The organism is Roseivirga ehrenbergii, assembly GCF_001593005.1.
Classification (GTDB): domain Bacteria; phylum Bacteroidota; class Bacteroidia; order Cytophagales; family Cyclobacteriaceae; genus Roseivirga; species Roseivirga ehrenbergii.
Map to the genome: position 1 here is coordinate 1 of NZ_LQZQ01000003.1, position 57671 is coordinate 57671.

Sequence of the window (57671 nt, forward strand, 5' to 3'; positions counted from 1 at the left end):
ATTGACTATTGACTATTGACTATTGACTATTGACTATTGACTATTGACTATTGACTAAAATAGTATCTTTGCGACCGAAACGAGGAAAAGCCATGTCAGAAAGTAGAACAGAATTATCTCAACTAGGTGAATTTGGATTGATCAATCGATTATCCGAGGGGATTAGCACCCAAAATCACAGTACTGTGATGGGCATTGGAGACGATGCCGCGGTAATCAATACTGGTGATCAGTATGGATTATTGGCAGCCGATATGCTGGTAGAAGGAGTGCATTTCGATTTATCTTATGTGCCTTTACAGCACCTGGGCTACAAAGCCATTTCGGTAAACGTTTCTGACATTGCCGCCATGAACGGTAAACCAGAACAGGTAACCGTTTCTTTAGGCTTGAGTAATCGTTTTTCGGTTGAAGCCATTGAAGCACTTTACGAAGGGATGAAAGCGGCAGCTAAGGCTTTTCAAGTAGATATTGTGGGCGGAGATACCACCACTTCAAAAAGTGGACTGATCATTTCTATTTCGGTTTTTGGTAAGGTGGAAAAGGAAAAAGTTACTTACCGAAAGGGAGCAAAAGTTGGTGATATCCTTTGCGCTACTGGCGATTTGGGTGGTGCCTTTATGGGGCTTCAAGTAATGGAACGAGAAAAGCAGGCTTTTATGGCCAATCCAAATTTACAGCCGCAATTAGAAAACTACGAGTACATTGTTCAGCGCCAGCTAAAACCCATTGCCAGAATGGATATTATTCATGAGCTCGCTGAATTTGGAGTAGTACCTACTTCTATGATTGATATTTCTGATGGATTGGCTTCGGAATGTCTGCATTTGAGCACTCATTCGGGCGTTGGTATTCAGATTTATGAAGATAAAATTCCGATCGACAGACAGACTTATGAAACTGCAGTGGAGTTTAACCTCGACCCAATTACTTGTGCCCTGAATGGAGGAGAGGATTACGAACTGCTTTTTACAATCAAGCAAGAAGATTACGAAAAGTTAGAAAAACACGAGGACATCCATTTTATTGGTCATACGCAAGAGTTAACTAAGGGGAACAGATTGGTGACTAAAAACAATAATTTGGTGGAATTAAAAGCCCAAGGCTGGAATCATTTAAGCGGCCAAAAGGAAGATAACTAAGGTAAGGCTGAAAAAGCAGCCGATAATGGCAGCATTAAATTTTCGTTCGGGTTTTGTGTTGGGAATAATTCCGAAAATTCCAGCCAGCAACACAAGCCCTGCCATAAAGAATATCATTGAAGGGGTGTTATAGGTGAATTGAAATCGTGTTTCGCTTGCCCTTTTGTATTTGAAGAAACCATAAATGTGGCTCTTTTTCATTTCAAGAATTTCACCCGCATAAATTGAGCTTCCATAAGTTACAGTCTTAAAGTTGCCGGCTGTGGTCGCCACATTCATAAAATAACGACCGCCATTTCTACCACTGTAATCACTCACTTCGGCATATTCAACTTCTATATTGCCTAAATCGCGTTGAACGAAGAAATCAAAGAAGAAGGTTAAACTGAAAACCAGCGCTAATGCACATAATCGCGTGCTTTGTTTAGCATAGATTTTAAAATTGGTGGGAACTGGCTGAGGTTCAGTCTGGTAATATTGCCTTTGGGCGGGTTCTTCAAAATCTTCGAAATTGATAATTATCGTTCCGCTGTCATAATGCAATCGGGCTTCTGAATCGCCTAAAACTTCATAGGCTTCTTTCACTTCTTGAAAAACAGCAATGGCTTCAGGAGAGGGGTTTACATCGGGGTGAAGCTCAAGTGCTTTTTGCCGATACGCCTTTTTAATTTCCTGCTGATCAGCGTCTTCGGAAACCCCCAATATTTGATAGTAGTCTTTAGCCATTTCAGCAAATCGAGCAATTTTTCTTTAATCTATAATTTTTCGAGCTAACGGCTGATACCTCATCAGTTTTTCTGCAATGGTAAGACTCAGTTTTGAAAATTTAGACATATTTGCTCCATAATTTTTCAGCTATGCAAGCGATCCAATTCTTCAACGGCAAATTTGTTCCGAAGGAGTCGATTACCTTTTCAATTGATGATGTAGGTGTATTACGAGGTTTCGGAATTTTCGATTATTTCAAAGTGTACAATGGGGCGCCTGCTTTTATGGAGGCTCATTTAAACCGTTTTGAAAGCTCTGCGCGTTTATTGGGAATGGAAATTCCTTTCTCTCGAAAGGAAATAGAAGCTGCCATTAAAAAGCTGATCGAATATAATAGGTTTCCTCTTTCGGGCGTCAAAGTATTGATGACCGGTGGCGCTTCGTCCGATGGCTTTTCGGCTGGAAAACCCAATTTAGTTATTACCAACACTGCGGTTTCGGAAACGAATCCATTGTTTTATGCAGAGGGGGTGAGTGTAATGACACATCAGTTTACCCGCGAAATGCCCCAAGTGAAAACTACCAATTATGCTACTGCAGTTCGGTTAGAGCCCATCTGGAAGCAGAAAGGACATATTGATGTACTTTATCATGATGGCCATTATATCAGTGAGGTTTCGCGCAGTAATGTGTTTTTAGTAGAAGGAAACAAACTGATTACAAACAAGGATGGCGTTCTACCTGGGGTTACTCGGATGAATGTAGTGAATTTGGCTCCTCAGCTTGGTTTTGAAGTTGAAATAAGGCCAATTGCTTTATCAGAAGTTTTGGCAACTGAAGAAGTTTTTATGACAAGCACGAATAAAAGGGTAATGCCTGTGGTAAAGATTGATGATCAAGAAATTGCTAACGGAAAAGTAGGGGCTAAAACGAAACTATTGATGGAAGGCTACGCTAAGCTATTAGCTGAAGAAACTAAGTAACCGTCATTTCAAAACTGATAACATCCAAAAGCACATCCATAATTTGTGCAGGCAATTGCTTTTTTACTTCCTTATAGCGGTAATTGATGACGTGGCCATCTTCTAGCTGAAAAGCGATTCTTCCTGTTTGCTCATGATTTTCAAAAATCAGGATTTCGAGTACAGTATTGTCAATACCATTGCTATAAGTGTTATTGATTCTCCATGTTAAATCAGTCCTCATGTCTGAAAGCTTGGTCAGCAGACCGCGCACCATGTTTCTTGTTTCTTCCGCAATTTCCCCCATACATCAATTTAATGGAATATATTGAAAAGAGAACGAAGAATTTGAGGATTGGTTATGAAGCGCTATAGCCTATAAACCCTCCAAAAGTTGATATAACAATATTGACGGTGTTAAATCACCTAGTCAAATGCCTAAAAGGAGAACTTTTGGAGGGTTCGAGATTTAATCCTCAGGATAAGGGATAAAAAGGAAGTTGGTGAACTCCTGATCTACAACAAAAAGGCAGCAAAATTCATCAGGATCTTTGTAAGCCTTTTTAAATGCCTCTTCATCCTCTACCAATTTGCGCTGCACAAATTCATCTAAGTAGGTAATAGAGTAGTTCCAAGTAGTATTCATTTCATTCTTTCCTATTAATAATTGCCCAACAGAGATGTCGGTTTTAGAAATAGGGAAGATTGGGAATTCAGAGAAGCCCCTCTTTTTTACTTGGTAAGCCGCTTCTTTCAATGTATCGGCCACCAGCACAAAATCCTTGGTAATGGTACCCAAGTATTTGCCGTTTAATTCTGGATCGTTCTGCATGTTTTAAAATTGGCTTTTGTATTACTTAGTAAATTTTATCTACGTTTTTGTCCTTGATTTTGATCTTCTCCAAAGTCAAGAATTGCTCCCAAAACTGGTCGTTTGGTAAACCCGCACGAATAATCAATGGCTCTTTTTTTATTGGGTGCTCAAAATAAAGTCCTTTGGCATGTAGGTTAATGCTTTTGTCTGGATTTGGTTTAGAAAAACCATAACGCAAATCGCCACGGATAGGACAGCCCAACTCAGAAAGTTGAACCCTAATTTGGTGAGGACGACCAGTGATTGGCTTTACTTCAATCAGGTAGTGATCGTTCAACTTGCCTAAAACCTTAAAATCAAGTTCGGCTTTTTGCGAACCTTCTTCTTGGTAATCGTAAGCAGTGGTGATGTTTTTAGAAGGATCTTTTTTTAACCAACTGATTAATTTTCCTTCGGGTTGTCTCGGTTTTCTTTTCACCACAGCCCAATACGTTTTCTGCACTTTTCGGGTAGCGAAAAGCTTATTCATTCTTTCAAGCGCTTTAGAGGTCCGAGCAAAAACCACAATTCCACTTACAGGCCTGTCTATTCTATGAACCACACCTAAAAACACAGCCCCCGGCTTGTTATATTTTTCCTTTAGGTAGTCTTTGCAATAATCTACCAATGGCTTGTCGCCAGTGTTGTCACCTTGAACCAGTATTCCAGCAGGTTTATTCACAATCAGCAGGTGATTGTCTTCATATATAGGTTGAACTATTTTTTCCATTAGAATTCGCTAGTAAAGTGAAAATCAATTTCAGGGAAATTATCCTGAACCATTTGTAGCCAAGCTCTTGATTCGGCCATAAACACCAACTTACCATCTTTATCTCTGGCAATATGGCGCTGTTTAGAATCAATAAAGGCATCCAGTTTTTTAGGGTCTTTCGAAGAGAACCAACAGGCCTTATGCACCTGAATTGGCACAAAATCGGCAGAAGCTCCATATTCGTTTTTCAATCGGTATTGAATTACTTCAAACTGAAGTTGACCTACAACACCCACTGCTTTTCTAGATCCTAATTCATAACTGAACAACTGCGCAACACCTTCATCCATAAGTTGGTTCAAGCCCTTTTCAAGTTGCTTGGTTTTCATGGCATCGCGGTTAATTACTTCGCGGAAAATCTCTGGAGAGAAGCTAGGAATGCCTTTGTAAGTCCCTTTTTCACCTTCAGAAAGCGTATCCCCAATTTTGAAGTTACCAGTGTCGTACAAACCAATAATGTCACCTGGCCAAGCCTCGTCAATGGTTTCTTTGTCCTGCGCCATAAAAGCGGTGGCTTGCGAAATTCTAAATTTCTTGTCCTGACGGGTGTGATAATAATTGCTGCCTCTTTCAAATTTGCCAGAGCAAATTCTCAAGAAAGCAATTCGGTTTCTATGTTTTGGGTCCATGTTGGCATGTACCTTAAAGATAAAACCTGTAAACTTTTCTTCTGTGGGTTCAACCAGTCTTTCGTCAGTACTTCTGGCTAGTGGTTTGGGTGAAATTTTAAGGAAAGTGTCTAAAAGCTCTTTCACTCCAAAGTTGTTCACGGCAGAGCCAAAGAATACAGGAGCAATATCTCCGTTCAAATAGGCATCTACATCTAAGTCGCCATATAGGTCTTGTAGCAGCTCAACATCTTCGCGAAGCTGATTGGCGTCTTTTTCTCCAACATATTTTTCTAAATCGGGGCTGTTAATGTCCGATAATTTTACGGTTTCCTCGTAAAGTCTTTGCTTGCTAGGCTGAAAAAGTCTTAAGCTTTTATCGTAAAGGCTGTAAACTCCTTTAAAGTTTTTTCCGATGCCGATTGGCCAACTGAGCGGATGAACATTGATGTTCAAGCGGCCTTCAATTTCTTCCAATAAATCGTAAGGGTCTTTACCCTCTCTATCCATTTTATTGATGAAAGAAATCACAGGCGTGTTACGCATACGGCAAACTTCCATCAGTTTTTCCGTCTGAATTTCCACCCCCTTTACACAATCTACCACCATTACTACTGAATCAACAGCCGTAAGCGTTCGGTAAGTATCTTCAGCAAAATCTTGGTGACCAGGTGTATCGAGTAGGTTCACCTTCATGCCTTCATATTCAAAAGCCATTACGGAAGTGGCTACAGAGATACCTCTCTGCTTTTCTATCTCCATCCAATCGGAGCGTGCATGCATATCGATTTTGCTAGATTTTACAGCTCCAGCCTTCTGAATTGCTCCACCAAAAAGAAGTAGTTTTTCAGTCAAAGTAGTCTTTCCTGCATCGGGGTGACTAATAATTCCGAAAGTTCTTCTTTTTGCTATCTCCTCCTTTAAACCCATACGCTTTTTGAATTAAGCTGCAAAGATAAAAGAAAAAGTGCGAGGCACATGCTGTTTACTCAATGTATGGAGGTCAGAATTCTTGACCAACGGCAGGATAGCTTTAAACCTTAATTTCAGCCAATTGATCTTTAACTGTTTTGGCTTCATCTAATTCTTCTGGCTTACGCTTTCTTTTCCAGCGTTTGTGCGTCCAAAGCCAGTATTGAGGATCTTCAATAATTTGTTTTTCTAGGCACTTGGTGTGCGCCTCTGTGATTTCGCCATGCTTACATAAAGTAGGTTCGTCAAAAAGTAATTCAAGCTCGAATTCATAATAGCCGCGCTTTACTTTCTGAATACCGCCATAAACCACAGGGTAGTTTTTTTCTTTGGCGAATTTTTCAACCCCAAACATTACCGGAGTGTCCTGATTCAAAAAGCGAGTCCAATATACCTTCTTGGCTATACTAGGCGATTGATCTGATCCAAAAATCGTTGCGGTGAGTTGATTGTCATTCGCAAAAAAGGATTTTACTTCTGGACGTGAGATAAGCTTCAAACCAAACTTGCATCTCGATTTTAACACTTTATTGTCTATAAACTTGTTCCCCAGTTTGTGGTAGATCGCTACACTCTGATGTTCAATATAGTGGTCGATTCCAACGGCTAACATTTCCCAATTGTTATAATGGCCACCCACAATAATCACACTTCGGTTGGCATCGGCAAACGGTTTTAAAACCTCTGGATTTATTACCTTAAAACGAGCTAATGTTTCTTCTTCTGTAATGCTAAAATTTCTAAAGCTCTCAAAAAGGAAATCTGTAAAATGGCTATAAAACTTCTTCCTAATTTCCTTAATCTCCTTTTCAGGCTTATTTGGAAAAGAGTTCTTTAGGTTGGTAGTCACTACCTTTTTTCGATAGCCAACAACTCGATATATAAAGAAGCAGGAAATATCGGAAATCACATAAGTGAGCCACAATGGTAGTAGCGATATTGGCTTAACAAAGAGGTAATAAAAAATAGCGGCCATGTTTTTCTATCATTTGTCCGGTAAGTTAGGCATTCAAGGCTTAGTCAGGAAAATATGGTCAAAAATGTGAGTTTGTGACAGAGTAGGCTTCGACTAGGTAATAGTTGTCTAGGGGTTAATGGTTGTTGTATTAGTTGGTTTTAGAGATTAATAGTTTTAACTTTTATTCGAAATTGTTTAATCATGTTTATTTTATAATAAAAACCTAATCATAACCTAATGAGCACAGTACAATTGAATTTTGTTAACGAATCCAACGATCAGAATAATTCAGAGGTCGTTATTTTTCAGAAAAATGTAGCCGAAGACTTCGATGAAATCGCAGTAGCATGGAAAGTCATCAAAAATTGTGGTCGAGGAGATTACCACCCTTTTACTTATTCAAGTTTATATCAAGTAGCGATGAGCGATAGTTACGGAAATTATACTCCGCAATTGTCTGCCACACAGGGTCAGGCTTTTGAAATGGTTTTAGCATCTTCTGGTGATTTAATTAAATACTTAGGCCCAGCCACTGCGGCAAATGAAATTATTCTTAAAAATTCTCTGCAAAAAGGAGCCGTGAGTGGTTATGTTTATAGAGATGGGAGTGTGGCTGCTTTGAAGTCTAATATTGCGCCTGCTCAACAAGCCATTTTTGAATTTAAACCAACCATTTTTATTGGAGTAGCTTCTCAAGTCACGCAAGGTCAAATCATGAATTCGGCTATCATTAGTAGCATTAATACAGAGATTTCACTTTTAGGCATTGCCTCTGCCGACATTGTAATGACTGGTGGCGGAGCTGGAGCGAATGCTACTCCTTTTACCTTCTCTTTAGAAAATGTTAAGATGGCTTAAGGCAGTTTTTGACGCTGTAAAATAGAAGTCTAGTCAGTCGACTAGACTTTTTTTGTGTCCATTTCTGTCAATGTGTCACCAAATGTCAGGCAAAATCCTTTGGCACAACCATTGATAAATACGGAATGAGTTTAAATAGCAACAGAAAAGAAATCATTTATACATCATGGGAAAAATTATTGGAATTGACTTAGGAACTACCAACTCGTGCGTTGCCGTAATGGAAGGTAATGAGCCTGTGGTAATCCCTAATAGCGAAGGTAGAAGAACAACCCCGTCTATTGTGGCATTTTTGGACAATGGTAACGGAGAGCGTAAGGTGGGTGATCCTGCGAAAAGACAAGCGATCACTAACCCTAAAAATACTGTAAGCTCTATTAAGAGATTTATGGCAAAGAAATTCTCGAATGTTTCTGAGGAACTAAGAGGTATTTCATACGAAGTAGAAAAGGGAAATAACGACACCGTAAGAGTAAAAATCGGTGATAGAAAGTATACTCCTCAAGAACTTTCTGCAATGATTCTTCAGAAAATGAAGTCTACTGCGGAAGATTATTTAGGAACAGAAGTATCAGAAGCAGTAATTACGGTGCCTGCTTACTTTAACGATGCTGAGCGTCAGGCTACAAAAGAAGCTGGACAAATTGCAGGTTTAGAAGTAAAGAGAATTATCAACGAGCCAACGGCAGCAGCTTTGGCCTACGGACTTGATAAAAAGGATAAAGAACAAAAAATCGCAGTATATGATTTAGGTGGAGGTACTTTCGATATCTCAATCTTAGAGTTAGGTGATGGCGTGTTCGAAGTAAAATCTACCAATGGTGATGTTCACCTAGGTGGTGATGACTTTGACCAAGTAATCATCGACTGGTTGGCAGATGAGTTCAACAAGGACGAAGGAATTGATTTGAGAAAAGACCCAATGGCTCTTCAGAGATTGAAGGAGGCTGCTGAGAAAGCAAAAATCGAATTGTCTTCTTCTAACTCTACTGAAATCAACTTACCATACATTATGCCAGTTGACGGTGTGCCAAAGCACTTGGTAAGAACATTGTCAAGAGCAAAATTTGAGTCTTTAGCAGACAACTTGGTAAAAAGATCAATGGAGCCAGTGAAAAAGGCTTTGTCTGATGCAGGTTACAGCACTGGAGATATTGATGAAGTAATCTTGGTGGGTGGTTCTACAAGAATCCCTAAAATTCAGGAAGTTGTAGAGGCATTCTTTGGTAAAAAACCTTCAAAAGGTGTAAACCCTGATGAGGTAGTAGCGATTGGTGCAGCTATTCAAGGTGGTGTATTAACTGGTGAAGTAAAAGATGTATTGTTACTTGATGTAACGCCTCTTTCACTAGGTATCGAAACTATGGGTGGCGTGTTCACTAAATTGATTGAGTCGAACACTACAATCCCAGCTAAAAAATCAGAGGTTTTCTCTACTGCTGCTGACAATCAGCCTTCTGTTGAAATTCACGTGTTACAAGGTGAAAGACCAATGGCGAAGGACAACAGAACTATTGGTAGATTCCACTTGAGTGATATTCCACCAGCACGAAGAGGTGTACCTCAAATCGAAGTAACATTCGATATCGATGCCAATGGTATCATGAGCGTGTCGGCTAAAGATAAAGGCACAGGCAAAGAGCAGAAAATTAAAATTGAGGCTTCTTCTGGTTTAACTGAAGAGGAAATCAATAAAATGAAGCAAGAGGCCGAAGCCAATGCTGAGTCTGACAAAAAGGAAAAAGAGAAAGTTGAGAAATTGAACACAGCTGATTCATTGATTTTCCAAACAGAAAAGCAATTAGAAGAATATGGTGACAAGCTTTCAGAAGGCAATAAAAAGCCAATCGAAGAAGCGCTTGCTAATTTGAAAACTGCTCATGGAAGTCAAGATATTGCTGGTATTGATGCTGCAATGGAAACTTTGAACAAAGCTTGGGAAGCTGCTTCGCAAGAAATGTACGCTGCAAGCCAGGGAGCTGACGCTGCAGGTGCGCAAGGTGGAGCAGATGCAAATGCTGGAGCAAGTGACGATTCAAAGTCAGGTGATGTATCTGATGTAGAGTACGAAGAAGTTAAGTAGTACTCGATTTAATATAAATGAGAAGCCAACTGTCGAAAGACAGTTGGCTTTTTTGTTTTCAATCTGGCCTGAAAATAACATTCATACCTATACTCATCCAAAAAAGAAAGCCACCCATTGGGCGGCTTTCTTAACTAAAATTGACCTTATTAAACTAAACTGACTGTGACCTTTCGAATAGTGTCTGTGGTTAGAATGCTCTAGCCAAGACTTATTCTGATATTCTGTAATATTTCTGACCTGGTACCTGAATAAGAAAATCTGCTTGATTGACCAATCTTCTCAGTTCTTCATTTTCAGTAGTAATGCCTTGAGCGACCAACTCGTTATTGGCATTAAAAACCTTTACGTAATTAGTTTGTTCAGCCTCAATTTCTGCATAAGCTCTCTCTGTGATTGTTAATCCATCATCAGGAAAGATGCTATCGATTTCAGCTCTTAATTCAGCTTCTTCGATTGATGTTAAGCTTCTGTCAGAAGATTCGTTCGATTTTACAGAACCTGCCTGAAACAATGTGATGACCGCAAGTGCTAGACCTAATAATGCACTTAAATTTTTTTGAGTTTTAACCTTTGAGCTATTCATGACCGTGTTGTTTAAATTGTTGTTTTGTTTTTTTCTATTCGACATGCCATTCTTTATCCAATGCACGTGCCAGTAAAATTAACTTACTGATAATGAGTGAATTGAAATAAAAATGTGTTCGTATTCGTAAAAAATGTGTAACGAAAACGTACACAAAGCGGTCACTTATAGCACAGTATTTTGATGAATTGGGCAGGGTTAGGAAGAGAGAATTCCTATAACAGAGAATTTTTCAAACACCTTTTCGGTATGTGGTGCATCGGGAAGTTCATTAGTTAAATCTTGACCAGCCCAATGTTCATAATGCATGCCGTTTTTCCAGAGGCGTGAAGAAGTTACATCATAGATTCGCCCTTGATAGGCCACCCATATTTCAGGTCGGTCCTGGCCATTTCTTAGTGCCAATTGCGAAGGGGTGTATGATTTAATTTCCATGGCCAACTCTAGCGGATTTCTTTTTATAGAACACAAAAGCAGTTCTAAGTATTCTACTTCGTCATGTAATAGGTGTGATCTCTAAGTAGTGTATACATGAATTTCACCGTAGGCATGTCACTTTGTATGTTATACTTCTCTTTGAGTTTTTCTTCAATGAGCAGCAGAGGTTTTTCTTTGGCTCCATCTCTAAAAACAGATAAAGCATCTTTGATCAAACGGATTTCATGGTCTGTTAACTGTGCAGCCTCAGGGATTTTCGGCACATAGTTTTCATCTACGGTTTCCATTATGATTTTATTTCTGACGTTGGTGGCTGTAATTTTCTTTATTTTCACTACCGTTGTTCCTGCTAAAAGGTCTCCAACACGCTGCCCATTTTTAGTCAAAATAATAAAGACTACCCCAAGTCCTACAATGAAAAAATCTATGGGTTCCATAAGCCACCTGAGAAAATAGGCGCCAAAAGAAGGAACACTTCCATCCAGTTTTACCACTTTTATGCTCAAGGCTTTTTTTCCTACGGTTTGACCATTAAAAAATACTTCTGAAATTAACCGGTATAAATAGGCCACTATACTCAGCATTACATTCATGGCCACGCTCATTGATATACCAGTTGCTGCTAGTGTTACACTGGTGATAAAGAAAAAGCTGAGGATGATTATGGCATCTAAAACAAAAGCCAAAATTCTATCGCCAATACCAGCAAGCGGATACTCTAATTGAATGTTTTGTGAGGTTTGAATGCTTACCGCTTGCATATGAACTTATATTGAATAATTTTTGACTTAAATACGAATCAAAGATGAGGGAATCCGCTTTCGTAAAAGCAAATATAAGTAAATGGGAAGAGTTCGAAAGGCAAATTTCCTCCAAAGCCAGAAAAGACCCAGATAGGCTTGCGAGTTTGTTTATTCAGCTTACAGACGACTTGGCCTATGCCAAAACGCATTATCCTAAAAGCGATATCACTGTTTATTTGAACAACCTTTCCACGAAAGTTCACCAATACATCTATAAGAATAAGAAACAGAGCTCGGGCCGGTTTGTACGGTTTTGGCAGGTGGAATTGCCCGAAATATTCTGGGTTCATCGCAAAGAGTTCGGTTACTCTTTGATTATCTTTTTACTGTCTTCTTTAATAGGCGCATTTTCTGCCGCTCAAGATGATACTTTTGTCAGGCTTATATTGGGAGATAGCTATGTAAATAGAACTTTGGCGAATATTGAGAGCGGAAAACCTCTAGGTATTTATGCTTCTATGGCACAAACAGATATGTTTTTTGCCATTACCTTCAATAACATTCGGGTGTCATTTATGGCCTTTGCTGCGGGTATTGTAGCTTCTGTAGGTACAGGATTTTTGCTTTTTAAGAACGGAGTGATGCTCGGTTCTTTTCAATACTTCTTTTACCAAAAGGGCCTTTTACTTACTTCGGTACTTACCATTTGGATTCACGGCACAATTGAAATTATATCTATAGTAATGGCAGGAGGAGCAGGTCTTATCATGGGCAACTCAATGTTGTTTCCAGGTACTTACTCTAGACTTGAGTCTTTAAAAAAAGGAGCTTTAACGGGAGCTAAAGTGGTTTTAGGCTTGGTGCCTATGTTTATTATTGCTGGCTTTCTGGAATCTTTTGTTACCCGCTTGTTCGGAATGCCGAATGCTTTAAAAGCCGCCATCATTTTAGGATCACTGGCTTTTATGGTTTATTACATAATTATTTACCCTCGAAAACTGTTTAAAAATGGCGTATACACCGCAGATAGAGTTTTATAAAAAACGCCAGTTTGGAGACAAACTGAACATGACCTTTGTTTTTCTTCGCGAAAACGCGTGGCCATACCTCAGAGCTCAATTACTTATATCTGGCCCAATACTGCTCTTATCTAATATTCTGATGAGCCAGCTCTCTTTTGGAATGTTCAATTTTGGAGAACAAGGCTTTTCACCTGACATCATCATAGATATGTTTAGCCTTTATGGTTTGGTGTTGATTTCTGCAGTGGTCACATCTGCAGTTTTACCTGCAGTGGCTTATGGTTATATGAGGGCTTATGAACATAAAGCCCCTATCGAAATTCGATTACCGGATGTAACTGAAAACTTGCTTTCAAGAATGTTCAATTTATTGGTATTTAATGTGTTAACTGCCATTGTAGTAGTTATCGGAATGTTCCTTTTCTTCATTCCTGGTGTTTACTTAATGATTGTGCTGTCATTAGGTTCTGCCATTATAGTTTTTGAAGACAACAACCCTATAGATGCTTTTGGAAGGGCCTTTAAACTGATAAAAGATAAATGGTGGAGCACTTTAGGCTTATTGTTTGTGACAGGAATTATTGGCTATGTAATCAGTGGATTGTTTAGCTTACCTAGAACTCTTCTCGTTTTTGGGGATGCACTTACTTCCGTACAAGAATCAGGCGATTTGAGCAGTTTAGATGAGTCAAATTTTGGGAGTAATCCATTGAGTATTCTCTTTTCTGTTCTAGAAACTTTTGGAGCTATTCTTACCTACTCTATCAGCTTTTTAGCTTTGGCTTTTCAGTATTTTAATTTGGTAGAAAGAAGAGAATCTAGAGGCTTGATGTCTAGAATTGAGCAAATGGACGATGCCGGAACAACAGAGGATGAAGAGACATATTAAGCTGCTTTTCGTAATTCTTAGCCTACAATTTTCGTGGGCGGGTTCATCTGCTATGGCAGCTTTACCTCATCAATCTCCACAAACAGAGATAAGGAGTTTTGACGCCCAAAAGCTAGATGAATACAGGAGCGATAAGCGCTTTCAATACGAAGTGTATAAGGCCAAATCAAAGGGCTTTCTGGAGCGACTTTGGGATAGGATTGTAGGTTGGTTTAATAGCCTCTTTGGTTCTGCGGTAACAAGCGGAATATTAGAAATTCTATTCTATGGTTTGCTCATTGCGGCTTTCGTATTTTTCATTGTCAAACTAGCAGGTATTCAGCCTACAACTCTTTTTAAGAAGACTAAGTCTGAAGCAAAACCTTATCAGGTAGATGAAGAAGCACTACATGAAATTGATTTTGAAACTGAAATTCAACAAGCTATCAACCAAGCGCAGTGGAGGGTTGCGGTGCGCCTCACTTACCTCTATTCCTTGAAAAGAATATCAGATGCTAACCTCATTGCTATTCGAAAGGGGAAAACGAATCGAGAATATCTATACGAATTGTCGGGTCATAACATAGAAAAGGATTTTGCCAGCCTCAGTTTCCTATTTGATTATACCTGGTATGGTCATTTTGAAGCCAACGAAACCATGGTTGCTAAGGCCAAAGCTCATTTAGAGCGTATCGGAACTTTAAAGTCTTCGAAGAAATGAAAGACAAAAAATACCTGATATTCTTTATTGCCATTATTACCATTTATGTGGTGTATGAAATGCAGAAACCGAAACCAGAGGATTGGACGGTCACATATCATTACCGCGACCGTATTCCTTTTGGTACTTTCGCTACACACGATTTACTCAAAGATCTTTTCGAGCAGGGAGATGTACCTTCGAGTTTTAAAACCATTTATGAATTAGTAGAGCAAGAGGAGGTAGACGATAACTTCTTGGCAATTGCTGGCAATTTTATTTTTGATGATAATGACTTCAATTCGCTTTTAAAGCATGTTGAAAAAGGACATACGGTTTTTTTAGCAGCACAAGATTTTTCTACTCGTTTTGAAGATTCTTTGCGCTTTGAAGCCTATTTGGAGCAAAGATTAAATCCTTCTGACTTCACCCAAATAGCAAATGAATTGGCAGAAGAAACTAAAACGAGGGTGCGATTTGCCTTGCCAAATGGAAATGAAGAGACTTTCGTTTTTCCGACTTTAACTACGGCAGCTTATTTTTCTAAAGTAGAAAGCGACAGCATTACCGAAATGGCCTGGCGAGAAGATGGTAAACCTGTTCTGCTTAAATATAATGGTGGTCAAGGTAATTTGTATTTGAGCACCATGCCGTTGGCTTTCACAAATTACTTTGTGTTACATGAAGAAACTTCTGCTTTTGCTTCTTCAATGTTGAGCCTCTTGCCTGAAGATGAGCCTTTAATGCATATAGAATATTACCAGATGGGTAAACTTGAGTCACGTTCAGAAATAAGGGCTTTGTTGAGTTATCCTGCTTTAAAATGGGCTATTTTCATTCTGTTGGCTACGGTATTCATTTTCATTTTATTTGAATCGAAAAGAAGGCAACGCATTATTGCTGTGATTCCTCCAGTGAAAAATGCCACCCTTGAATTTGTGAATACATTGGGGCAGCTTTATCACCAGCAGAAGAACCATAAAAACTTAGCGCAAAAAAGAATTCTGTTCTGGAAGGATTATGTGCGAAGTCATTACACGCTCAGAACAGATAAATTAGATGAGGCTTTCAAACTAGAGCTCACGAGAAAATCTGGCGTTGAAAAGGCAAAGGTTTTTGCTTTGGTAGAATTAGTAGAGCGAATAGAAGCAAATGATATGATCGAAGAAGGCGAACTTTTGATGATGGAAAAATTAATGAACGAATTTTACGGAATAGTATAGTATATGGAAAATCAAGATACATTCGAAAACAGGGTAGACCTGACAAAACTAAAGGCAGGTGTAGAACAAATCCGTGAGGAGATTGGCAAAGTGATAGTGGGCCAGAAAAAAATGGTTGATTTGATTTTAACCGCTATTCTTGCCGATGGTCATATTCTTTTAGAGGGTGTGCCAGGTGTAGCCAAAACATTGGCGTCTAAACTGGTAGCAAAAAGTATTGATGTAGATTTTTCTAGGGTTCAGTTTACGCCCGATCTTATGCCTTCTGATGTACTCGGCACCTCAATCTTCAATGTGAAGACTTCCGAGTTCGAATTTCGAAAAGGGCCTATCTTCTCGAATATTGTGCTTATTGATGAGATTAACCGAGCACCGGCAAAAACCCAAGCCGCACTTTTCGAGGTAATGGAAGAGCGTCAGGTTTCCATTGATGGAACTACGCATAAAATGGAAGAGCCTTACATTGTTTTGGCTACGCAAAACCCGATTGAGCAAGAAGGAACTTACCGATTGCCAGAAGCGCAACTCGATCGTTTTTTATTCAAAATTGAGATCGGTTATCCTTCACTCGATGAAGAAACAGAAATTTTAACCCGCCATGCGGCCAGAAAAGGCAGTCAACTCGAAGGCGTTTCTAAAGTGCTCAACGCGCAGGATATAGCTGCATACCGATCTACCTTAAACGAGATTGTAGTAGACGAAAAACTTCTTAAATACATTGCTGAAATCGTGACTCAAACACGTCACGACCATGCAATATATTTAGGGGCTTCTCCTCGTGCTTCTTTGGCTCTGCTCAATGGCGCAAGGGCTTTCGCAGCCATTCAGGGACGCGACTTTGTAACACCTGAGGATATTAAATTCTTGGCCTCTCCTGTGCTCACCCATAGAATTATTCTTACACCTGAAAAGGAAATGGAAGGCGTTACTGCAGAAGAAGTAATCAATCAGCTGGTAGCTAAAACTGAAGTGCCGCGTTAATGAATTATATCAAGTCTTTCTATCTCACCAATCGTTTTTTTGCCGTAGCAGGGGCTTTGGTGTTTTTGTTTATGGTGGGTTTTGCTGTTCCTGCAGTAGCCGCAATAGCAGAAACGCTCTTCTATCTGGCTTTGGTACTGCTAGTGCTCGATACGCTGCTTTTGTATAAGCAAAAAAGACCATTGGTGGCAGAAAGAATAATGACCGAAAAGTTTTCTAACGGAGATGAAAATTCAATTCAGATTATTCTAGAACATCGGTTTCAACAACAAGTATTTATTCAGGTTTTTGATGAATTACCTGTGCAGTTCCAAATCAGAAATCAGCAATTTAACCTGACTTTAAAGCCTGGAGAGGTCAAGAATATTAATTATTCCCTTCGCCCCGTAAAGCGTGGTGAATATGAATTTGGAATCATTAACGCCTTTGTGTTTACCAAGCTAGGTATTGTGAAACGAAGGTTTCAACTGGGGCAACCCAAAGTAGTTTCGGTATACCCTTCTTTCATTCAAATGCGCAAGTACGAATTGCTCGCCATTTCCAATCAACTGCAGCAGAGCGGTATCAAGAAGATCAGACGGATTGGGAATAACATGGAATTTGAGCAAATCAAAAACTATGTAGCTGGAGACGATTATAGAAAAATCAACTGGAAAGCCTCTGCCCGAAGGTCGGAATTGATGATTAATCAATTCCAAGATGAGCGTTCGCAGCAGGTATATTCTGTTATTGATAAAGGCCGAATGATGCAGATGCCTTTTGAGGGTATGAGCTTACTGGATTATGCGATAAATGCCAGTTTGGTGATTTCTAACATTGCCCTGAAAAAAGGCGATAAGGCTGGTTTGGTTACCTTTCAGCATAAAGTGAATTCAGTTTTGCCTGCTTCTTCTCGAAACATGCAGCTGAATTTAATTTTGGAGCATTTATATAAGCAGAAAACAGCCTATAAAGAAAGTGACTTTTCACAGCTCTATATTTCTTTAAAACGGAAGGTAACGCAGCGAAGCCTTATTCTACTCTACACTAATTTCGTTTCGGTTTCTTCCTTACAAAGGCAATTGCTTTACCTCAGAAAAATCAATCAACAGCATTTATTGGTATGTATTTTCTTTGAGAATACGGAAGTGAAGGAACTCATTGAAACCAAAGCTGATTCTTTGGAAGGAGTGTATACAAAGGGAATTGCAGAACAATTGGCTTATGAAAAGAAGCTGATTATGAAAGAGCTTCAGGCCCACGGAATTCATACCATTTTAACGCCTCCAAAAGAGTTGAGCGTGAACACTATTAACAAGTACCTTGAACTGAAATCTAGAGGATTGATCTGATATGGAAATGCGAAAGTACAGAACTGCGATGATTTTAGTAATTGGCATTTTAGTGGCTATTATGCTATGGCAGTCATTTAGCCAGCCTTCCGTTTCCGACCTCAAGGGTGGTTTTACCGAAGTGGCTTTTTACCGTAACGAAAACAATACAGGGCCAGTCGTTCGAGTGTACATTGTTACCGTAGCCGACCCTGAAAATGCTGAAATGGAAGCCTATGGCAACTATATGCTCCACACCAAATTTGGTAATACTAAAGTGTACTTCTTCCCCGAAGGCAACCCAACACCAACAAATGTAAGTGGAGGCGATGTCAACTTTTCAGCAGAGTTTAACAGCTCCTACATCGCTAAATACGAGAAGAATGCTTCGGGATTGGTGGTGTTTGAAAAGAAAAATTAGCCGTATAGTTAATGTGAAATTGGCTGCGTCCAGGCCATTTCATAATCACCTTCTTGAAATGGATTTTCTTTAATTTTTGAAGAGATAATTCTTGCCCTGACAAAGAGCATTTCTTTGGTCAGTTTAAAAGAGGCTTCGGTGCCATTCACCGTTTCGAATACTTCGCTTTTATCGCTTCCTTTCCTTACTCCAATAAACTCGATGGTATAGCTCACGTCAGCTTCTGCCTTAATTTCCAATTCGATTTCACTTTTACCTTGTTCTAAAGAAGTCAAGGTGACTCCAGTTGAAGCGTAGAAATTTCCCGCCTCCATGGTTTCAATAAGAGATTTAGCATCAAGGGATTTACTGTTTACCATCACCCATCCACGGCCGCTATTACTATACTGCCCACCAAATAAATGGTAATTATGACTGTCGTCCGTGGCAATGCCATACATTAAAGGCTGATTTCTGTTGAGATAAGCAATGTTGATTTGATCCCACATTTCTTCCATGCCCATTCTGGTGGAATCTCCATAATTATGCACTTGAGGGTGACCATTAAAAACTTCGAAAAAACGTTCTCCGCAAAGTGATTTCATGTCTTCCACGGTAACGGCCCAGCCGAAATTGGGATGGTTAATGTGGGGCATAATAGGCTCTCCAGTGGCTTTTCTTTGTTCTAATACCGCATCAATATTGTTCTGCATTGTTTCGGCTACACTGTTTCCATGCCTGGGCTTAATAAGCTCCTGAATATTAGCAGCGTTCATATGCAATGGTTTTCCGCCATAGCCATCTGTAATTTCTTGGGCCGTAATGATGGCAAACTTTCCAGCTTCTTCAAACAATGGTTTGTATTCAGATTCGGTTTTTAGCTTTACGCTAATGCCCGTGCTGTCCTCTTTATATTCCACCCAATCTTCACCGTATTTCTTCAAGTAATCTTCAAAAGCCTGTTGGTAGATCATGCTTTTCGGAAGCTTCTTCCACTTTTCGGTTCGGGCGATAATGTTGTGTTCTGAAAGTGCAATAAACTGGTAGTCGTTGCTTTTATACCAATCCAAAACCATTTCAGGAAATCCATCTCCATCGCTCCAGTAGGTGTGGGTGTGCAAATTTCCTTTGAGCCAATTGGCTTCTTCCTCCTGTTCGCAACTGAGAATACTAAGAAATAAAAATAGAACAATAACAGATCTGATTTTCATGGCTTTAGAGCTTGATTTCTATTGAAAATTAAGCATTTGTGATTTAAGACGCTCAACTTACAATATCATCAAATTGTGAATTCTAAAATATCAGAAGTTGGTATAAGTATTTAAAGCAAGGTGATATATGGCTAAATAGAGTGGTCAGATTTTTAAAAACAAAACGATCAGTTACAAAATAAATATTGAATATTTATAAATATAAGTAGGGTGTTTTGGGCTTCGAGCGTATAAGGTTCAAACAACATTAGTGAAGCGCGCGGTTTCACAATGTAGAAAAATACCATTTTTATTTTAATGACCCAGCAAAAAGCTCTTTCACAGACGGTGCAAAGAGCTTTTTCATGTTGTTCTAACTTTCCAAAAGTTGCTTGATATTTATAATGAACACTTTATGAATTAACTTTTGGAAAGTTTTTACCGAGGATTATATCAACTTGGCTTGTGCCCTAATCCATCTTTCAGGTAGTTCGCCATGTGTAGCATTGGTATAGTCTTTATAGCTACAAGGCAAGTAAGCTTTCTGGCTGTGTTTAGTGCCGAAGGTAACCAACATCCACCATTTATCGGTTGACTTACTTTTATAAAAAACCATTGTGTCGTCAGTACCTTCTTGTGAAACTACATAACGAGTGTACTCGCTCGACTCAAACTTTCCGCTGTCTTTTCTATTGTAGAAACCTTCTACAAAGTACCAAAGCATGGTGGCGATTACGGTAGCAGTCTTACCATGTTGGTCATCTAAATCTGGGCTAAAGCCAGAAATACTGATGGAACTTAATTTCTCATTCATTCCCGCATACCAACAAAGTCGGCAAGCTTCTTCGCCTGTTAGGCCAAAAGGCTGGGCATTGGGGTTGGCAGGCGCATCGGCACTGCGAATAGCGGTGATGTCAAAAGTCATCATATTCGCCATCCGTACCAAGGGTTCTGCTTCTTGGAAATTTTCACGCAACTCGCCCAATCGCATGGCTTCGAAATAGAGTTTGTCTAACACGCTCAAATGGTCTTGGCCCACCAAGTAGCTTTGGTGTGCTAAATGATTGTATGAGAATAGGTAATTTGGTGTGTAGGTCAGTATTTTGTCTAAGAAAGTAGCGTTTTCATCGCCCTTTGGTTCAAGGTCTAAAGTGGCGTCAACATTTAAAAGCGTAATCAGTTCGGGCAAAGATTCATAGGCCTGAAACTGCCCAAAACTAAGGTCATGTGATCCGCCAATAATCAACGGAAGGATTTTATGTCGGAGTAAAAACTCACAGACTTCTCTTAATCTATCGTTGGTGTCTTCAAGGTTTTCTCCGCTTTTCAAATTGCCTAAATCGGCAATTCTATAGTTTCCAGCGCCTTTCTTTAGCTGAAAAAACTTGGCTCTAATTTTATCCACCCCATCACTTTCACCTTCTGCTTCTCCAGCACTTCGGTTGTCAGTTAAGCCCACAAGGGCAATGTCACACTTGGTAATATCAAAATTATCGCTGCCCGAAGATTGAACAGAATGTCCTACACTATTGGCGGGCAATTCTTCAGAAATATCTACGGGGCTAAAAAAGAGTTTGAGGTTCATTTAAAAGTGGCCTAGTTCAGAAAAATAAAGATAGTTGATTTTAGTCTATTCGGGAAAATGGAGTTGAAATGTTAGTGCATAAAAAAAACCGCTCATTAAGCGGTTTTTGCTTTTCGGTCTAGCTTTTTATTTCTGATCTATAGATGGTGAACCATTTAGGTGTCGACAAATAAGGGGAACTCAGTGTGAAATGTTTTAAGTGGATTATTTCTAAAGTCTAATTTTTGGTGATTTCTATATTTAAGGTTCCGCAATCCTTTAGCGAGAACGATTTGTTTTGATTGGAACCACCAATAGTATAGGTGTGACTTCCTTCTGTTAGGCTAATAGTTTTCTGGCCTCCATTGCTGATGTTTCCTCTTAAGGTTCCGTCTACAATTAGGGTAATTGAATTTCCGTAACTGTTGTAGAATACCGCGGTGGCCGAACCACAAGAGGCTAAATCTTCGCAACTGGATAGCGAGATGCTAGCCATAAATAGAATGAATAAGACTTTGATTTTTTTCATCGAGAATCAATTTGAACTGAATTTTTATTTCTCAATAAATAACAAATCAGAACCTGAAACCAATAAAAGTCACCAACTACCCAAAACTATTCATGAGTAACCAGTCTTATTTTGATTCGAACTGAAGTCTTCAACAAAAAAAATGGCCATCCTAAAAGAATGGCCATTGTATATTTTTAATGCTTGGGGTTAATTAACCTCCAAAGTCATCAAATGCTACGTTTTCAGGAGGAACACCCCAATCATCGCACATTTTAATTACCGCTGCGTTCATCATTGGAGGCCCACAGAAGTAAAACTCTATATCTTCTGGAGAATCATGTTTGCTCAAGTATTGGTCAATCACCGCTTGGTGAACAAAACCTAAGAAACCATCACCTTCTTTATCATTTACATCTTTCTTCTCTACCCAATTGTCCTCTGGCATCGGTTCAGAAAGCACAAGATAGAAACGGAAGTTCGGGAATTCCTTTTCGATTTTCTGGAAATCTTCTAGGTAGAAAAGCTCTCTTTTTGAACGTCCACCGTACCAGTAAGATACCTTTCTTCCTGTTTTCAACGTGTGGAAAAGATGGAATAAATGAGATCTCATTGGCGCCATACCTGCACCACCACCAACATAAAGCATTTCTGCATCGGTAGGCTTAATGAAGAATTCACCGTAAGGTCCAGAAATAGTTACTTTATCGCCTGGTTTTCTAGTAAATACATAAGAAGAACAAATACCAGGGTTAACATCCATCCATTTGTTATTTGCTCTGTCCCAAGGTGGAGTAGCAATACGGATGTTCAACATGATGATATTTCCTTCGGCAGGGTGGTTAGCCATTGAATAGGCACGGAAGATTTCTTCTTCATTCACCATTTTTAAATCCCAAAGCTGGAATTTGTCCCAATCTCCTTTGAACTTGTCTGGACCAGCTGGATCGTTTGGATGCGGCTCAATGTTGATCGTTTTGAAATCACAAACTACCGGTGGAACGTCTACTTGAATATAACCACCTGCTTCAAACTCTAAGTGCTCGCCTTCAGGCAATTTCACCACGAATTCTTTAATAAATGAGGCCACGTTGTAGTTTGAAACCACTTCGCATTCCCATTTCTTAATACCGAAGATTTCTTCAGGTATTTGAATACGCATGTCGTTTTTAACCTTTACCTGGCAAGAAAGACGAACGCCTTCTTTTTGTTCGGCACGGTTAAGGTGACCCACTTCGGTTGGAAGTACATCTCCTCCACCTTCGTTTACGGTACATTTACACATGGCACAAGTACCACCACCACCGCAAGCAGACGGAAGGAAAATTTTCTGACTAGAAAGGGTATTTAATAGGGTACTTCCTGCGGAAGTAATAATAGGGTTCGCCTCGTCACCGTTTACGATGATTTTAACGTCTCCCGATTGAACTAACTTGGACTGAGCATAAAGCAAAATCAGTACGAGCAATAAGATTACAGCCGAAAACGCGACTACTGAAGTGATAATTACTGAAGACATTTAACAATCTCTTTTAAATCAACAATTGGTTAGGCCGTAAATCGACCTCCCATAAGGGCTACAAATATATCCACTAAAGATTAAAATGGAGAAGGATTCAGTAAAAAAACCACGCATTTAGAAGATACTCTTTAAACGCTGATTTTTTCTCTCAACTTTTGACCCTTTATCAATTCTAAAATCTCGGTTTCCAGTGCGCTAAGGTCTAATTCTTCCGAAATTTCGGTGTCATTGTCGAACTGAACTACAGAGATTTTAGAGTTATAAACCCATTTAGATTGAAGTAGTTTTGAAAGTTTGATTTTACCGATCACATAACTTCTATCAAAGCAGAAGAATTTTTCGGAAACTGCTTCGAACTCGTTGAGGTCAATATGCTCTGGTTTTTCAAAACTGACATACACTGTTACAGCGTTTTCGCTACTGAAATGTACCTTGCCTTGATTGTAGTGCTTTTTATATTCGTATTTGTAATCATAGCTCAATGCCGAAATATCTGAAAGCACGGCCGCACCAGTAGGTAAACTTCCAGCTCCTTTTCCTATAAATAACTGATCGTCACAGAATTCACCGTTCAATGTAACTGCGTTGAACTCGTTATTTACATTTCTGAGGTTATGGTTCTCCTTTATAAACTGAGGCAAAACGCAGGCAAATACCTCATCGTTTTTTCGCGAAGCTTGAGCAATGAGCTTAATTCTATAACCGTGTTTTCTTGCAAACTCCAAATCGCTTGGCTGCAAATGGTCGATGCCTAAATTGGCGATCTTCTCTGGCGACACGTTAATACCAAAAGCATGCGTCAGCAATATGCTCAGCTTAAATTTCGGGTCGAAGCCTTTTACATCTAAAGTGGGATCGCTTTCAGCAAAACCTTTTTCTTTGGCTTCTTCCAAAGCTTGAGTGTAATCCAAATGCTCATCAAAAATTTTGGTGAGAATGTAATTGGTGGAGCCATTGAAAATCCCTTTGATTTCGTTCAGTGGTTCGTGACCAAAGTACTCTTCCAAAGTTCTGATGATAGGAATACTGCCACAAACCGCACCTTCATACAAAATTCCCTTTCCAGTTTTTTCCTGAAGATCAATCAGGTATTCAAGGTTTTCGGCCACCATCTTTTTATTGGCCGTAACCACCGACTTGCCGTTTTTTAAAGCCGTAGTTACAATTTCAAGCGCAGCTTCCGCATTATCAATCAGCTCTACAATTACGTCAATAGAAGGGTCGTTCAAAATGTCTTCTTTAGTATAAGTAAAAACGGATTCGGGAAGACTTCTTACTTTATGGCGATCTTTCACACAAATCCTTACGATTTCACCTTCAAAGTTTTTTGAATTGTTGATGGTTTGATAAAGGCCTTGCCCTACACAGCCAAAGCCGAAAAGCCCTATTTTAATTGCTCTCATTACTTAAGAATGGTTTTAGTATTTCAGATATTTTTTGAGTTTCGATTAAGAAGCCGTCATGGCCATAATCGGATTGAATGATTTTGAATGTTGAATTCGGCAGGTGCTCTGCTATAATTTGCTGATCTTCTATTGGGAAAAGAATATCACCCTCAATGCCAATGATTAAGGTTTCTGCCTTTATTGTCGCCAATGCTTTTTGAACACTGCCTCTTCCGCGCCCCACATTGTGCGTGTCCATGGCTTTCCCCAAAACATAATAGCTGCGTGCATCAAAACGATGACTAAGCTTTAACCCTTGGTAACGCTGGTAGCTCTCGGCTCTATAATTATCGAGCGCTTCGTTGTCGTCTTTCTGGCTTTGGTTGAAAGTGCTGGGTGTACGATATGAAAGTAAGGCCATGGCTCTAGCCGCTTCCATTCCTTTCTTTCCTCCGTTAACCGAGCTGGAATAAAATGAAGGATCTGCTTCGATGGCCATGCGTTGCGCAGCGCGAATGGCTTTGCCCCAAGGGCTGCTTTGTGCCGAAGTGGCAATTACGAATAGTTTATCGAAAATAGGTTCTTCAATTACCCACTCTAGAATTTGTTGACCACCAGTAGATCCCCCCATGCCCAAATGGATGCGCTCAATTTCTAAGTGCTTCCTGAGCAAAATATGGGCCTTTACCTGATCACGAATGGTGATATTGGGGAAGTTCGATAAATACCTTTCACCAGTATTTGGGTCGAAGTCTCTAGGGCCAGTGGTACCATAACAAGAACCCAGAATATTAGCACAAACAATAAAATGTTCTTCAGGATTAATCAAGTAATTATACCCAATCAAACCTGGCCACCATTGTATTGGGTCTGCATTTGCCGTTAGGGCATGGCAAACCCAAACCACATTACTTTTGTCTTGATTGAGGGTACCAAAGGTTTGGTAGGCAATCTGAACCTCATTAAGAGTCTCGCCAGATTCTAGGCAGAATTCGTCTGAATGACGATAGTAGTGCAACGAATCGCTCACTTTTTTTGGATTTTGAGTAAATGGAATTGATGTAGTCATGACGCAAGAATTTTGAATGTAGAACAGCAGGAAAGGATTCTGAGAAATTCAGAATTAGGCTGTAATCAAACAACAAATTGAGACATGAAGAATTGACCCTGACTTTGAGGGTATGGTATGGAGCGGACGCTTGTCCACAAAGGATAAATAGGTTTGCATAACTGTCAAATTTATATTCTCCCGAAAACCACTCGGCTTTCTTTAGGGATTAGGAATTAGCACCTTTCCTCTGCGGATGGTTGCTAGCGCTTCATAGAGCCTATCTCTCCACGCTTCTGTATAAATCGATTCTTGAAATTTGGCTGATGCCAAAACAAGAATTCTCGACTTGTGGGCACAAACCTACAAGCCGTTTTACGAATTTCAAAATGGATGAAGGGAAAAATAATCTGAAAGTACAATTCCTATTCATGGATTGTGCTTTTTGACTAGAATTGTTTCGCATCATCTTTCTTTCAATCCCGTATATTGCGGCCTATGTTATCCATTTCACACGAAGTTTTTTATACCGTGGCCAGTCACTTAAGCTTTTCTAAAGCCGCGGAAATTCTTTGTATATCACAGCCAGCAGTAAGCAAACAGATAAAAAAATTGGAGGGAGAAATGGAAGTGCCTCTTTTTCAGCGCAAGGGCAATGCTGTGTTTTTAACGCCTCAAGGCGAAAAAATGCTGAGCTATTTGCGTGAAGCCAAGCATATCCAGAAACGCATGGAATCGGATATGGACATTGTCAAAAGTCAGTTGACAGCCAAAGGCGAACTGAGGATAGGTGCTAGTACCACCCTGTCGCTGTATGTGTTGCCCAAAGTGCTTTCTTCGTTCCGAAAAAAATGGCCTTTGGTGAAAATCACTTTGATCAATCGAAATACTGAGAACATTCTTAAGGCGCTGACCAATGAAGAAATTGATTTGGCTGTGGTAGAAGATAAACATGAAGCCAGCGGACTCCATTATGATTTTTTTATGGCGGATAAAATCATTCCGATTTGTTCCACACACAGTCCTTATGCAGGCCGTGAAATTTCTATGAAAGAACTGAAGGAAATTCCTTTAGCCTTACGCGAAGTGGGTTCTGGAACTTTGTCTGCTTGGTCTAGAAAAATGGCGCAGTTGAATATTAAGTCCTCCGACTTGAACATTAAAGTGCGATTGGGCGGTACCGAAGTACTTAAGAATTTTTTGGTGGAAGATACCGCTGTGGGTTTTCTTTCGCCTTTGGCGGTAAAACGCGAAGTGGCATTGGGTTTACTAACCGAGGTAAATATTTCGGGTTTGGCAGTAGAACGAAGTTTCAACTTTGTAACAAGAACGGGTGAAACCATGACCGATGTGACCAAGGCTTTTATTAAGCAGGCAAAACTTAGTTATAACCGATAGTTATAGTGGGTTACTAATAATCATTTGATTGGTTATGATTAGCGATGCAGTTTTGCATCATGAACTTCATCAAAACACAAACATCGCTCGCTAGTCATTTGGAATGCTCCAAATGTAAAAAATCATACTCTCTTCATGAATTGCAGACTTTTGCGACCTGCTGTAACAAGCCATTGGTCGTACAGTATCATGCCACCGATTCCTTTGGTATTTCTGATCTTCAGGGTAGAAAATCCACCATGTGGCGCTATCGAGAAATGTTGCCTGTTTTGGATGACGCCAATATTGTTTCTCTTGGCGAGGGCATGACTCCCATACTGCCGCTCAAACGATTGGTCGCTCAATTGGGGCTAAATGACCTTCAAATGAAAGATGAATCACTGAACCCAACGGGTTCTTTCAAGGCGCGAGGTTTGAGCATGGCGGTTTCAAAAGCCAAAGAATTAGGAGTGGAAAAATGTGTGGTTCCCACTGCGGGAAATGCAGGAGGGGCAATGGCGGCATATTGCGCTTCGGCAGAAATAAAAGCTACGGTAATTATGCCAAGCCATACCCCTAAAATTTTTCAAGAAGAATGTCAGTATTACGGAGCAGAATTGATTTTAGTAAAAGGCCTGATTAATCAATGCGGAGCGTTGGCCGCCAAAATTGAGAAAGAGCAAGACGCTTTCAATATTTCCACCTTAAAGGAACCTTACCGACTTGAGGGTAAGAAAACTATGGGTTATGAGATTGCTGAGCAGATGAATTGGCAGTTGCCTGATGTGATTTTGTACCCCACTGGCGGAGGCACAGGCCTACTCGGGATCTGGAAAGCTTTTCATGAAATGATTAACCTTGGCTGGTTAAAAGCAGATATGAAGTTGCCTCGAATGATTGTAGTGCAAGCGGCTAACTGTTCTCCCGTTGTCGATTCACTGAATGGAATTAGTAAAGATATTTCTGAATACACGGAGTCTTTGGCCAATGGTTTGGCTGTGCCAGTGGCCTTTGGTCAGGATATGATTCACCGTGTGGTAAAGGAATCGGGCGGCACTTCGGTGACAGTTTCTGAACAAGAGATGATTGATGGCGTGAAGGAAATGGCAAAGCAAGAAGGGGTGTTGGTAGCACCAGAAGGAGCTGCACTTTGGAAAGCCATCCCAAAACTTATCGCTAGCGGAGAAATTTCACGCTCGGAAAAAATTCTGATGATCAATACGGGCAGTGGTTACAAGTACTTAGAGAACTTGAATTAAACGTTTCGATTTAAACCTCTAAATCATGTTAATTTTCAAAAGAAGCTTATTTATAGGCCTGGCAGCGCTATGCCTTTTGCCTGCGATCAACGCACCGATTGCCTTAATCTTGGGGCTTATTTTCGGGAGTATAATAGGGGATATTGGTTTTAGGCAAGTACCAAAAATCACAAAATGGCTACTGCAAATTGCCGTGGTGGCATTGGGTTTTTGCATTGCGGTGGATAAAGCCATTGCAGCAGGTTCGGAAGGGTTTACGCTGACAGCGCTTTCTGTTGTTGCTGTGTTAGGTTTGGGCTTATTCCTGACAAAACGATTTCACTTGGATAAGAAAATGTCTTTCTTAATCTCTTCCGGAACGGCCATTTGTGGAGGAAGTGCGATAGCCTCAATGGCATCTGTGATCAATGCTTCGACCAGAGAAATATCTTCTGCTTTGGCGGTGGTTTTTTTATTGAATGCCTTGGCTGTTTTTATTTTTCCTAGCCTTGGGGCTTTTTTGCACATGACGCAACATCAATTTGGTTTATGGTGTGCCATAGCAATTCATGATACCAGTTCGGTAGTGGGAGCTGCTTCAGTATATGGCAAGGAAGCGCTTGAGTTGGCAACGACCGCCAAGCTGGTGAGGGTATTATGGATTATCCCGTTGATGCTTGGAATGGCCGTTTTCACCAATGATAAAAAGCAATTCAAATTCCCTTGGTTCGTGCTCTTCTTTATACTAGCTATGGTTATTTCAACCTTTTTTCCGCTGACAAAAGCACTTACCTTAAGCATGTTTACTTTTTCTAAATCGCTAATGTCTTTGGTGTTGTTCTTAATGGGGGCGAGTTTAACATTCAAAGAATTCAAGGTGGTAGGCTATAAACCTTTGGTGTACGGCATTGTACTTTGGGTGTTTGTGGGCGTAGCTTCAGCTGCTTTGATCTTGGCTTTTTATTAAAAGGAGTTTAACCGCAAAGATCGGTAAGGTGCGCGAAGTGAAATTAGATTAGTTGAATGTGTTTCATCCTGAAATAGGTTTGCACAACACTCCCCTAACCACTATTTGTTAAATCGGTAAGTCGAGAATAATCTCCAATTTAATTGTATGCACACAGCTTTTCATCCTGAGTGGCAGCGAAGGAACTAGAAATAGATTCATGAATAGGAAAGCTTAGATCCTTCGTCCCTCAGGAAAAGAAAGGAGGCAGTTTCGTTTCCATCAATGAAAGCTAAGTTAGCGTGAGCCTAGCCTTTGATTAAACGGGTAAGCCGAGAGTTCATTTTCAATCTAATTGTGTTGGTCACGTCCTGAAATAGGTTGACACAACACTCCCCTAACCCCTCTTAATAGAGGGGAATGGTTTGTCAGAAATTTGATTTTCATTTCTCCGAAACGCGGAAGAGTTATGTAGGAAGGAAAATCATTCACCTTCTCAGTATTCCCTCCTTGAGGAGGGTAGGGTGGTGATTTACCCTAGGATTTAGGTAGCAGTTTCGTTTCAATCAATCATTTGAAGCTAAGTTAGCGTGACGCTCATTCATTAAACTGGGAAGCTCTAAAAATAATCTCCAATCTAATTGTATGCACACAGCTTTTCATCCTGAGTGACAGCGAAGGAACTAGAAATGGAATCATGAATAGGAAAGCTTAGATTGTATCGTCCTGAAATAGGTTGACACAACACTCCCCTAACCCCTCTTAATAGAGGGGAATGGTTTGGCAGTAAGTTTGAGCCCGTTCATTTATTAGACTGATAAACCCAAAACTAATGTCTAATCCAGTTGTGTGCACACTCCTTTTCATCCTGAGGCACGAAGGAACTAGAAGCAGAATAATGGATCGGAAAAATTTAGATCCTTCCCCGAAGCCTCGGATTCAGGGTGAAAAAAGATTAAGGATTAAGAAGTAGAATTAGGTACTTCAAAAAAGCTGCTTCCAAGTGCCTTTGATGCGGTTGTATTTGAGGGTGCTAGGAAGCGCCTTCCACCAATACTTATTTATTTCAACTGCAAAACTAGGCTGCATATAACAGTTGATCGCGCAACCTTCACAAGCATCGTAACGGCCTTCCATAGCAATAGCAGCTTGCACTTTTTCTGATTGATAAAGATTGAACAGGTCGTTTTGAATGGGGATGGTTTCTATTCCCAAATGGTAGCAGGGCATGACCAATTCGTTTTGAGGGGAAATAACAATTGTGGTAGACCCAGCTTTGCAAATGGGCTTGTCGATATGGTTACCGCCATCACGCCTGAGTTCGATAAAACCTTCGTTTAAGTAAACATTCTTACGCTTGGCCCATTTTTCTAGAAGGTCTAAGGTTGAAGAAGAAAGCGAAGGCCCCGTTTCGACTTCGTTATATTCAAAAACTGGGTTTAGAATAAGGACAAGGTTATTAGGAAGCGTAATTTGTTGATAGACCTTTTCGATTTCATCAATGTTTTCTTCAAACACCGTCATCAGAATATCCGGTCTTTCCCCCAAGCTTTTGGCCAGCTGAATGGACTCCATGACGGTATCGAAACAGGCTACGCCACGGGCGGTATCGTGCTTTTCTTTACTGGCGTAATCGAGTGAAAAATGGAGCATATCCACCAAACCTTTAAGCGATTCTGCTCGCTTAGGGTAGAGTAAGCCATTAGTGGTCACGGTGGTAATATGGCCAAAAGATTTTGCGAGTTTTAGAAGTTCGGGCAATTGACGGTGGAGTAGAGGTTCGCCTCCCGTAAAATCGACCACCTTAACGCCTAGTTTTTTAAGGTCGCTAAAATTGCGCTCGGCATCTTCTAGCTTAATGTAAGGCGATGGCTTCTCCCAAATATCACAAAAGCTACAGGTTGCGTTGCAACGATAAGTAACGTAGTAATTGCAAAGTATAGGGTGCTTAATAAGTCTCATAAGGTACTTCAGACTGTTAAGCTAAGTAGTTTCTGCTGTTATTTAAGCCAAAACGTAGACGCCTAACACTATAAGCGTTAATCCACCCAAAATACCCAGCCAAACGGCCTGTACTTTCTTATTAGGCTTCGGGTAAAAACCTTCCACTTTGAGTGTAGCCCAAACCATAATGGCGAGGCCAAGAGATAGAGCGCCAATCTTTAAAAGTATTGAGGTGGCGAGTAGTGTGAACATCAGTATGATGGACAATACTACTCTAACTCCAGTTTTAGAAATTGACAAATTCATAGCGAGGTTGTTAATTCTTCAACATACTCAACAATGTAGTCAATTGTTTTTTCAAATCCCTGCGGTCAACAATGAAATCTAAGAAGCCATGGTCAAGAACAAACTCGGCACTTTGGAAACCTTTTGGTAAATCTTTACCTACAGTATCGCGGATAATTCGTGGGCCGGCAAATCCAATTAATGAACCCGGTTCTGCAATATTAAAGTCACCCAACATGGCGTAAGAAGCGCTTACTCCACCTGTGGTCGGATCTGTCAATAGTGAAATGTATGGAATGCCTGCCTCAGAAAGTCGTGCAAGTTTGGCAGATGTTTTAGCCATCTGCATCAGTGAATAACCGGCTTCCATCATTCGAGCACCGCCTGATTTCGAAATCATCAAGAAAGGCATTTTGTTCTCTAAAGCGAAGTCGATTGCACGAGCAATTTTTTCCCCCACAACAGAACCCATAGAACCACCAATAAAGGCAAAGTCCATGCACGAAACCACAATGTCAATCCCGTTCATTTTGCCATGAGCCGAACGAACAGCGTCTGTCAATTGGGTTTTGGCCTGTGTTTCTACAATCCTTTTTGGATAGGGCTTGCTGTCAACAAACTTAAGCGGATCACCAGAAGTCAATTTGGCGTCCATTTCAGTGAATTTATTATTATCGAAAATGATTTCGAAGTATTCTTTAGAACCGATGCGCACATGAAAACCATCTTCTGGGCTTACGTATGCATTGTTTTTAAGCTCGCGGGTATGAACAATCTTCCCGTTAGGGGTTTTGAACCATAAACCGTCTGGTGCATCTTTCTTCTGTTCTGTAGGGGTAGTAATCCCTTTAACTTTTCTCTCAAACCAAGACATATGCGTTCTTTATTAAGCTTGAACTTTATAAACAAATAGGGAACAAAAATAGGTCAAAACTGTGGTAGCCCAAAGCCTAATCGTGAGAACCTCTCATAAAACATCTATATAACCAACAAAAAGCTAAAAACTGATTGGTTTTTTATTCATTTCTCTTTTCCTTCGTATCACGGAATGAACGTTCATTCCGCATTACAAATGTTTGAAAATAAGCTCGATAAACGTTCCTTGATTTTGGGCACTACTCTGAATTTAATTTCGGAGCAGGGTTTTCATGGTACGCCAATATCTATTATTGCTCAGCGAGCTGGAGTTGGTGCAGGTACTATATACCGTTATTTTCAAAATAAGGAGGAACTGATCAATGAGCTTTTCAAAGAGATAAAGCGAGATATTATTCGGGCCATGCTCAATAATTATAGTGACGAGGGTGATTTTAAAGCACGTTTTATGCACCTATGGAAAAACATGGTTCACTATTTTATGAAGCACCCAAAGGAATTTAATTTTATTGAGCAGCACCGCTACGCGCCTTACATGAGCAACCTTACAAGAGAAGAGTCTTTTATGATTTTATCACCTGTGATGATGTTTTTTATTGAGGCTAAGCGGGCCAAGGCCATGAAGGACCTACCATTGTATACCATCATAGCATTGCTATATGGTCCAATTGTGTCTTTGCTCAAACAACATATTGACAACAATCAAAATCTTTCAGACGACAGGATAGATCAGGCCGCAGAGGCCTGTTGGGATGCCGTGAAACACAATTAACAAAAGTGAATTATGCGCGATTGCAAAGTAATTATTAACGGGGTGGGAAGTTGTATTCCCGAAAGAATAGTTAAAAATGAAGATTTCCTAAATGCTGAATTCTATCAGGAAAACGGAGAGAAATTTACAGCAGATAATGCTGAAATCATTCGAAAATTTGAAGCCATCACAGGAATCAAAGCCAGACGCTATGCCAATGACGATCAAATGGCCTCTGACTTGGCTACCATTGCTGCAAAAAATGCATTGGACAATAGTACTATAGATGCCGAAGAACTAGACTACATAATTGTAGCCCACAATTTCGGAGATATGGAAGTGGGTACGCAACGCACCGACATGATGCCGAGCTTGGCCTCACGCGTAAAGCACAATCTAAATATTCAGAACCCTGCTACTTCATGTTACGATGTGATTTTCGGTTGCCCGGGTTGGTTGCAATCAAGTATTCAGGCTTATCAAATGATTATGATGGGTGATGCTAAAAATGTTTTGGTTGTGGGTACAGAAACCATTAGTCGTGTGGTAGATGTGCACGATCGTGATTCAATGATTTTTGCCGATGGAGCAGGCGCTACTATTTTTCAAGGAGTATCAGCCGATACCAATGGAGGTGTGCTTTCGCAAAGTTCTAGAACCGATGCTACAGTTGAAATGAGTTACCTAGAGATGGGTGCTTCTTTCCACCCAGAAAAGCAAAACGGCAAACGCTTTATAAAAATGAAAGGCCGTAAGATTTACGAATATGCGTTAGTGAATGTAGCCGAAGCTATTAAAACTGCTATGGACAAAGCAGGGGTGGAACTGAAAGGCGTAGATAAAATTTTGATCCACCAAGCGAATGAAAAAATGGATGAAGCCATTTTAAAGAAGCTTTTTAAAATTTGTGGACAAGAAAAACCTATGGCGGAGTTTATGCCTATGACCATCCAAGATTTGGGCAATAGTTCTGTTGCCACAATTCCTACCATGTTGGATTTGATCCAAAGAAATGAACTAGAAGGACATCAAATCAACTCTGGGGACATATTAGTTTTTGCTTCAGTGGGTGCAGGAATGCACATTAATGCAATGGTATATAAAGTGCCTTAAAGGTGCCTCGCTGGTCGTTACGTCTCGCTGCGACCAAAAAGTTAAAGTTTAAGCGACACGCTAAGACTAGAGAGAAATTACTTAAATGGGTTCAGTAATGAACCCATTTTTTATTCATGGAAGAATGCCTTAGACTTGTAGTAGCTATGCTTGGCATTCTAATTATTCTTCTTGCATCCTGGTTAATCCTCTTTCTTTTTGAAAAGAAGAGTCTGTTGGTTTTGGGTTTTACCCTGGTAACAAAAAAACTCAAACAGTTCGGGTTGGGCTTCTTAGTTTCCGCGGCCATTTGCGCTGGTGTTACCCTTGTGCTGGCAGCTTTAAGATCCGAAACTTGGCTTTTGAATAGTCAATTCAATTTTACGCTGTTACTCGATTCGGTTTGGTACGATCTCAAATCCGTATTTACCGAAGAACTGATTTACCGAGGCGCCTTACTTTACATCCTTATTAAAAAACTCGGCAACAAGAAAGGCGTACTGATTTCCGCAATTGCCTTTGGCGTTTATCACTGGTTTTCGTTTGGCGCATTGGGGAATGTGGTGCCCATGATTTATATATTTCTACTGACAGGCTTAATGGGTTTGGTTTGGGCATATGCCTTTGCTAAAACAGAATCTATCATGCTTCCTTTTGGGTTTCACCTTGGGTGGAGCGATCAACAACGGACTGTTGTCTAAAGGCCCTTTGGGCGAAATAGCCTTGGTGGCAACTGGCGGAATTGAACCAGAAGGAGCAATCATGATTTTGGGTCTGGTGATTTCAGTATTTGTGCCGCCTTTGGTTACTTGGCTGTATGTTAAGTATGCGGTTAAAGAATAATTGGAATTGCTATACGCACCATTTCTCTGAGAACCACCACAAAAACTTCCTTATAGCCACCAACATACTAGTGCTATAAGGAAATTTTTATAAATTACATGAGATATATAAGACACAAACGTGGCGTATAGATAACATTAGAGATAATTATCTAAATGGAAAGGATTGAGGATATTAAAAAAAATGCCATACAAACAAACCTCAATAAGACCTTTGAATTCTTAAGAAGATTTAATCGCTCAAAGAAGGGCACAATTATCTCTCAATATCCAACCATTAATGGCATTGACATTTCATTTAAAAGGACTTATCGCAAATTTCTATATGAGACTTCCGAAATACTTTCCAAGGGACCTCCTGTCAAGTTTCAGCACCTGGGATATAGAATGATCAAGCCGTTTAAGATTCAGTCCAACGATGAATTATATGACGTTAAATATGGTGCCTGCCATGTCTCAACTAATATTGGGTCGGGATTTAACTCAAAGGGTGAACTCTGCGAGCTTGACTGGAATTTTGATGAATCCAAGGGGTACTATAGAGCATTATTACCATTAAGTGAGTTTTCTCATCCGCCTGTTAATTACATTCTTGGAAGCGCATTTAAAGTTGGTAGATCGACAAGGTATCATGGGTACATCCCGGTCTCTCTCGGTAGTCATAAACTAGCATTTTACGACTATGATTATAAGAAACAGAGGTATTTGGTAGTAGATTCCTTGACATCTATGGACTATCCTGAATTCGAGAAGGCCGTTGAAGCAATCATATACTCGTTTGGTTTCTTGAGTGGATCATTGACAAGAGACGAGTTAACAATATTTAGTCATTCAGAGTCAAGTTTCAAGAAAGTCTCTGGGTTTCAGTTCAGACAAACCGAAGATACAATAAGAAGCTCCCTTGGCATCATTAACCCAAGAGAACATAAAGAGTATGATAATCTAGATAAAGCTATCTATTTCAGTGAAGAGGATTTCTCAAAATTGGCTACCGTATGTTTTAATGAATTACCTTTCAAAAGAGCAATAAGAATTATAACACAATCTAGAAACCTTCCACAGGAGATTGAAACAGCCTCATTTTTTGTTGCTCTGGAAACGATCAAAAACCTAATAATTACAAGTAATGAGGAAAAGATCAGGTCTTTTAAGAATCAGGAAGATGCCAACAAACTTATCCTTGACTGCAAGGCTCTGGTTAATAAACTAGATGATTCTAAACTCAACTTTAAACAACGAGTGCTAAATAAGATGGACCAGTTAAACGACATAGGAAATAATGAAAGTTTTCTTATCTCATTTGACCTAATGGGACTAAAACTAAATAAGGCTGAGAAACAATGCATCAAAAAGAGAAACAGATTCCTTCACGGTAACATGCCATTTGAGAATGAACCTGAGAGTGTGAAAACCAAAGAACTAAGTGAAATAGCACTTCGAACGCACTATTTAGTTTCCTCATTGATCTTGAAATATGCTGGATGCAGTTGTTACTTGAAGAATACCTTGAAATATTTAGATTTGGCTAATGGTGAAAACAAAGTTGATGAGCCTCTCTTCAAGAAAATTTAAAATATATACTTGCTTTTTAAGACAGTACCTACTACCTAAAAAAATAAACATAAAAAAAGAGGTGGATTAATCCACCTCTTCGTAATCTACATATTCTCCTCCTCTGAAATTATCAGAGGATTTTTCTTTCGTATTCTTAGGTGCGTAGTCAACATTGATTTTCCCTTCGGGACGATGTTGTTGCGTATACTGTTGGCGAGCACCCGCAGTCCTTTGCTGGCCCGTTAGGCCCGCTACAAAAAAGCGGAGCACATTGCGGATAATCCAGCCAATTAGAATTACGAAGAATAAAAATTTAAAAAACATATCGTTTTACCTGCTTAGGTACAAATTCCTTTTAGAGTAGATGTCCAAGAAATAATCATCCATTAGGTCATCTATAAAGTAAATTGCCTCACCAGTAGATTTCATCTCTGGTCCAAGTTCCTTGTTTACATTCGGGAATTTATGGAATGAGAAAACCGGTTCTTTAATGGCGTAGCCTTTCTTAACTGGTTTAAAATCAAAGTCTTTGATCTTTTTCTCACCCAACATCACCATTGTAGCATACTTTACATATGGCTCTTGGTAGGCTTTACCTATAAACGGAACGGTTCTCGATGCCCTTGGGTTCGCTTCAATGATATAAACTTTATCATTTTTTATAGCGAACTGAATATTGATCAGTCCCACAGTGTTCAGCGCAAGTGCAATTTTCTTAGTGTGTGCCTCAATCTGTCTGATGATGAAATCACCAAGACTATAAGGAGGAAGCACCGCATATGAGTCACCAGAGTGAATTCCTGCCGGCTCAATGTGTTCCATAATACCTATGATGTAAACATCTTCTCCATCGCATATGGCATCGGCTTCGGCCTCAATTGCATTTTCTAAGAAGTGATCGAGCAACACTCTATTACCAGGAATATCTTTCAAGATGTTGATGACGTGTTCTTCAAGCTCCTGCTCGTTGATCACAATCTTCATGCTCTGGCCTCCTAAAACGTATGAAGGACGCACTAGCAATGGAAAGCCTAGTTCTTTAGAAAGCTCCAGGGCTTCATCAGCATCTTCTATTACTCCAAACTTAGGGTAAGGAATATCGTTTTCAGCCAGTAGATCAGAGAAACGACCTCTGTCTTCTGCTAAATCAAGGGCATTGTAGCTGGTTCCAATAATTTTGATTCCGTAACGATCAAGCTTCTCTGCCAATTTCAAGGCAGTTTGCCCGCCCAATTGCACAATTACACCTTCTGGTTTTTCATGAAGAATGATGTCGTAAATGTGTTCCCAGAAAACAGGTTCGAAGTAGAGTTTATCGGCCACATCAAAATCTGTAGAAACGGTTTCAGGGTTACAGTTGATCATGATGGTTTCGTAACCGCACTCTTTAGCGGCCAATAAGCCGTGAACGCAAGAATAATCAAATTCAATTCCTTGTCCGATACGGTTAGGTCCCGAACCTAGAATAATTACTTTCTTTTTATCACTGCTAATCGATTCGTTTTCTTCATCGAAAGAAGAGTAGTAATACGGTGTTTGGGCTTCAAATTCTGCTGCGCAAGTATCAACGAGTTTGTACACTCGTTTAATGCCCATTTCATGTCTTTTAGTGAAAACTTCACTTTCAAGACATTTAATCAAATGCGCGATTTGTCTGTCGGCATAACCTTTTTCCTTGGCCGTTCTTAGAAGGCTTTCGGGTAAGGTTTGTAGGTTGTGCTTTTCAATTTCATCTTCCAGCTGGATCATTTCTTCAATTTGCTGAAGGAACCACTTGTCGATTTTAGTTTTCCTTTGGATGGTTTTTAAAGGAATTCCGAGTTTGAAAGCGTCATAAACATGGAAGAGTCTGTCCCAGCTAGGGTTCTCTAGGCTGTAAAGTAGGGCAGCTTGGTCTTTCAATTCCTTGCCATCGGCCCCTAAACCGTTACGCTTAATTTCTAATGATTGACATGCTTTTTGAAGTGCCTCTTGGAAGTTTCGGCCAATTCCCATGGCTTCACCTACCGACTTCATTTGCAAGCCAAGCTTTCTGTCAGAACCTTTGAATTTGTCAAAATTCCAACGCGGTATTTTTACGATTACATAATCCAATGCTGGCTCGAAGAAAGCCGATGTGGTTTTTGTAATCTGGTTTTTCAATTCATCTAAGTTGTAACCAATGGCCAACTTAGCGGCAATTTTCGCAATTGGGTAACCTGTTGCTTTAGAAGCCAGTGCCGAAGACCTCGAAACACGAGGGTTGATTTCGATACCAACAATGGTGTCGTCTTCAGGGTTTACCGAGAACTGTACATTACAGCCTCCAGCAAATTGCCCAATGGCGTTCATCATTTTGATGGCCAAGTCACGCATTTCTTGGTAGGTAGTATCTGGCAAGGTCATGGCAGGCGCCACAGTAATTGAATCGCCAGTATGTACCCCCATCGGATCAAAGTTCTCGATAGAACAGATGATGATGACGTTACCGATGTTATCTCTTAGTAGCTCAAGCTCGTATTCTTTCCAGCCTAAAATACTTTGCTCTACCAATACCTCGTGAATTGGGGAAGCATTTAAGCCGTGGGTTAAAGCTTGATCGAACTCTTCTTGTGTATTAACGAATCCGCCACCGTAGCCTCCAAGGGTATATGAAGGACGAATTACAAGCGGAAAACCAATTTCTTGTGCAATTTCTTTTCCTTTTAAGAAAGAAGTTGCGGTTTCTCCTTTACAAACGTTGACATCAATTTCTTGCATCTTCAACCTGAATTTCTCGCGATCTTCAGTGGTTTCAATGGCATTAATGTCTACGCCAATAATTTTCACATCATACTTTTTCCAGATTCCTGCTTTATCACAGTCAATTGCCAAATTGAGTGCAGTTTGGCCTCCCATAGTTGGTAGAACTGCATCAATTTTATGCTTTTCTAGAATTTCAATGATAGACCTTTTCGTCAAAGGCTTCAAGTAAACGTTATCGGCCGTTACCGGGTCGGTCATGATTGTGGCAGGATTGGAATTGATGAGGGTTACCTCGATTCCTTCTTCCCTTAATGATTTTGAGGCTTGAGTACCAGAATAATCAAATTCACAAGCTTGTCCGATGATGATTGGCCCACTTCCGATGATGAGGACAGATTTTATGCTATTGTCTTTAGGCATTTGTAAGGGGTACGTGCGGTTTTACTAGGGTGTAAATTGGCACAAAGTTATAGCGTAAAACTTATAATCAAAACCAATGGAAAGCTTATTCTTAGATTTGGTATCTAAGGCTGAATTTCTAGAAGTTTTCAGAAAGGCAGAAAGAAAAAAAGCTTAAATTCAGATCAATAATTTATGCTAACAAACAACACTATGAAAAATTTGAAATCACTTTTAACACTTACTTTAAGCTTGCTTCTGGCAGTTTCTATTGTGGGCTGTGCTTCGGGTAAGGCATCGGCAACTGATACTGCCAAGGTTGAGGAAAAAGCCAAAGAAAAAGCTTATGACCCAAGAGGAGTTTGGGATTATACCGTTCAAACCCCGGATACTGATAGCTACGGGATAATGCGAATTACAGGAGATAATGGTCTTTATGCTGCAGTAATGGAAACAGATCAATTCGGGACACTCAATGTAACTGGATTTACAGTGGTAGGTAATGCTTTTTCTGGCTCTATTGATGTTATGGGAGCAACTGCAGGTATTGAAGGCTCTTTTGATGGAGATAGTATGTCTGGATACGTGAATATGGGTGCTGACTCTTTCCCAGTGCAAGCCACGAGGAAATCAAAATAAGCTTAAGTGAATTGATGTATTTTACTTAATATGAAACAAAGAAGTCTGCTATATGGCAGACTTTTTTGTTTATGGGAATAACAGTTTTGTGTATTTGAATCTTAGCATGGGAATTTTATCCCATAGTGGGAGAGGGATGTTTTAAAAACCCGTAATTATGTCCTTGTTGAGCTGTTTTATTAGCTGGCTTAGTGTTTGGTGAATGATAATTGACCAACTCTTAAGATATGTATCAGTACTCAAAATCAGCTATGGTGATAGGCCTATTCCTATCCATATTAATGACTAGCTGCCAAGGAGCAAGGGTTTCAGGAAACGGCTTTTTCGATTCAAGAAATGAAGTTCTTAAAGAGGCTTTGATTGGAAAGTGGGAAGCTTCAGGGGAAGAAAAAATTCTCTTTGAGTTTTCTGAAGTTGAAAAGGGGATTAAGATGTTAGTTGATGACGAAGAGAGGGAAATGTTTGATTTTAATTGTGATGGAGACATTCGCTTTTCATTTGGGTACTTAAACAGTAATAGTGATACAGTTTATGTGGCCGCACAATTCAAGACATACGACATGAAGACTCTCGTGGGTTTACAGTCTCCTCAAAATGAGAGTTCGTCTGAGGTTAGCTTTTTCAATTTAAATAGAAAGTTGAATGTAGAAATAGAGGAGCAACAATAAGAAGTTGAGTTTTAATAAAAGTTGAGTTGAGTTTTTAGGTTAAAAATAGAGAAGGCCGTCATTTGACGGCCTTCTCTTATTTTATGCTATGTAAGTTTTGTCTAGATGTGCAACGCTCTATTGTCAGTCGCTGCTAAACAAGCCTCTTTGAATGCTTCGGTATAGGTTGGATGCGCATGCGACATTCTCGCGATGTCTTCGGCACTTGCCCTGAACTCCATTGCTACCACCGCCTCAGCAATCATATCAGCTGTTCTTGGGCCAATCATATGTACGCCAAGAATTTCATCGGTCTTTTTATCAGCCAATACTTTCACCAAACCATCAGTGTCCATTGAAGCTCTCGCTCTGCCTGAAGCTTTGAAAGGGAAAGAGCCCGTTTTGTATTCAACTCCTTTTTCTTTCAATTGCTCTTCGGTATAACCTACAGCAGCCACTTCCGGCCAAGTATACACCACACCAGGGATTAAGTTGTAATTGATGTGCGGCTTTTGCCCCATAATGGTTTCTGCAACAAAAACGCCTTCTTCTTCAGCCTTATGGGCTAACATGGCGCCTTTGATTACATCACCAATGGCATATACATTACCCACTTTGGTTTTTAAATGCTCGTCAACCTCAATTCGGCCGCGATCATCTGGTGTAATGCCAATGTTCTCTAAGCCCAAACCTTCAGTATAAGGTTTTCTACCTATAGAAACTAAGCAGTAATCTGCGTTCAGTTCAACAGTTTCGCCTTTGCTGTTTTCAGCTTTAACAGTTACGTTTTTCGCTGTGCCTTTTACTTCGGTTACTTTATGACCAAGGTAGAAATTGAAGCCAAGTTTTTTCAACGACTTCTTCAACTCACGCCCCATAGTGCTGTCCATGGTAGGAATAAGTGAATCCATGTATTCTACCACAGATACTTCGGCACCCAAACGGGCATACACCGAACCTAATTCCATACCGATTACACCACCACCAATTACGATCATGTGTTTTGGTACTTCTTTAAGCTCTAAGGCTTCGGTAGAAGTGATAACACGCTTTTTATCGATTTTAATGAAAGGAAGCGAAGAAGGTTTTGAACCCGTAGCAATAATTACTTTATCCGTTTCAAGCTTGGTTTCTTTGCCGTCTTTGTCAGTTACTTTGATGTTGTTTTTATCGATGAACGAGCCAACACCAGTGTGAACATCAATTTTGTTCTTCTTCATTAAGAAGGCAATGCCATTCACGTTATCGGTTACCACACCTGCTTTGCGATCGATCATTTGCTTTAGATTTACCTGAAGGTTATCTAATTCAATGCCGTGCGTTTTAAAGGTGTGCGCTGCGTTATGGTAATGTTCTGAAGAATCGAGTAATGCTTTTGAAGGAATACAACCTACGTTTAAGCAAGTACCACCTAATGTATCGTATTTTTCGATGATGGCCGTTTTCATTCCCAGTTGTGCGCAACGAATTGCCGCTACATAACCACCGGGTCCCGAACCAATCACTGTTACATCATATTTCATATCTACGATTTTGGATGTTTGATTTTAGATTTATACTCCTAATAATAATCTTGTTGGGTCTTCCAGTAATTCTTTCACTCTTACCAAGAAGCTTACCGACTCTCTTCCGTCCACAATTCTGTGATCGTAAGAAAGGGCTAAGTACATAATAGGTAGAATTTCAACCTGACCATTTACAGCCATTGGGCGTTCTACAATGTTGTGCATTCCCAAAATAGCCGACTGCGGAGCATTGATAATTGGTGTTGAAAGCATAGAACCGAAAATACCTCCATTAGTAATGGTAAAGGTTCCTCCAGTCATTTCCTCGATGGTAAGTTTACCATCTCTCGCTTTCATGGCCAACCTCATTACTTCTTTTTCAATTTGGTCGAAGCTCATGCTTTCTGCATTTCTGATTACAGGAACCATCAAACCTTTTGGGGCTGAAACCGCAATAGAAACGTCTACGAAATCATGGTAAACGATTTCGTTACCATCAATTTGAGCGTTTACAGCTGGCCAGTCTTTGGCCGCCATGGTTACCGCTTTGGTAAAGAACGACATAAAGCCTAAGCCAATCTCGTGTTTCTCTTTAAATGATTCCTTGTACTTCTTACGAATGTCCATGATTGGTTTCATGTTCACTTCGTTGAAGGTAGTAAGCATTGCGGTTTCGTTTTTCACTGAAACTAAACGCTTCGCTACTGTTTTTCTTAGGGCCGACATGCGCTCTCTGCTTTCATTACGTCCACCTGGAACACTAATGGCTGGAGCTGAATCTTCTTTTTTGCTTTCTGCTGCCTTCGGTGCTGGTGCCGATTTTTGAGCACTTTCTGCATCTTCTTTGGTAATTCTACCATCAACGCCTGTTCCTTTTACCGATTTAGGATCGATACCTTTTTCAGCTAAAATTTTAGCCGCTGCCGGAGAGGCATGGCCTGTAGCATAAGTTTGATCTTGTGAAGAAGATTGAGAAGCAGGAGCAGCAGATGCTGTTTTTGCTTCAGATTTAGCAGGTGCACCACCTTCGGTTACCTCAATTTTACAAATCGTTGCACCGATTTCGATAGTGTCACCTTCTTCTGCAATAATGGTAAGTATACCCGATGCTTCGGCAGGCAATTCAAAGGTTGCTTTATCCGAATCTACTTCAGCAATAATCTCGTCAAGCTCTACATAATCGCCAGTGTTTTTCAACCAGCTAGAAATGGTCACCTCAGTAATAGATTCGCCTACAGTAGGCACAATCATTTCTTTAGTTTCACCAGTAGATTTTGGGCCAGCGCTTTCTTTGGCTTCAGCTTTTGGAGCTTCTTTTTCTGGAGCAGGGGCACTACTTCCAGCTGCATCTGTGTCAATTTCACAGATGGTTGCGCCAATTTCTAGCGTTTCGCCTTCTTGGGCAATAATGTGCAATTTACCTGCAGCTTCGGCATTTAGTTCAAATGTGGCTTTGTCTGATTCTAGCTCACAAATAACTTCGTCCATTTCTACAGACTCTCCTTCTTTTTTGAACCACTGGGCAATTGTAACCTCGGTTATTGACTCTCCAACGGTAGGTACTTTGATTTCAAGACTCATGATTTCTTAATTTTTTGCGAAAGCTTGATCGACTAATTTTTCTTGTTCGGCAGCGTGTACTTTGGCGTAACCTGTTGCAGGTGAAGCACTCGCTTTACGAGATATTAATGTAAGGACTTTGTCTTTATAGGCTCTTAATATAAACGACCAGTAACCCATGTTTTCAGGCTCTTCTTGTACCCAGAAAACTTCCGCACCTTTATATTGGCTTAGGATTTCGTTCACTTGGTTAGTTGGGAATGGCTGAATTTGCTCAACTCTCACTATAGCAACATCCTTACGCTTGTCTGTTTCTTGGCGCTCAAGCAAATCGTAGTAGATTTTTCCTGAACAAAGAAGAACACGTTTTACAGATTTAGCAGTTGCATAATCATCGCCAATTACCTCTTGGAAACGACCCGAAGTAAAATCCTCTACTGGTGAAACTACCTTAGGATGGCGCAATAAAGATTTAGGCGACATCACCACCAATGGTTTTCTGAATTCCCATGTCAACTGTCTTCTCAATGCGTGGAAGAAGTTGGCTGGAGTGGTGATATTGGCCACTACCATATTGTATTCAGCGCTCAACTGTAAGTAACGCTCAGGTCTTGCATTTGAATGCTCTGGGCCTTGGCCTTCATAACCATGTGGTAAAAGAAGCACCATTCCGTTCATGCGTTGCCATTTTGTTTCAGAACATGAAATGAACTGATCTACCATTACTTGGGCACCGTTGGCAAAATCACCGAACTGGCCTTCCCATAATGTAAGAGCATTTGGGTTTGCCATGGCGTAGCCAAATTCAAAGCCCATTACGCCAAATTCTGAAAGCAGAGAGTTATAAATTTCGAATTTATTATCTGCTCCAAGATGGTTTAAACTATTGTAGGCTTCGTTGGTGTTGGCATCGTGCAATACAGCGTGTCTGTGCGAGAAGGTTCCTCTTTGCACATCCTGACCCGTTAAACGTACTTTTTTGCCATCCAATAGAAGCGATCCATAAGCCAGAAGTTCACCAGCGGCCCAGTTCAAAGACTTCTCTTTAAAGAACATGTCTTTACGCTGTTTCAGCTGCTTTTCTATTTGCTTTAAAGGCTTAAATCCTTTTGGAATAGTAGTTAGGGCGTCCGCTACTTTCTTGAGCGTATCATTTGAAATTCCAGTTTCTGGAGACTGTTCAAAATCTTCTGGTTTAGATCTTCTCAAGTTCCTCCACTCTTCTTCCAATGGTTGGTAGATGTACGGAAGTGGCTTTTGCTTCACCAAATTGAGTCTATCTTGAAGAAGTGCTCTAAATTCTTTGTCTAATTTCTTAGCTAAAGCAGCTTCAATCGCACCTTTTTCAATTAGTTGTTTATTGTAAACCTCACGCGGGTTCGGGTGTTTTGAAATCACATTATATAGTGAAGGTTGCGTGAACTTAGGTTCATCGCTTTCGTTATGGCCGTGTCTACGGTAGCAAACCATGTCCACGAAAATATCCTCGCCAAATTTTTGTCTGTACTCAGCAGCAAACTGAACACAGAAAACTACCGCTTCTGGATCATCACCATTAACATGAAGTACAGGTGCGTCAATAATTTTTGCTACATCGGTACAATAGATACTTGAACGAGCATCGTCAAAGTCTGTAGTAAAACCAACTTGGTTATTAATTACAAAGTGGATAGTTCCGCCTGTATTGTAGCCTTCAAGATTACCCATTTGAGTAACCTCATATACTATGCCTTGTGCGGCAACGGCTGCATCACCATGAATAAGGATTGGTAGTATTTTAGAGCGGTCTCTATTGTATTCTTCATCACCTTTGGCCCTTACAAAGCCTTCAACCACCGGGTTTACTGCTTCGAGGTGGGAAGGGTTAGGCGCTAGTTTAAGCTCAACTTTTTCGCCATTTACCGCAGTAACTTGGCTCGAAAATCCCATGTGATATTTAACGTCACCATCGCCCATGGTAAGGTCAGGTGTAGAATTGCCTTCAAATTCGCTAAAGATTTGCTCGTAGGTTTTGCCCATGATATTGGCCAAAACATTCAAACGACCACGGTGGGCCATTCCAATCATTACTTCTTTAACACCAAGTTCGGCACCTTTATTAATAATAGCATCCAATGCAGCGATTGTAGTTTCTCCACCTTCTAAAGAGAATCTCTTCTGACCCAAATATTTGGTGTGAAGGAAGTTTTCGAAAACTACGGCTTCGTTAAGTTTGCTAAGAATTCTTTCGCGCTGGGCGTGAGATGGCTTAAATGAAAGCGCATCTTTTTCGATTTTTTCTCTGAGCCACTTTAATTTTTCAGGATCACGAACATACATGTATTCGAAACCGACAGTTCCTTCGTAAATGTATTTAAGCGTTTCAATAATCTTTCTTAAAGGCGCTCTGCCAATTCCCAACTCTTCACCAGAGATGAATTGAGTATCTAAGTCTGACTCGCTTAAGTTGAAGTCAGCCAAATCAAGAATTGGTTTTCTATCTTTTCTTTCCCTAACAGGGTTGGTTTTAGACCTTAGGTGCGCTCTCGTTCTGTAAGCGTGGATCAGGTTTCTTACCTGAACCTCTTTGTCAGAAACAGTATTACTACCAGTTGTAGTTTGAGCAGTGCTCGAAGCCTGACCATCTGGTAACATTGAATACTCTGTTTGAGCGAACTCAAAACCTTCGAAAAATTTTTTCCAACCCTCATCAATACTGTTGGGGTCATTTTTAAATTGCTGATAAAGGGCTTCTAAAGCCTTAGGATCTGCATTGCTTAAATAAGAATAATTATCCATGAACAGGTGTTTGCCTCTTATGAGTACCAAAGGTAGATCTTTAGTTTAGTTATTGAAAACCGTTTATGCGGTTATATAAATGTGTCTATTTTTATATATCAGAATGAGGTTTTTGTTCTTAATCGTATTTAGGGGCTTAGGGTTGTGTTTGTGGGGAGAGTAATTTCTTGAGCCAAAGACAATAATAGCGGGTGGGTGTCTCGTCTTGGTCTCTTGAATTGGTGTGTTCTCATTATATTTGAATGCTGAGCTAAGTACTTTATAATTAGTATAGTGTATTAGAATCAAGGTGGTTTGAATTTTAATGAAAGGTATGTGTTTCTATTAAAGAAAAACCCGTACATTTGCAGTCCATTTTTGAGACGTGATCTCAAAGATTAGAGGACGTGATCCTCGCTAAACTTTAAAAGTTAAATGGCAGTAAAAATCAGATTGGCCCGTAGAGGCCGCAAGAAGCAAGCGATTTACGATGTAGTTATCGCAGACGCAAGAGCACCACGTGATGGTCGCTTTATTGAAAAAATTGGTATTTATAACCCAAACACTAACCCAGCTACTATCAATATTGATAATGAGAAGGCGTTTCAGTGGGTTATGAATGGGGCACAGCCTACAGATACTGTAAAGGCAATGCTTTCTTACCGCGGAGTTCTTTTAAGAAAACACCTTCAGATTGGTGTGATCAAAGGAGCAATTACTCAAGAAGAAGCTGATAAAAAATATCAGGCTTGGTTAGACGGTAAAGAATCTCAAATTTCTGGTAAAGTAGAGCAATTAGCAAAAGCAAAAGATGACGCTAAGAAAGCGAAGTTGGAAGCGGAAGCTAAAGTGAATGCTGCAAGAGCTGAGGCGATTGCTGCTAGAAAAGCAGAAGCAGAGGCTGCTAATGCACCGGCTGTTGAGGAAGAAGCTACTGAAGAAGTAGAAGCTTCAGCTGAAGAGGCTCCTGCTGCAGAAGAAGCACCAGCTGCTGAAGAGAAAAAAGAAGATTAATTTATTCGGTCATGACGGTTGAAGATTGTTACCAATTAGGGTATATCGTTAAACCGCACGGCTTAAAAGGTGAGGTTCAAATCTTGTTAGATGTGGACTATCCTGATGAATATAAAACATTGGAATCAGTTTTTGTCCAACAAGGGCAACAACTGGTTCCTTTTTTTATTACCGCTATCTCCTTAAATGGAGATAAAGCCATTGTTAGGTTTGAGGATACGGATTCTCTAGAGTTAGCACAGTCGCTTAAAGGTTGTGCGCTTTACTTGCCTTTATCTACTCTTCCAGAACGAGAGGAAGGAGATTTTTATTTTCATGAACTCGTAGGCTTAGAGTTAATCGATGTCAATACGGATGACGCTGTTGGCATGATAGAGAATGTGTTTGAGGCTGGCCCACAAACATTGCTATCGGTAAAGCATAAAACTTCTAAGGAAGTATTGATTCCGTTGACTGATGAGTTGATAAAGGAAATAGACAAAGAGAATAATCAAATTCACATGTTTGTTCCTGAAGGCTTGGTAGATGTTTATTTAGAAGACTAATCATGAGAATTGACATCATCACCTTATTACCTCGATTACTTGATAGTCCTTTTTCACACTCTATATTAAAAAGAGCGCAGGATAAAGGTTTGGCAGAAGTGGTGGTGCATGATTTGCGTGAATTCTCAACCAGTAAGCAGCGTCAACTTGACGATTATGCTTATGGTGGTGGGGCAGGCATGGTGATGATGATTGAGCCGATTGATTTGTGTATTTCTAAATTAAAGGCTGAGCGTGATTATGATGAAGTCATTTATATGACTCCTGATGGGGAACTGCTTAATCAAGGAATTGCGAATGAGCTTTCCTTGAAAGGGAATCTTATCTTACTGTGCGGTCATTATAAAGGAGTAGACGAAAGAGTAAGAGAGCATTTTATTACCCGAGAAATTAGTATTGGAAATTATGTGCTATCAGGAGGAGAATTGGCAGCCGCTGTGGTGGCGGATGCTATAATTAGATTGCTGCCCGGGGTATTGTCTGACGAAACTTCGGCTCTGACGGACTCTTTTCAAGATGATTTGGTAGCTCCACCAGTCTATACACGGCCAGCGGAGTATAAAGGAATGGTTGTTCCAGAAGTGCTTTTGTCGGGTCATCAGGCCAAGATTGAAGAGTGGAGGTATGAGCAATCTGTAGCGCGAACTAGGGCTAGGCGACCTGGATTGCTAGATGAATAAAAAATTATTGATAGCCTGCTTGTTACAAAAACATTTTCCATATATTTGCAGTCCGATTTTAGACGAGGCTGTTAGAGATAGAAATCATGAGTGATCTTATCAAATTTATAGAGCAAGAAAATAACGAAGTAAGAACTTCGATGCCACAGTTCAATCCAGGTGACACTATCAACGTGCACGTGAAGATTAAAGAAGGTGGTAAAGAGAGAATTCAGCAGTTTCAAGGAACTGTAATTCAGAGAAAAAACCCAGGCACAAACGGTGAGACTTTCACAGTAAGAAAAATTTCTAACGGTGTTGGTGTTGAAAGAGTGTTCCCACTTCTTTCTCCAAATGTCGATAAAATCGAAGTGCTTAGAAAAGGTAAAGTAAGAAGAGCTAAATTATTCTACTTAAGAGGTAGACATGGTAAAGCTGCTAGAATTAAAGAGAAATTGACTAAATAGTCATTCCTTTAGAAAGAACTTAAACCTCCATTTTGGGGGTTTTTTTATGCCTTATACTTTTTCTACGCCAATATGTCACCTTTTTAAATGAGGCGCATTTATTGTTCCTTTGCCCACCAAATAAGAATTTATCAGTGGTGATTCAATTTCATAAATATCAAGGTACAGGCAACGATTTCGTAATGATCGATAATCGTGATTTGAAATTCGATAAATCGGACCTTTTGCTCATCGGAAGATTGTGTGATCGAAGGTTCGGAGTAGGCGCAGATGGTGTCATTCTTATAGAGAATCACCCCGAACTCGACTTCGAAATGATTTACTTTAACCCTGATGGCTCACAGAGTTTGTGTGGTAACGGAAGCCGTTGTGCGGTTATGTTTGCCAAAAGTTTAGGGATTATCGGCAATGAAACCGAGTTTTTAGCCATTGATGGGGTTCACTCAGCTTTTATTGATGAAGATGAAGTGCACTTATTAATGAATGATGTTGCCGAACATGAATTGATCGGTAACGACTTTCTAATTAATACAGGTTCTCCTCATTATATAAAATATGTACCGAATGCACACGATATTGATGTTGTGCAAACAGGTAGGGACATTCGTTATTCTGACCGCTTTAAAGAGGATGGAGTAAATGTGAATTTTATTGAGGAGTGCCCAAACAACTCACTTGTAATTAGGACGTATGAGAGAGGGGTTGAAAACGAGACTTTGTCTTGTGGTACTGGTTGTACTGCAGCAGCATTGTCTTTTGCACTGAAGGGTGCAGAATCGCCCATTAGGCTTAATGCTGTTGGTGGAGAACTTCAAGTCTCTTTTAACCAAGAGGGCGATATTTTTAAGGATATCTATTTGATAGGTCCTGCTGAAAAAGTATTTGAAGGAGTAATCGAGCTGTGAATATAAATCAAGCTTATGTTTCCTTTTTCTATACAAGAAATTAACTTTAGACCATATTAAAAATACAGTATGAGTTTTTTAACAAAGGGGTTGGCAAAGGTTTTCGGATCAAAGTCAGATCGCGATATTAAAGAGGTAAAACCTTACGTTGACAAGATCAATAAGGCGTTTGCCGAAATGAGCAACATCTCTGATGAGGCCTTAAGGGGGAAGACCCAAGAAATTAAAGGAAGGATTAAAGACTACCTTAAAGAAATTGATGGAGAGCTAGAGGCACTTCATAAAAGAATTGATAGCGAAACTGGTCTTGAAATTGCTGAAAAAGAGAGCATCTTTGATCAAATAGATAAACTGGAAGAGAAGCGCGATGAAGAACTTGAGAAAGTACTTATGGATGTGCTTCCCGATGCCTTTGCCGTAGTAAAGGAAACCGCAAGGAGATTAAAAGAAGTAGGTAAACTTGAAGTTCAGGCCACTTTGCACGACAGGCAAATTGCGGCTATTGGCCCTCAGGTAGAAATTGTTGGTGATACAGCGGTTTGGAAGAATAAGTGGTTAGCAGCGGGCACCGAGGTGACTTGGGAAATGCTTCACTACGATGTTCAGCTTATTGGTGGAATTGTTTTACATCAAGGTAAAATTGCTGAAATGGCTACTGGTGAAGGTAAAACGCTTGTGGCTACCTTACCTGCCTATTTAAATGCTTTGGCCGAAAGAGGGGTTCACGTAATTACGGTGAACGACTACTTGGCAAAACGAGATTCAGAATGGATGGCACCATTATTCCAGTTTCATGGCCTTACCATCGACTGTATTGATAAGCACCAACCTAATTCTGAAGAAAGAAGACAAGCTTACCGTGCTGATATTACTTACGGAACTAATAACGAGTTTGGCTTTGATTATCTGCGTGACAACATGGCCAGAGAAGCCAAAGAACTTGTGCAGCGCAAGCATCATTATGCTATGGTCGATGAGGTCGATTCAGTATTGATCGATGAAGCTAGAACTCCATTAATTATTTCGGGGCCAATTCCTAAAGGGGATGAACACGAGTTTCATGAATTGAAGCCACGTGTAACCAAATTAGTAGACGCACAAAGAAAGCTATGTTCTCAGTATTTGAACGATGCCAAACGATTAATTAAAGAAGGAAATGAGGAAGAAGGTGGGTTAGCCTTATTTAGAGCCTTCCGTGGTCTTCCAAAATATAAGCCATTGATTAAATTCCTTAGTGAAACAGGAATGAAGATGGTAATGCAGAAAACGGAAAACTTCTATCTGCAAGACAATCAGAAAAACATGCCTAAGGCAGATGAACCGCTTTACTTTACTATTGATGAAAAGACTAATGCGGTAAACCTTACTGAGAAGGGTACAGACTTGATTACTGGCGAAGGGGAAGATCCAAACTTCTTTATCATGACCGATATTGGAGAAGTAGTTGCCAGACTAGAGAAAGATGATGCTTTATCGGATGAGGAAAAGCTGAAACAAAAGGAAGAAGCAATTCAAGATTACTCCGTAAAAGGCCAGCGCATTCATACCGTGAACCAGCTGCTAAAAGCTTATACCATGTTTGAAAAGGATACAGAATACATCCTTGATGGTGGTAAGGTGAAAATTGTAGATGAGCAAACCGGTAGGGTAATGGACGGCCGTAGATATTCTGACGGACTACACCAGGCCATTGAAGCAAAGGAAAATGTGAAGGTAGAAGACGCTACTCAGACCTATGCTACAATCACATTGCAGAATTACTTCAGAATGTACCACAAATTGGCGGGTATGACAGGTACTGCCGAAACAGAAGCAGGTGAATTCTGGGAAATCTATAAGTTGGATACAGTGGTAATTCCTACCAACAGACCAATTGCAAGAGAAGACAGAGAGGATAAAGTATATAAAACGGTAAGAGAAAAATTTAATGCCGTAGTTGATGAAATCGTTGAGTTAACTGCTGAAGGCAGACCAGTACTTGTGGGTACTACTTCGGTTGAAATCTCAGAGATATTGAGTAGAATGCTTCATCTTAAAAAGATTGAGCACCAAGTATTGAACGCGAAGCAACACGCTAGAGAAGCCGATGTTGTAGCTGCTGCCGGTAGACCAGGAACGGTAACCATTGCTACCAACATGGCGGGTCGTGGAACAGATATTAAGCTAGCGCCAGAATCTAAAGCCGCTGGTGGACTTGCCATTATTGGTACAGAAAGACACGAGTCAAGACGAGTTGACCGTCAGTTGAGAGGTAGAGCAGGCCGTCAGGGAGACGCAGGTTCATCTCAATTCTTTGTTTCGTTAGAAGATAACCTAATGAGGCTTTTTGGCTCAGACAGAGTGGCCAAGTTAATGGATAGAATGGGATTGAAGGAAGGTGAAATGATTCAGCATTCCATGATTTCCAAATCTATTGAAAGAGCACAGCGTAAGGTGGAAGAAAATAACTTCGGTACTAGAAAACGACTTTTGGAGTATGATGACATCATGAACCAACAGCGTTCTGTGATCTACGAACGAAGAAGAAATGCGCTGATGGGTGAGCGTCTACAGTTGGATATTATGAACATGATGTACGACACTTGTGAAGACATCGTGAACAATACAAAACCAACAAACGATTTCGATGGATTCAAACTGAGTTGTATTGGCACTTTAGGTATGGATACCAAAATTAATTTGGATCAATACACGCAATCTGATGTAAACACGCTTATCAATGATCTGTATGAAGAGGTTTATGCAGATTATAACAAGAAGAACAAGAATATAGCGGAAAAAACATTGCCGTTGATGAAGCATATTCAACAAGAAAAAGGTGCTACGGTTGAAAATATTCTCCTTCCATTTGTTGATGGAAAAAGGCAGATTGGAGTGGCTGTTAACCTTAATAAAACTGTTGAAACAGAGAATGCTGAGTTGATCAAGGCGATGGAAAAATCTATTACACTAGCTGTAATTGACCAAACTTGGAAAGAGCATCTTCGCGACATGGATGACTTGAAGCAGTCGGTACAGAATGCGGTTTATGAGCAGAAGGATCCACTTTTGATTTATAAATTCGAAGCTTTCCAATTGTTTAAAGCCTTCCTTTCTAAAGTAAATGAAGAAACCGTTTCTTTCTTAACCAAAGCCGATATTCCTCAACAAGCGCCAGATAGAGTACAAGAGGCGAGAAGTAGAGGAAGTCAGCAGAAATTGAATGAGAGTAAGGAAGAATCTAAATCTGCATTGGCAGGAAGACAGGATACTAGAAACAGACCTCCGGTAGAAAAAACAGCTCCTATTAAGTCTGAAAAGATTTATGGAAGAAACGACCGAGTAAATGTTCAGTATCAAGACGGAACCATTAAAAATGACGTTAAGTTTAAGCAAGTCGAAGAAGATATTCTGAGCAATAAATGCGTAGTTATTAATGATTAAGTCTATTTCAAATACCTTAATGACTCTGGCAGTAGTCCTGCTGGCGGTTGGCTGTACCAATCAGGCTATCCCTAAAAAGGATGTAAAGGGAGATGATGTTGATTTGAGTTATTCTGATGATTTATCGAAATATCGCCCAACTGTTAAAGTACAATCTAAGGAGGACGATACAATCAAAGTAATAAAGAATCAAGCCATCCGCTCAACTTATGAAATATCAGATAAGATGGATGCCGTGATGGATTCCATTGCGGTGAGAAATGACACCTTGGCAACACTTTCTGGTTATACCATAATGGTTTATTCTGGTACCAACGAAGTTGAGGCAGGTAGAATTAGAAACCGTCTTTTTGATATTCTTCCAGCAATGGAGGCTCAAATTCAGTATAAATTACCGACCTATTTCGTGAAGATTGGAGAGTTCTATCAGCAGATAGAAGCCCAACCGCTTTATGAAAAGATAAAGAAATATTACCCAACCGCTACTGTAGTTCCAGAGCAATTCAAGCTTGAGAAATGAGTTTGTTGAATGATGTAAAAAAGCTTGCTGCTCAGTATGCAGAGGATACTGTCAATATTCGTAGGCATATTCATGCAAACCCCGAGCTTTCTTTCAAGGAGTTTGAAACCGCAAAATACGTTGCTGCTGAGTTACGTAAATTAGGAATCGAACCAAAGGAAGGAGTGGCTGGAACTGGCTTAACAGCTTTAATTGAAGGAAGGAATCCAGCATCCAAAACGGTGGCTTTGCGTGCCGATATGGACGCTTTGCCGATTACCGAACAGAATGATGTTGCTTATAAATCGAAGAACATAGGTGTAATGCACGCTTGTGGTCACGATGTCCACACGTCATGTCTTTTAGGAGCTGCTCGTATCTTAGTGCAACTTAAAGATCAGTTTGAAGGAACTATAAAGCTTGTTTTTCAGCCGGGGGAAGAGAAAAACCCAGGGGGTGCGTCTTTAATGATTAAAGATGGAGCTTTGGAAAACCCTAGACCAAATAATATGTTTGGGCAACATGTGATGCCATATATTCCAACGGGTAAAGTTGGCTTTAGAGAAGGGCAATACATGGCCAGTGCGGATGAGATTTACCTTACAGTAAAGGGAAAAGGGGGGCATGCTGCACTGCCTGATAAAGTGATTGACCCTATTCTGATTGCATCGCATATCATTGTGGCGTTACAGCAAGTAGTGAGCAGAAATGCTGATCCTAAAAAACCAACCGTGCTTTCGTTCGGGCAAATTGAAGGAGGCCATGCGCAGAATATCATTCCCGATGAAGTCAAAATCGGAGGAACCTTTCGGGCTTTGGACGAAGAGTGGCGCTTTGAGGCACACAAAAAAATAAGAAACATTGCTGAAGGACTTGCCGAGGCAATGGGAGGGAGTTGTGATGTATTCATTGATGTTGGTTACCCTTACTTAACCAATGATCCTACAACTACGCAATCAGCACGTGCGGCCGCAACAGCTTATCTCGGTGCAGAAAATATTGTGGATTTAGATTTATGGATGGGGGCAGAAGATTTTGCCTACTATTCGCATGTGGTACCTTCTTGCTTCTATCGTTTGGGAACAGGAAATTCAGAAAAGGGAACTACTTTGGGGGTGCATACACCTAAATTCAACATAGACGAAGATGCCATTGAATTGGGGATTGGCCTGATGGCTTGGATTGCCTTGAACCAACTTGCTCCTACCCAATAGGAAATAAAAAAAGCCTCAAAATGAGGCTTTCAATATTCTCTAAAATTTATTCTTCTTAAGCTTTCAATAGTTCAGCCATTGTAGCTCCGATATCTGCAGGAGAGTTAACTACAACAATACCACACTCTGACATAATCTTCATTTTAGCTTCTGCAGTATCTTCTGCTCCACCAATGATTGCACCAGCGTGGCCCATTCTTCTACCTGGAGGCGCTGTTTGACCAGCAATAAATCCAACGACAGGCTTTTTGTTTCCAGTTGATTTAATGTACTCAGCAGCAAGGGCTTCGTAGTTACCACCAATTTCACCAATCATAACGATAGCGTCCGTTTCTGGGTCGTTCATTAAAAGCTCTACTGCTTCTTTAGTAGGAGTTCCAATAATTGGGTCACCACCAATACCAATTGCAGTAGAAATTCCTAAACCAGCTTTCACCAATTGGTCAGCGGCTTCGTAAGTCAAAGTACCCGATTTAGATACTAAACCAATTCTACCTTTTTTGAAAATAAAGCCAGGCATGATACCAACTTTAGCTTCGCCAGGAGTAATTACACCTGGGCAGTTAGGGCCAATCAAAGTAACATTTCTGTTTTTGATATATTCTTTAGCCATTACCATATCCTTTACAGGAATTCCTTCAGTAATAGCGATGATTACAGATATTCCAGCATCAGCCGCTTCCATAATGGCATCAGCCGCAAAAGCAGGTGGAACAAAAATAATGGAAACATCTGCCCCTGTTGAAGTCACTGCGTCTTCAACAGTATTAAAAACAGGTTTGCCTAGGTGTAGCTGACCTCCTTTATTTGGAGTAACACCACCAACTACATTTGTACCATATTCAATCATTTGTTCAGCATGGAAAGTACCTTCGGAACCGGTAAATCCTTGAACTATAATTTTAGAATCTTTATTGACTAAAACACTCATTACAGCGGGTTTAAATTTGTGGCAAAAATAGAACAATAAATGGCTAAGCCAAAGGATTAATTGCTTGAGATGTTCCGTTTGACCGAATTGCAACTGTGCTTTCTGTGAAAGGAAAAAACGTTAACCTTTTTTAACGAAATTTTATTCTCGATACTGAAACAATTTAATTCAATTCTCGGTATACCTACCCATAAGTGTTTTGAAAGAAGAATTGACAAACAATACTTATCAGGTAAGAATATAGATTAAGGTTGATTATACATAGTTAGTTTTTAGTATTTTAAGGTTGATTAAGAAAAAGAGCTCGAGGTTGGGGCTCTTTTCTTTTTTTAGGTCTGTCAGAAAAACAGGAATTTGAATCGCCTACACTTAAGAACACTCTATTAAAATACTATCTTAGTAGGTCATCCAAAATATAAAATGAGCACACCTGATTTCAAAGGCGCAAAAATTTTTGGCCTATTTGCTGGACCCCTAGTATTTTTTCTCATCCTAACCTTTTCTCCCGATTTCTGGATATCTCCTGAAGCATGGAAGGTGGTTGGTATTGCTGCTTGGATGATTACTTGGTGGATTACCGAAGCTGCTCCCATTCCTGTTACTGCTTTACTTCCTATTGTCTTGTTTCAGCTTACCGGTGTCTTCGATGCAAATGCAGCCACCGCACCTTATGCAAACCCCATTATTTTTCTGTTCATGGCGGGCTTTATTTTGGGCTTGGGAATGGAAAAACATAACCTACACAAACGAATTGCACTGAACCTAATCCGTTTAACAGGAACCAACCCTAATGGAATAATATTGGGCTTTATGCTCACCACAGCCTTTCTGTCTATGTGGATTAGCAATACCGCCACAACAGTGATGATGCTCCCGATTGCGCTGTCGATTACCAGTTTGTTAGAGTTGGACAATACAGAAGACAAAGGGAAAAAGAGGTTTTCATTGGTACTTATGCTAGGCATTGCCTATGCCGCCAATATTGGAGGTACCGCAACCATTATAGGAACTCCACCGAATGTGGCTTGGGTGGGCTTTATGAGTGAAATGATGAATTATGAGGTGAGCTTTTCTCAGTATTTGAAAGTGGGTTTACCTACTTGTTTCATCATGCTTACTATCACCTATTTTTTATTGACTAGGGTACTTTTTCCGAGTCGCATCAAGAATCTGGCTGACTCATCTCAAATTATTGATGACCAAATCACATCACTGGGAAAGATTAGCCGAGCAGAAAAATTGGTGGCCATTATATTCGTATTTACCGCAGTTGCCTGGATTCTTAGAGGAAATTTAAATACTTGGTTTAACACCACGTTGCTGAATGATACCTTGATAGGAATGATAGGAGCCATACTTATGTTTGCAACTCCAGTGAGTTTGAAAAAGGGAGAGTTTCTATTGGACTGGCAATACACTAAGAAATTACCTTGGGGTATTCTGTTGCTTTTTGGCGGAGGCCTTACTTTGGCTA

Annotated in this window: 54 protein-coding genes and 1 riboswitch (1 of these 55 running past the window's edge); of the genes, 30 read left to right on the top strand and 24 right to left on the bottom strand. The window is 40.1% G+C overall.

From position 1 onward, the window contains the following. Nucleotides 1-92: 92 nt before the first annotated feature. The gene (gene thiL, locus MB14_RS04085; protein ID WP_062589041.1) at nucleotides 93-1142 is read left to right on the top strand and encodes a thiamine-phosphate kinase; all 1050 of its coding nucleotides are present in this window, start codon (nucleotides 93-95) and stop codon (nucleotides 1140-1142) included. Here thiL and MB14_RS04090 read toward each other — a convergent pair. Then, nucleotides 1116-1868, bottom strand: coding sequence for a J domain-containing protein (locus MB14_RS04090; RefSeq protein ID WP_062589043.1), 753 nt, complete (start codon nucleotides 1866-1868; stop codon nucleotides 1116-1118). The two genes, thiL and MB14_RS04090, sit on opposite strands and share 27 nt — an antisense overlap. 131 nt (nucleotides 1869-1999) lie before the next feature. On the opposite strand from MB14_RS04090, the gene MB14_RS04095 reads away from it, so the two are divergent. Beyond that, nucleotides 2000-2833, top strand: coding sequence for an aminotransferase class IV (locus MB14_RS04095; RefSeq protein ID WP_062589045.1), 834 nt, complete (start codon nucleotides 2000-2002; stop codon nucleotides 2831-2833). On the opposite strand, the gene MB14_RS04100 is transcribed toward MB14_RS04095, so the two are convergent. The 5 genes from MB14_RS04100 to MB14_RS04120 form a co-directional block, all read right to left on the bottom strand. Then, nucleotides 2826-3119, bottom strand: coding sequence for a hypothetical protein (locus tag MB14_RS04100; RefSeq protein ID WP_062589047.1), 294 nt, complete (start codon nucleotides 3117-3119; stop codon nucleotides 2826-2828). The two genes, MB14_RS04095 and MB14_RS04100, sit on opposite strands and share 8 nt — an antisense overlap. Nucleotides 3120-3281: 162 nt before the next feature. Further along, entirely contained in the window at nucleotides 3282-3644 is a 363-nt protein-coding gene (locus MB14_RS04105; protein WP_053225152.1) for a hypothetical protein, read from the bottom strand. 25 nt (nucleotides 3645-3669) lie between these two features. Beyond that, nucleotides 3670-4395 (bottom strand): RluA family pseudouridine synthase, encoded by a 726-nt coding sequence (locus MB14_RS04110; RefSeq protein ID WP_062589049.1) that lies wholly within the window; start codon nucleotides 4393-4395, stop codon nucleotides 3670-3672. Continuing rightward, nucleotides 4395-5975 (bottom strand): peptide chain release factor 3, encoded by a 1581-nt coding sequence (locus tag MB14_RS04115; RefSeq protein WP_062589051.1) that lies wholly within the window; start codon nucleotides 5973-5975, stop codon nucleotides 4395-4397. Before MB14_RS04115 ends, MB14_RS04110 begins: the two co-directional genes overlap by 1 nt. 103 nt (nucleotides 5976-6078) lie before the next feature. Beyond that, nucleotides 6079-6993, bottom strand: coding sequence for a lysophospholipid acyltransferase family protein (locus MB14_RS04120; protein ID WP_062589053.1), 915 nt, complete (start codon nucleotides 6991-6993; stop codon nucleotides 6079-6081). Between the two features lie 219 nt (nucleotides 6994-7212). Here MB14_RS04120 and MB14_RS04125 point away from each other — a divergent pair, with 219 nt between their 5' ends. Both MB14_RS04125 and dnaK read left to right on the top strand, forming a co-directional pair. After that, nucleotides 7213-7833, top strand: a complete 621-nt coding sequence (locus MB14_RS04125; RefSeq protein WP_062589055.1) for a hypothetical protein — start codon at nucleotides 7213-7215, stop codon at nucleotides 7831-7833. Nucleotides 7834-7999: 166 nt separating this feature from the next. Next, nucleotides 8000-9916: a molecular chaperone DnaK gene (gene dnaK, locus MB14_RS04130; RefSeq protein WP_062589057.1), complete on the top strand. Its 1917-nt coding sequence runs from the start codon at nucleotides 8000-8002 to the stop codon at nucleotides 9914-9916. Between the two features lie 211 nt (nucleotides 9917-10127). On the opposite strand, the gene MB14_RS04135 is transcribed toward dnaK, so the two are convergent. The 3 genes from MB14_RS04135 to MB14_RS04145 all read right to left on the bottom strand — a co-directional run bounded on the left by MB14_RS04135 (nucleotide 10128) and on the right by MB14_RS04145 (nucleotide 11701). Then, on the bottom strand, nucleotides 10128-10502 hold the full coding sequence (locus MB14_RS04135; RefSeq protein ID WP_132644104.1) for a hypothetical protein: 375 nt from the start codon (nucleotides 10500-10502) through the stop codon (nucleotides 10128-10130). 198 nt (nucleotides 10503-10700) lie between these two features. Next, nucleotides 10701-10931 (bottom strand): cytochrome b5 domain-containing protein, encoded by a 231-nt coding sequence (locus MB14_RS04140; RefSeq protein ID WP_221405460.1) that lies wholly within the window; start codon nucleotides 10929-10931, stop codon nucleotides 10701-10703. Between the two features lie 59 nt (nucleotides 10932-10990). Then, entirely contained in the window at nucleotides 10991-11701 is a 711-nt protein-coding gene (locus MB14_RS04145) for an RDD family protein (protein ID WP_062589062.1), read from the bottom strand. A 44-nt stretch (nucleotides 11702-11745) separates the two neighbouring features. Here MB14_RS04145 and MB14_RS04150 point away from each other — a divergent pair, with 44 nt between their 5' ends. From MB14_RS04150 to MB14_RS04180, 7 genes are read left to right on the top strand one after another with little or no spacing between them, the layout of a single operon-like run. Continuing rightward, complete coding sequence (locus MB14_RS04150) at nucleotides 11746-12723, top strand: stage II sporulation protein M (protein WP_053225141.1); 978 nt, start codon at nucleotides 11746-11748, stop codon at nucleotides 12721-12723. Beyond that, nucleotides 12692-13594 (top strand): DUF7847 domain-containing protein, encoded by a 903-nt coding sequence (locus MB14_RS04155; RefSeq protein ID WP_132644105.1) that lies wholly within the window; start codon nucleotides 12692-12694, stop codon nucleotides 13592-13594. The genes MB14_RS04150 and MB14_RS04155 overlap by 32 nt, the downstream gene beginning before the upstream one ends. Continuing rightward, nucleotides 13578-14294, top strand: coding sequence for a DUF4129 domain-containing protein (locus tag MB14_RS04160; protein WP_062589064.1), 717 nt, complete (start codon nucleotides 13578-13580; stop codon nucleotides 14292-14294). The genes MB14_RS04155 and MB14_RS04160 overlap by 17 nt, the downstream gene beginning before the upstream one ends. Next, nucleotides 14291-15496, top strand: coding sequence for a DUF4350 domain-containing protein (locus MB14_RS04165; RefSeq protein WP_062589065.1), 1206 nt, complete (start codon nucleotides 14291-14293; stop codon nucleotides 15494-15496). The genes MB14_RS04160 and MB14_RS04165 overlap by 4 nt, the downstream gene beginning before the upstream one ends. Nucleotides 15497-15499: 3 nt before the next feature. Further along, nucleotides 15500-16477: an AAA family ATPase gene (locus tag MB14_RS04170; RefSeq protein ID WP_062589067.1), complete on the top strand. Its 978-nt coding sequence runs from the start codon at nucleotides 15500-15502 to the stop codon at nucleotides 16475-16477. After that, nucleotides 16477-17808: a DUF58 domain-containing protein gene (locus tag MB14_RS04175; RefSeq protein WP_062589068.1), complete on the top strand. Its 1332-nt coding sequence runs from the start codon at nucleotides 16477-16479 to the stop codon at nucleotides 17806-17808. Before MB14_RS04170 ends, MB14_RS04175 begins: the two co-directional genes overlap by 1 nt. Nucleotides 17809-17815: 7 nt before the next feature. After that, a complete protein-coding gene (locus tag MB14_RS04180; protein ID WP_246032635.1) occupies nucleotides 17816-18208 on the top strand; it encodes a hypothetical protein in 393 nt (130 codons plus the stop codon). 8 nt (nucleotides 18209-18216) lie between these two features. Here the strand turns inward: MB14_RS04180 and MB14_RS04185 are convergent, their stop codons facing one another. The 6 genes from MB14_RS04185 to MB14_RS04210 form a co-directional block, all read right to left on the bottom strand. Further along, complete coding sequence (locus MB14_RS04185) at nucleotides 18217-19398, bottom strand: CehA/McbA family metallohydrolase domain-containing protein (protein ID WP_062589072.1); 1182 nt, start codon at nucleotides 19396-19398, stop codon at nucleotides 18217-18219. Between the two features lie 427 nt (nucleotides 19399-19825). Further along, nucleotides 19826-20962 (bottom strand): formimidoylglutamase, encoded by a 1137-nt coding sequence (locus MB14_RS04190; RefSeq protein WP_062589074.1) that lies wholly within the window; start codon nucleotides 20960-20962, stop codon nucleotides 19826-19828. A gap of 217 nt (nucleotides 20963-21179) precedes the next feature. Continuing rightward, on the bottom strand, nucleotides 21180-21470 hold the full coding sequence (locus MB14_RS04195) for a hypothetical protein (RefSeq protein WP_053225131.1): 291 nt from the start codon (nucleotides 21468-21470) through the stop codon (nucleotides 21180-21182). 193 nt (nucleotides 21471-21663) lie between these two features. After that, a complete protein-coding gene (gene nqrF / locus MB14_RS04200) occupies nucleotides 21664-22968 on the bottom strand; it encodes an NADH:ubiquinone reductase (Na(+)-transporting) subunit F (protein ID WP_053224012.1) in 1305 nt (434 codons plus the stop codon). Nucleotides 22969-23099: 131 nt separating this feature from the next. Beyond that, nucleotides 23100-24374, bottom strand: a complete 1275-nt coding sequence (locus MB14_RS04205; protein ID WP_084375958.1) for a homoserine dehydrogenase — start codon at nucleotides 24372-24374, stop codon at nucleotides 23100-23102. Further along, nucleotides 24361-25425, bottom strand: coding sequence for a homoserine O-acetyltransferase family protein (locus tag MB14_RS04210; protein WP_062589076.1), 1065 nt, complete (start codon nucleotides 25423-25425; stop codon nucleotides 24361-24363). Before MB14_RS04210 ends, MB14_RS04205 begins: the two co-directional genes overlap by 14 nt. Before the next feature lie 167 nt (nucleotides 25426-25592). Continuing rightward, a riboswitch (SAM riboswitch) is annotated at nucleotides 25593-25711 on the bottom strand. 191 nt (nucleotides 25712-25902) lie between these two features. Here MB14_RS04210 and MB14_RS04215 point away from each other — a divergent pair. From MB14_RS04215 to MB14_RS04225, 3 genes are read left to right on the top strand one after another with little or no spacing between them, the layout of a single operon-like run. Continuing rightward, complete coding sequence (locus MB14_RS04215; protein WP_062589077.1) at nucleotides 25903-26802, top strand: LysR substrate-binding domain-containing protein; 900 nt, start codon at nucleotides 25903-25905, stop codon at nucleotides 26800-26802. 59 nt (nucleotides 26803-26861) lie between these two features. Then, nucleotides 26862-28040, top strand: coding sequence for a threonine synthase (locus MB14_RS04220; RefSeq protein WP_062589079.1), 1179 nt, complete (start codon nucleotides 26862-26864; stop codon nucleotides 28038-28040). A gap of 25 nt (nucleotides 28041-28065) precedes the next feature. Next, nucleotides 28066-28986 carry a YeiH family protein gene (locus MB14_RS04225; protein WP_062589081.1) on the top strand — a complete coding sequence of 307 codons (921 nt, stop codon included), beginning with the start codon at nucleotides 28066-28068 and terminating at the stop codon, nucleotides 28984-28986. 963 nt (nucleotides 28987-29949) lie between these two features. Here MB14_RS04225 and MB14_RS04230 read toward each other — a convergent pair. The 3 genes from MB14_RS04230 to accD are packed head-to-tail and all read right to left on the bottom strand — an operon-like array spanning nucleotide 29950 to nucleotide 32068. Beyond that, on the bottom strand, nucleotides 29950-30927 hold the full coding sequence (locus tag MB14_RS04230; RefSeq protein WP_062589083.1) for a radical SAM protein: 978 nt from the start codon (nucleotides 30925-30927) through the stop codon (nucleotides 29950-29952). A 42-nt stretch (nucleotides 30928-30969) separates the two neighbouring features. Further along, a complete protein-coding gene (locus MB14_RS04235) occupies nucleotides 30970-31215 on the bottom strand; it encodes a hypothetical protein (protein WP_062589084.1) in 246 nt (81 codons plus the stop codon). Nucleotides 31216-31225: 10 nt separating this feature from the next. Beyond that, nucleotides 31226-32068 (bottom strand): acetyl-CoA carboxylase, carboxyltransferase subunit beta, encoded by an 843-nt coding sequence (gene accD, locus MB14_RS04240; RefSeq protein ID WP_062589086.1) that lies wholly within the window; start codon nucleotides 32066-32068, stop codon nucleotides 31226-31228. A 198-nt stretch (nucleotides 32069-32266) separates the two neighbouring features. On the opposite strand from accD, the gene MB14_RS04245 reads away from it, so the two are divergent. From MB14_RS04245 to MB14_RS04260, 5 genes are all read left to right on the top strand, one after another. Then, nucleotides 32267-32842 carry a TetR/AcrR family transcriptional regulator gene (locus MB14_RS04245; protein WP_062299916.1) on the top strand — a complete coding sequence of 192 codons (576 nt, stop codon included), beginning with the start codon at nucleotides 32267-32269 and terminating at the stop codon, nucleotides 32840-32842. Nucleotides 32843-32854: 12 nt separating this feature from the next. Next, entirely contained in the window at nucleotides 32855-33934 is a 1080-nt protein-coding gene (locus MB14_RS04250) for a 3-oxoacyl-ACP synthase III family protein (RefSeq protein ID WP_062589089.1), read from the top strand. Nucleotides 33935-34050: 116 nt separating this feature from the next. Next, a complete protein-coding gene (locus MB14_RS04255) occupies nucleotides 34051-34614 on the top strand; it encodes a CPBP family intramembrane glutamic endopeptidase (RefSeq protein WP_084375959.1) in 564 nt (187 codons plus the stop codon). Then, a complete protein-coding gene (locus MB14_RS19090) occupies nucleotides 34607-34756 on the top strand; it encodes a hypothetical protein (RefSeq protein ID WP_221405457.1) in 150 nt (49 codons plus the stop codon). Before MB14_RS04255 ends, MB14_RS19090 begins: the two co-directional genes overlap by 8 nt. A gap of 155 nt (nucleotides 34757-34911) precedes the next feature. Next, complete coding sequence (locus MB14_RS04260) at nucleotides 34912-36327, top strand: hypothetical protein (protein ID WP_062589090.1); 1416 nt, start codon at nucleotides 34912-34914, stop codon at nucleotides 36325-36327. A 66-nt stretch (nucleotides 36328-36393) separates the two neighbouring features. Here the strand turns inward: MB14_RS04260 and MB14_RS04265 are convergent, their stop codons facing one another. Both MB14_RS04265 and carB read right to left on the bottom strand, forming a co-directional pair. Beyond that, nucleotides 36394-36633, bottom strand: a complete 240-nt coding sequence (locus MB14_RS04265) for a hypothetical protein (protein ID WP_053224026.1) — start codon at nucleotides 36631-36633, stop codon at nucleotides 36394-36396. Nucleotides 36634-36639: 6 nt separating this feature from the next. Then, nucleotides 36640-39453: a carbamoyl-phosphate synthase large subunit gene (gene carB, locus MB14_RS04270; protein ID WP_062589092.1), complete on the bottom strand. Its 2814-nt coding sequence runs from the start codon at nucleotides 39451-39453 to the stop codon at nucleotides 36640-36642. A 192-nt stretch (nucleotides 39454-39645) separates the two neighbouring features. Between carB and MB14_RS04275 the strand changes: the two genes are divergently transcribed. After that, nucleotides 39646-40071, top strand: coding sequence for a hypothetical protein (locus MB14_RS04275; RefSeq protein WP_062589095.1), 426 nt, complete (start codon nucleotides 39646-39648; stop codon nucleotides 40069-40071). Nucleotides 40072-40298: 227 nt separating this feature from the next. Next, a complete protein-coding gene (locus MB14_RS04280) occupies nucleotides 40299-40739 on the top strand; it encodes a hypothetical protein (protein WP_062589098.1) in 441 nt (146 codons plus the stop codon). Between the two features lie 101 nt (nucleotides 40740-40840). On the opposite strand, the gene lpdA is transcribed toward MB14_RS04280, so the two are convergent. Genes lpdA through MB14_RS04295 form a run of 3 tightly spaced genes read right to left on the bottom strand, consistent with a single transcriptional unit; the run spans nucleotide 40841 to nucleotide 46561 of the window. Further along, the gene (lpdA, locus tag MB14_RS04285; protein ID WP_062589100.1) at nucleotides 40841-42241 is read right to left on the bottom strand and encodes a dihydrolipoyl dehydrogenase; all 1401 of its coding nucleotides are present in this window, start codon (nucleotides 42239-42241) and stop codon (nucleotides 40841-40843) included. 30 nt (nucleotides 42242-42271) lie between these two features. Beyond that, nucleotides 42272-43804 carry a 2-oxoglutarate dehydrogenase complex dihydrolipoyllysine-residue succinyltransferase gene (odhB, locus tag MB14_RS04290; protein ID WP_062589102.1) on the bottom strand — a complete coding sequence of 511 codons (1533 nt, stop codon included), beginning with the start codon at nucleotides 43802-43804 and terminating at the stop codon, nucleotides 42272-42274. Nucleotides 43805-43810: 6 nt separating this feature from the next. Further along, the gene (locus MB14_RS04295) at nucleotides 43811-46561 is read right to left on the bottom strand and encodes a 2-oxoglutarate dehydrogenase E1 component (RefSeq protein ID WP_062589105.1); all 2751 of its coding nucleotides are present in this window, start codon (nucleotides 46559-46561) and stop codon (nucleotides 43811-43813) included. Between the two features lie 414 nt (nucleotides 46562-46975). On the opposite strand from MB14_RS04295, the gene MB14_RS04300 reads away from it, so the two are divergent. From MB14_RS04300 to MB14_RS04335, 8 genes are all read left to right on the top strand, one after another. Then, nucleotides 46976-47554, top strand: coding sequence for a 30S ribosomal protein S16 (locus tag MB14_RS04300; protein ID WP_062589107.1), 579 nt, complete (start codon nucleotides 46976-46978; stop codon nucleotides 47552-47554). Between the two features lie 11 nt (nucleotides 47555-47565). After that, on the top strand, nucleotides 47566-48099 hold the full coding sequence (rimM, locus tag MB14_RS04305; protein ID WP_062589110.1) for a ribosome maturation factor RimM: 534 nt from the start codon (nucleotides 47566-47568) through the stop codon (nucleotides 48097-48099). Between the two features lie 2 nt (nucleotides 48100-48101). Beyond that, nucleotides 48102-48779: a tRNA (guanosine(37)-N1)-methyltransferase TrmD gene (gene trmD, locus MB14_RS04310; RefSeq protein WP_062299880.1), complete on the top strand. Its 678-nt coding sequence runs from the start codon at nucleotides 48102-48104 to the stop codon at nucleotides 48777-48779. 86 nt (nucleotides 48780-48865) lie between these two features. Then, nucleotides 48866-49225 (top strand): 50S ribosomal protein L19, encoded by a 360-nt coding sequence (gene rplS, locus MB14_RS04315; protein WP_053224041.1) that lies wholly within the window; start codon nucleotides 48866-48868, stop codon nucleotides 49223-49225. A 32-nt stretch (nucleotides 49226-49257) separates the two neighbouring features. Next, nucleotides 49258-50130, top strand: a complete 873-nt coding sequence (gene dapF / locus MB14_RS04320) for a diaminopimelate epimerase (protein ID WP_311316234.1) — start codon at nucleotides 49258-49260, stop codon at nucleotides 50128-50130. A 69-nt stretch (nucleotides 50131-50199) separates the two neighbouring features. Further along, the gene (gene secA / locus MB14_RS04325; protein ID WP_062589114.1) at nucleotides 50200-53553 is read left to right on the top strand and encodes a preprotein translocase subunit SecA; all 3354 of its coding nucleotides are present in this window, start codon (nucleotides 50200-50202) and stop codon (nucleotides 53551-53553) included. Next, nucleotides 53546-54073: a hypothetical protein gene (locus MB14_RS04330; RefSeq protein ID WP_062589116.1), complete on the top strand. Its 528-nt coding sequence runs from the start codon at nucleotides 53546-53548 to the stop codon at nucleotides 54071-54073. Before secA ends, MB14_RS04330 begins: the two co-directional genes overlap by 8 nt. Next, complete coding sequence (locus MB14_RS04335; RefSeq protein ID WP_062589119.1) at nucleotides 54070-55266, top strand: M20 metallopeptidase family protein; 1197 nt, start codon at nucleotides 54070-54072, stop codon at nucleotides 55264-55266. The genes MB14_RS04330 and MB14_RS04335 overlap by 4 nt, the downstream gene beginning before the upstream one ends. 55 nt (nucleotides 55267-55321) lie before the next feature. Here the strand turns inward: MB14_RS04335 and sucD are convergent, their stop codons facing one another. After that, nucleotides 55322-56197, bottom strand: a complete 876-nt coding sequence (gene sucD, locus MB14_RS04340) for a succinate--CoA ligase subunit alpha (protein WP_062589121.1) — start codon at nucleotides 56195-56197, stop codon at nucleotides 55322-55324. A gap of 420 nt (nucleotides 56198-56617) precedes the next feature. On the opposite strand from sucD, the gene MB14_RS04345 reads away from it, so the two are divergent. Then, nucleotides 56618-57671 carry the 5' portion of an SLC13 family permease gene (locus MB14_RS04345; RefSeq protein WP_062589123.1) on the top strand. 398 nt of this gene lie beyond the right edge of the window, so only the first 1054 of its 1452 coding nucleotides appear in the window; the start codon lies at nucleotides 56618-56620; its stop codon lies off the right edge, out of view.

Excerpts from the sequence above, each read along its gene's own strand:
- MB14_RS04125 (WP_062589055.1), top strand. The coding sequence starts at position 7,213 with ATGAGCACAGTACAATTGAATTTTGTTAACGAATCCAACGATCAGAAT.
- rimM (WP_062589110.1), top strand. The coding sequence starts at position 47,566 with ATGACGGTTGAAGATTGTTACCAATTAGGGTATATCGTTAAACCGCAC.
- MB14_RS04180 (WP_246032635.1), top strand. The coding sequence starts at position 17,816 with ATGCGAAAGTACAGAACTGCGATGATTTTAGTAATTGGCATTTTAGTG.
- nqrF (WP_053224012.1), bottom strand. The coding sequence starts at position 22,968 with ATGTCTTCAGTAATTATCACTTCAGTAGTCGCGTTTTCGGCTGTAATC.
- MB14_RS04225 (WP_062589081.1), top strand. The coding sequence starts at position 28,066 with ATGTTAATTTTCAAAAGAAGCTTATTTATAGGCCTGGCAGCGCTATGC.
- MB14_RS04095 (WP_062589045.1), top strand. The coding sequence starts at position 2,000 with ATGCAAGCGATCCAATTCTTCAACGGCAAATTTGTTCCGAAGGAGTCG.
- MB14_RS04090 (WP_062589043.1), bottom strand. The coding sequence starts at position 1,868 with ATGGCTAAAGACTACTATCAAATATTGGGGGTTTCCGAAGACGCTGAT.
- MB14_RS04175 (WP_062589068.1), top strand. The coding sequence starts at position 16,477 with ATGAATTATATCAAGTCTTTCTATCTCACCAATCGTTTTTTTGCCGTA.
- MB14_RS04135 (WP_132644104.1), bottom strand. The coding sequence starts at position 10,502 with ATGAATAGCTCAAAGGTTAAAACTCAAAAAAATTTAAGTGCATTATTA.
- MB14_RS04330 (WP_062589116.1), top strand. The coding sequence starts at position 53,546 with ATGATTAAGTCTATTTCAAATACCTTAATGACTCTGGCAGTAGTCCTG.
- thiL (WP_062589041.1), top strand. The coding sequence starts at position 93 with ATGTCAGAAAGTAGAACAGAATTATCTCAACTAGGTGAATTTGGATTG.
- MB14_RS04245 (WP_062299916.1), top strand. The coding sequence starts at position 32,267 with ATGTTTGAAAATAAGCTCGATAAACGTTCCTTGATTTTGGGCACTACT.
- lpdA (WP_062589100.1), bottom strand. The coding sequence starts at position 42,241 with ATGAAATATGATGTAACAGTGATTGGTTCGGGACCCGGTGGTTATGTA.
- MB14_RS04185 (WP_062589072.1), bottom strand. The coding sequence starts at position 19,398 with ATGAAAATCAGATCTGTTATTGTTCTATTTTTATTTCTTAGTATTCTC.
- rplS (WP_053224041.1), top strand. The coding sequence starts at position 48,866 with ATGAGTGATCTTATCAAATTTATAGAGCAAGAAAATAACGAAGTAAGA.
- MB14_RS04105 (WP_053225152.1), bottom strand. The coding sequence starts at position 3,644 with ATGCAGAACGATCCAGAATTAAACGGCAAATACTTGGGTACCATTACC.
- MB14_RS04115 (WP_062589051.1), bottom strand. The coding sequence starts at position 5,975 with ATGGGTTTAAAGGAGGAGATAGCAAAAAGAAGAACTTTCGGAATTATT.
- MB14_RS04190 (WP_062589074.1), bottom strand. The coding sequence starts at position 20,962 with ATGAACCTCAAACTCTTTTTTAGCCCCGTAGATATTTCTGAAGAATTG.
- MB14_RS04255 (WP_084375959.1), top strand. The coding sequence starts at position 34,051 with ATGGAAGAATGCCTTAGACTTGTAGTAGCTATGCTTGGCATTCTAATT.
- sucD (WP_062589121.1), bottom strand. The coding sequence starts at position 56,197 with ATGAGTGTTTTAGTCAATAAAGATTCTAAAATTATAGTTCAAGGATTT.
- MB14_RS04110 (WP_062589049.1), bottom strand. The coding sequence starts at position 4,395 with ATGGAAAAAATAGTTCAACCTATATATGAAGACAATCACCTGCTGATT.
- MB14_RS04230 (WP_062589083.1), bottom strand. The coding sequence starts at position 30,927 with ATGAGACTTATTAAGCACCCTATACTTTGCAATTACTACGTTACTTAT.
- trmD (WP_062299880.1), top strand. The coding sequence starts at position 48,102 with ATGAGAATTGACATCATCACCTTATTACCTCGATTACTTGATAGTCCT.
- MB14_RS04335 (WP_062589119.1), top strand. The coding sequence starts at position 54,070 with ATGAGTTTGTTGAATGATGTAAAAAAGCTTGCTGCTCAGTATGCAGAG.
- MB14_RS04260 (WP_062589090.1), top strand. The coding sequence starts at position 34,912 with ATGGAAAGGATTGAGGATATTAAAAAAAATGCCATACAAACAAACCTC.
- MB14_RS04205 (WP_084375958.1), bottom strand. The coding sequence starts at position 24,374 with ATGAGAGCAATTAAAATAGGGCTTTTCGGCTTTGGCTGTGTAGGGCAA.
- MB14_RS04155 (WP_132644105.1), top strand. The coding sequence starts at position 12,692 with ATGGCGTATACACCGCAGATAGAGTTTTATAAAAAACGCCAGTTTGGA.
- MB14_RS04100 (WP_062589047.1), bottom strand. The coding sequence starts at position 3,119 with ATGGGGGAAATTGCGGAAGAAACAAGAAACATGGTGCGCGGTCTGCTG.
- MB14_RS04160 (WP_062589064.1), top strand. The coding sequence starts at position 13,578 with ATGAAGAGACATATTAAGCTGCTTTTCGTAATTCTTAGCCTACAATTT.
- secA (WP_062589114.1), top strand. The coding sequence starts at position 50,200 with ATGAGTTTTTTAACAAAGGGGTTGGCAAAGGTTTTCGGATCAAAGTCA.
- MB14_RS04300 (WP_062589107.1), top strand. The coding sequence starts at position 46,976 with ATGGCAGTAAAAATCAGATTGGCCCGTAGAGGCCGCAAGAAGCAAGCG.
- MB14_RS04220 (WP_062589079.1), top strand. The coding sequence starts at position 26,862 with ATGAACTTCATCAAAACACAAACATCGCTCGCTAGTCATTTGGAATGC.
- accD (WP_062589086.1), bottom strand. The coding sequence starts at position 32,068 with ATGTCTTGGTTTGAGAGAAAAGTTAAAGGGATTACTACCCCTACAGAA.
- MB14_RS04215 (WP_062589077.1), top strand. The coding sequence starts at position 25,903 with ATGTTATCCATTTCACACGAAGTTTTTTATACCGTGGCCAGTCACTTA.
- MB14_RS04250 (WP_062589089.1), top strand. The coding sequence starts at position 32,855 with ATGCGCGATTGCAAAGTAATTATTAACGGGGTGGGAAGTTGTATTCCC.
- MB14_RS04275 (WP_062589095.1), top strand. The coding sequence starts at position 39,646 with ATGAAAAATTTGAAATCACTTTTAACACTTACTTTAAGCTTGCTTCTG.
- MB14_RS04150 (WP_053225141.1), top strand. The coding sequence starts at position 11,746 with ATGAGGGAATCCGCTTTCGTAAAAGCAAATATAAGTAAATGGGAAGAG.
- MB14_RS04165 (WP_062589065.1), top strand. The coding sequence starts at position 14,291 with ATGAAAGACAAAAAATACCTGATATTCTTTATTGCCATTATTACCATT.
- MB14_RS04280 (WP_062589098.1), top strand. The coding sequence starts at position 40,299 with ATGTATCAGTACTCAAAATCAGCTATGGTGATAGGCCTATTCCTATCC.
- MB14_RS04295 (WP_062589105.1), bottom strand. The coding sequence starts at position 46,561 with ATGGATAATTATTCTTATTTAAGCAATGCAGATCCTAAGGCTTTAGAA.
- odhB (WP_062589102.1), bottom strand. The coding sequence starts at position 43,804 with ATGAGTCTTGAAATCAAAGTACCTACCGTTGGAGAGTCAATAACCGAG.
- MB14_RS04170 (WP_062589067.1), top strand. The coding sequence starts at position 15,500 with ATGGAAAATCAAGATACATTCGAAAACAGGGTAGACCTGACAAAACTA.
- MB14_RS04145 (WP_062589062.1), bottom strand. The coding sequence starts at position 11,701 with ATGCAAGCGGTAAGCATTCAAACCTCACAAAACATTCAATTAGAGTAT.
- MB14_RS04120 (WP_062589053.1), bottom strand. The coding sequence starts at position 6,993 with ATGGCCGCTATTTTTTATTACCTCTTTGTTAAGCCAATATCGCTACTA.
- carB (WP_062589092.1), bottom strand. The coding sequence starts at position 39,453 with ATGCCTAAAGACAATAGCATAAAATCTGTCCTCATCATCGGAAGTGGG.
- MB14_RS04210 (WP_062589076.1), bottom strand. The coding sequence starts at position 25,425 with ATGACTACATCAATTCCATTTACTCAAAATCCAAAAAAAGTGAGCGAT.
- MB14_RS04195 (WP_053225131.1), bottom strand. The coding sequence starts at position 21,470 with ATGAAAAAAATCAAAGTCTTATTCATTCTATTTATGGCTAGCATCTCG.
- MB14_RS04265 (WP_053224026.1), bottom strand. The coding sequence starts at position 36,633 with ATGTTTTTTAAATTTTTATTCTTCGTAATTCTAATTGGCTGGATTATC.
- dnaK (WP_062589057.1), top strand. The coding sequence starts at position 8,000 with ATGGGAAAAATTATTGGAATTGACTTAGGAACTACCAACTCGTGCGTT.
- MB14_RS04235 (WP_062589084.1), bottom strand. The coding sequence starts at position 31,215 with ATGAATTTGTCAATTTCTAAAACTGGAGTTAGAGTAGTATTGTCCATC.